55 protein-coding genes, 5 tRNA genes and 2 pseudogenes (2 of these 62 cut by a window edge) are annotated in these 57671 nt (G+C 37.5%); 11 read left to right on the top strand and 51 right to left on the bottom strand.

The features are described from left to right. The 10 genes from rplK to TH67_RS06465 all read right to left on the bottom strand — a co-directional run. Positions 1 to 340, bottom strand: partial view of a 50S ribosomal protein L11 gene (gene rplK / locus TH67_RS06510; RefSeq protein WP_021091067.1) — the 5' portion only. It extends 86 nt beyond the left edge of the window; 340 of the gene's 426 nt are visible here — the first part of the coding sequence; the start codon lies at positions 338 to 340; its stop codon lies off the left edge, out of view. 10 nt (positions 341 to 350) lie between these two features. Beyond that, positions 351 to 881, bottom strand: a complete 531-nt coding sequence (gene nusG / locus TH67_RS06505; protein WP_072594863.1) for a transcription termination/antitermination protein NusG — start codon at positions 879 to 881, stop codon at positions 351 to 353. A 16-nt stretch (positions 882 to 897) separates the two neighbouring features. Continuing rightward, the gene (secE, locus tag TH67_RS06500; protein WP_072594862.1) at positions 898 to 1077 is read right to left on the bottom strand and encodes a preprotein translocase subunit SecE; all 180 of its coding nucleotides are present in this window, start codon (positions 1075 to 1077) and stop codon (positions 898 to 900) included. 17 nt (positions 1078 to 1094) lie between these two features. Next, positions 1095 to 1170, bottom strand: a tRNA-Trp gene (locus tag TH67_RS06495). Between the two features lie 13 nt (positions 1171 to 1183). Next, the gene (gene rpmG / locus TH67_RS06490; protein ID WP_035167196.1) at positions 1184 to 1342 is read right to left on the bottom strand and encodes a 50S ribosomal protein L33; all 159 of its coding nucleotides are present in this window, start codon (positions 1340 to 1342) and stop codon (positions 1184 to 1186) included. A gap of 56 nt (positions 1343 to 1398) precedes the next feature. Further along, positions 1399 to 2598: an elongation factor Tu gene (tuf, locus tag TH67_RS06485; protein ID WP_021090663.1), complete on the bottom strand. Its 1200-nt coding sequence runs from the start codon at positions 2596 to 2598 to the stop codon at positions 1399 to 1401. Positions 2599 to 2672: 74 nt separating this feature from the next. Further along, positions 2673 to 2747, bottom strand: a tRNA-Thr gene (locus TH67_RS06480). A 126-nt stretch (positions 2748 to 2873) separates the two neighbouring features. Further along, a tRNA-Gly gene (locus tag TH67_RS06475) sits at positions 2874 to 2950 on the bottom strand. Positions 2951 to 2957: 7 nt separating this feature from the next. Then, a tRNA-Tyr gene (locus tag TH67_RS06470) sits at positions 2958 to 3042 on the bottom strand. 53 nt (positions 3043 to 3095) lie between these two features. Next, positions 3096 to 3171 (bottom strand) — tRNA-Thr (locus TH67_RS06465). A 237-nt stretch (positions 3172 to 3408) separates the two neighbouring features. Here TH67_RS06465 and TH67_RS06460 point away from each other — a divergent pair. Further along, positions 3409 to 3657: a hypothetical protein gene (locus TH67_RS06460; protein WP_021090800.1), complete on the top strand. Its 249-nt coding sequence runs from the start codon at positions 3409 to 3411 to the stop codon at positions 3655 to 3657. Between the two features lie 207 nt (positions 3658 to 3864). Here TH67_RS06460 and TH67_RS06455 read toward each other — a convergent pair whose 3' ends face one another. The 11 genes from TH67_RS06455 to hemB form a co-directional block, all read right to left on the bottom strand. After that, positions 3865 to 4503, bottom strand: coding sequence for a response regulator transcription factor (locus TH67_RS06455; RefSeq protein WP_072594861.1), 639 nt, complete (start codon positions 4501 to 4503; stop codon positions 3865 to 3867). A gap of 18 nt (positions 4504 to 4521) precedes the next feature. After that, entirely contained in the window at positions 4522 to 5013 is a 492-nt protein-coding gene (locus tag TH67_RS06450; RefSeq protein WP_072594860.1) for a DUF5416 family protein, read from the bottom strand. Next, positions 5013 to 6479, bottom strand: coding sequence for an HlyD family type I secretion periplasmic adaptor subunit (locus TH67_RS06445; RefSeq protein WP_072594859.1), 1467 nt, complete (start codon positions 6477 to 6479; stop codon positions 5013 to 5015). The genes TH67_RS06450 and TH67_RS06445 overlap by 1 nt, the downstream gene beginning before the upstream one ends. Positions 6480 to 6481: 2 nt before the next feature. Beyond that, the gene (locus tag TH67_RS06440; protein WP_072594858.1) at positions 6482 to 8620 is read right to left on the bottom strand and encodes a type I secretion system permease/ATPase; all 2139 of its coding nucleotides are present in this window, start codon (positions 8618 to 8620) and stop codon (positions 6482 to 6484) included. A 3-nt stretch (positions 8621 to 8623) separates the two neighbouring features. Further along, the gene (locus tag TH67_RS06435; RefSeq protein ID WP_072594857.1) at positions 8624 to 10573 is read right to left on the bottom strand and encodes a bifunctional diguanylate cyclase/phosphodiesterase; all 1950 of its coding nucleotides are present in this window, start codon (positions 10571 to 10573) and stop codon (positions 8624 to 8626) included. Continuing rightward, entirely contained in the window at positions 10570 to 11058 is a 489-nt protein-coding gene (locus TH67_RS06430; protein WP_257638056.1) for a transglutaminase-like cysteine peptidase, read from the bottom strand. Before TH67_RS06430 ends, TH67_RS06435 begins: the two co-directional genes overlap by 4 nt. A 186-nt stretch (positions 11059 to 11244) precedes the next feature. Next, positions 11245 to 12915 (bottom strand): TolC family protein, encoded by a 1671-nt coding sequence (locus TH67_RS06425; protein WP_072594856.1) that lies wholly within the window; start codon positions 12913 to 12915, stop codon positions 11245 to 11247. Positions 12916 to 13029: 114 nt separating this feature from the next. Further along, on the bottom strand, positions 13030 to 14391 hold the full coding sequence (gene hemN, locus TH67_RS06420) for an oxygen-independent coproporphyrinogen III oxidase (protein WP_072594855.1): 1362 nt from the start codon (positions 14389 to 14391) through the stop codon (positions 13030 to 13032). Beyond that, positions 14384 to 14869, bottom strand: a complete 486-nt coding sequence (locus tag TH67_RS06415; RefSeq protein WP_072594854.1) for a DUF2603 domain-containing protein — start codon at positions 14867 to 14869, stop codon at positions 14384 to 14386. Before TH67_RS06415 ends, hemN begins: the two co-directional genes overlap by 8 nt. After that, a complete protein-coding gene (gene argF, locus TH67_RS06410) occupies positions 14866 to 15783 on the bottom strand; it encodes an ornithine carbamoyltransferase (protein WP_072594853.1) in 918 nt (305 codons plus the stop codon). Before argF ends, TH67_RS06415 begins: the two co-directional genes overlap by 4 nt. 1 nt (position 15784) lies before the next feature. Further along, positions 15785 to 16756, bottom strand: a complete 972-nt coding sequence (gene hemB / locus TH67_RS06405; RefSeq protein WP_072594852.1) for a porphobilinogen synthase — start codon at positions 16754 to 16756, stop codon at positions 15785 to 15787. A 68-nt stretch (positions 16757 to 16824) separates the two neighbouring features. Between hemB and ribA the strand changes: the two genes are divergently transcribed. Genes ribA through htpX form a run of 5 tightly spaced genes read left to right on the top strand, consistent with a single transcriptional unit; the run spans position 16825 to position 19382 of the window. Further along, complete coding sequence (ribA, locus tag TH67_RS06400; protein ID WP_012001491.1) at positions 16825 to 17388, top strand: GTP cyclohydrolase II; 564 nt, start codon at positions 16825 to 16827, stop codon at positions 17386 to 17388. Then, the gene (gene rsmG / locus TH67_RS06395; RefSeq protein WP_072594851.1) at positions 17388 to 17954 is read left to right on the top strand and encodes a 16S rRNA (guanine(527)-N(7))-methyltransferase RsmG; all 567 of its coding nucleotides are present in this window, start codon (positions 17388 to 17390) and stop codon (positions 17952 to 17954) included. Before ribA ends, rsmG begins: the two co-directional genes overlap by 1 nt. After that, positions 17951 to 18145, top strand: a complete 195-nt coding sequence (locus TH67_RS06390) for a hypothetical protein (protein WP_009294554.1) — start codon at positions 17951 to 17953, stop codon at positions 18143 to 18145. Before rsmG ends, TH67_RS06390 begins: the two co-directional genes overlap by 4 nt. Further along, complete coding sequence (locus TH67_RS06385; RefSeq protein ID WP_072594850.1) at positions 18142 to 18507, top strand: hypothetical protein; 366 nt, start codon at positions 18142 to 18144, stop codon at positions 18505 to 18507. Before TH67_RS06390 ends, TH67_RS06385 begins: the two co-directional genes overlap by 4 nt. An 8-nt stretch (positions 18508 to 18515) precedes the next feature. After that, a complete protein-coding gene (gene htpX / locus TH67_RS06380) occupies positions 18516 to 19382 on the top strand; it encodes a zinc metalloprotease HtpX (protein WP_072594849.1) in 867 nt (288 codons plus the stop codon). Positions 19383 to 19621: 239 nt separating this feature from the next. Here htpX and TH67_RS06375 read toward each other — a convergent pair whose 3' ends face one another. From TH67_RS06375 to TH67_RS06355, 5 genes are read right to left on the bottom strand one after another with little or no spacing between them, the layout of a single operon-like run. Then, positions 19622 to 20023: a flagellar protein FlaH gene (locus TH67_RS06375; protein ID WP_081370923.1), complete on the bottom strand. Its 402-nt coding sequence runs from the start codon at positions 20021 to 20023 to the stop codon at positions 19622 to 19624. Further along, positions 20014 to 20445 (bottom strand): peptide deformylase, encoded by a 432-nt coding sequence (locus tag TH67_RS06370; RefSeq protein ID WP_072594848.1) that lies wholly within the window; start codon positions 20443 to 20445, stop codon positions 20014 to 20016. The genes TH67_RS06375 and TH67_RS06370 overlap by 10 nt, the downstream gene beginning before the upstream one ends. A gap of 9 nt (positions 20446 to 20454) precedes the next feature. Further along, a complete protein-coding gene (locus tag TH67_RS06365; protein ID WP_072594847.1) occupies positions 20455 to 21468 on the bottom strand; it encodes an alanine racemase in 1014 nt (337 codons plus the stop codon). After that, entirely contained in the window at positions 21461 to 21700 is a 240-nt protein-coding gene (gene cmeU, locus TH67_RS06360) for a CmeU family protein (RefSeq protein ID WP_021091016.1), read from the bottom strand. The genes TH67_RS06365 and cmeU overlap by 8 nt, the downstream gene beginning before the upstream one ends. A 2-nt stretch (positions 21701 to 21702) precedes the next feature. Continuing rightward, positions 21703 to 22668: a L,D-transpeptidase family protein gene (locus TH67_RS06355; protein WP_021090919.1), complete on the bottom strand. Its 966-nt coding sequence runs from the start codon at positions 22666 to 22668 to the stop codon at positions 21703 to 21705. 137 nt (positions 22669 to 22805) lie between these two features. Between TH67_RS06355 and TH67_RS06350 the strand changes: the two genes are divergently transcribed. The 3 genes from TH67_RS06350 (at position 22806) to TH67_RS06340 (ending at position 24247) form a co-directional block, all read left to right on the top strand. Next, the gene (locus tag TH67_RS06350; protein WP_072594846.1) at positions 22806 to 23228 is read left to right on the top strand and encodes a copper chaperone PCu(A)C; all 423 of its coding nucleotides are present in this window, start codon (positions 22806 to 22808) and stop codon (positions 23226 to 23228) included. A 71-nt stretch (positions 23229 to 23299) separates the two neighbouring features. Continuing rightward, positions 23300 to 23695: a hypothetical protein gene (locus tag TH67_RS06345; RefSeq protein ID WP_021090968.1), complete on the top strand. Its 396-nt coding sequence runs from the start codon at positions 23300 to 23302 to the stop codon at positions 23693 to 23695. 9 nt (positions 23696 to 23704) lie between these two features. Continuing rightward, positions 23705 to 24247: an SCO family protein gene (locus TH67_RS06340; protein ID WP_072594845.1), complete on the top strand. Its 543-nt coding sequence runs from the start codon at positions 23705 to 23707 to the stop codon at positions 24245 to 24247. Positions 24248 to 24545: 298 nt separating this feature from the next. On the opposite strand, the gene TH67_RS06335 is transcribed toward TH67_RS06340, so the two are convergent. The 17 genes and pseudogenes from TH67_RS06335 to TH67_RS06265 all read right to left on the bottom strand — a co-directional run bounded on the left by TH67_RS06335 (position 24546) and on the right by TH67_RS06265 (position 41805). Beyond that, entirely contained in the window at positions 24546 to 24887 is a 342-nt protein-coding gene (locus TH67_RS06335; RefSeq protein ID WP_072594844.1) for a chaperone NapD, read from the bottom strand. Next, positions 24884 to 25819, bottom strand: a complete 936-nt coding sequence (locus tag TH67_RS06330; protein ID WP_072594843.1) for a WD40 repeat domain-containing protein — start codon at positions 25817 to 25819, stop codon at positions 24884 to 24886. Before TH67_RS06330 ends, TH67_RS06335 begins: the two co-directional genes overlap by 4 nt. Next, complete coding sequence (locus tag TH67_RS06325) at positions 25816 to 26283, bottom strand: 4Fe-4S ferredoxin (RefSeq protein ID WP_072594842.1); 468 nt, start codon at positions 26281 to 26283, stop codon at positions 25816 to 25818. Before TH67_RS06325 ends, TH67_RS06330 begins: the two co-directional genes overlap by 4 nt. Further along, complete coding sequence (locus TH67_RS06320; protein ID WP_072594841.1) at positions 26283 to 26810, bottom strand: nitrate reductase cytochrome c-type subunit; 528 nt, start codon at positions 26808 to 26810, stop codon at positions 26283 to 26285. Before TH67_RS06320 ends, TH67_RS06325 begins: the two co-directional genes overlap by 1 nt. Further along, positions 26807 to 27598: a quinol dehydrogenase ferredoxin subunit NapH gene (napH, locus tag TH67_RS06315; RefSeq protein ID WP_072594840.1), complete on the bottom strand. Its 792-nt coding sequence runs from the start codon at positions 27596 to 27598 to the stop codon at positions 26807 to 26809. Before napH ends, TH67_RS06320 begins: the two co-directional genes overlap by 4 nt. Next, on the bottom strand, positions 27595 to 28353 hold the full coding sequence (gene napG, locus TH67_RS06310) for a ferredoxin-type protein NapG (protein ID WP_374057353.1): 759 nt from the start codon (positions 28351 to 28353) through the stop codon (positions 27595 to 27597). The genes napH and napG overlap by 4 nt, the downstream gene beginning before the upstream one ends. 11 nt (positions 28354 to 28364) lie before the next feature. Next, on the bottom strand, positions 28365 to 31145 hold the full coding sequence (gene napA, locus TH67_RS06305; RefSeq protein ID WP_072594838.1) for a nitrate reductase catalytic subunit NapA: 2781 nt from the start codon (positions 31143 to 31145) through the stop codon (positions 28365 to 28367). Positions 31146 to 31685: 540 nt separating this feature from the next. Further along, positions 31686 to 32210, bottom strand: coding sequence for a methyl-accepting chemotaxis protein (locus TH67_RS10840; protein WP_374057352.1), 525 nt, complete (start codon positions 32208 to 32210; stop codon positions 31686 to 31688). A 657-nt stretch (positions 32211 to 32867) separates the two neighbouring features. Next, positions 32868 to 33608 (bottom strand): annotated as a pseudogene (locus tag TH67_RS10835) (cache domain-containing protein); the annotation flags it as partial. A 228-nt stretch (positions 33609 to 33836) separates the two neighbouring features. Then, positions 33837 to 34277, bottom strand: coding sequence for a methyl-accepting chemotaxis protein (locus tag TH67_RS10830; RefSeq protein WP_374048479.1), 441 nt, complete (start codon positions 34275 to 34277; stop codon positions 33837 to 33839). A gap of 795 nt (positions 34278 to 35072) precedes the next feature. Then, a pseudogene (locus tag TH67_RS10825) lies at positions 35073 to 35777 on the bottom strand (cache domain-containing protein); the annotation flags it as partial. Positions 35778 to 36012: 235 nt separating this feature from the next. Next, positions 36013 to 36204 (bottom strand): EamA family transporter, encoded by a 192-nt coding sequence (locus tag TH67_RS06290; protein WP_234411978.1) that lies wholly within the window; start codon positions 36202 to 36204, stop codon positions 36013 to 36015. 157 nt (positions 36205 to 36361) lie between these two features. Beyond that, positions 36362 to 38929 (bottom strand): molybdopterin-dependent oxidoreductase, encoded by a 2568-nt coding sequence (locus TH67_RS06285; protein ID WP_072594834.1) that lies wholly within the window; start codon positions 38927 to 38929, stop codon positions 36362 to 36364. Between the two features lie 84 nt (positions 38930 to 39013). Further along, positions 39014 to 39589, bottom strand: coding sequence for a cytochrome C (locus TH67_RS06280; protein ID WP_072594833.1), 576 nt, complete (start codon positions 39587 to 39589; stop codon positions 39014 to 39016). Positions 39590 to 39687: 98 nt separating this feature from the next. After that, positions 39688 to 40110, bottom strand: a complete 423-nt coding sequence (locus tag TH67_RS06275) for an EamA family transporter (RefSeq protein ID WP_072594832.1) — start codon at positions 40108 to 40110, stop codon at positions 39688 to 39690. Between the two features lie 51 nt (positions 40111 to 40161). After that, positions 40162 to 41085 (bottom strand): Dyp-type peroxidase, encoded by a 924-nt coding sequence (locus TH67_RS06270; RefSeq protein WP_072594831.1) that lies wholly within the window; start codon positions 41083 to 41085, stop codon positions 40162 to 40164. Between the two features lie 24 nt (positions 41086 to 41109). After that, a complete protein-coding gene (locus TH67_RS06265) occupies positions 41110 to 41805 on the bottom strand; it encodes a DUF4230 domain-containing protein (protein ID WP_072594830.1) in 696 nt (231 codons plus the stop codon). Between the two features lie 280 nt (positions 41806 to 42085). On the opposite strand from TH67_RS06265, the gene TH67_RS06260 reads away from it, so the two are divergent. Further along, on the top strand, positions 42086 to 45274 hold the full coding sequence (locus TH67_RS06260; protein WP_072594829.1) for a S8 family serine peptidase: 3189 nt from the start codon (positions 42086 to 42088) through the stop codon (positions 45272 to 45274). A gap of 45 nt (positions 45275 to 45319) precedes the next feature. On the opposite strand, the gene ilvA is transcribed toward TH67_RS06260, so the two are convergent. Genes ilvA through TH67_RS06230 form a run of 6 tightly spaced genes read right to left on the bottom strand, consistent with a single transcriptional unit; the run spans position 45320 to position 53952 of the window. Further along, positions 45320 to 46531, bottom strand: coding sequence for a threonine ammonia-lyase (ilvA, locus tag TH67_RS06255; RefSeq protein ID WP_021090937.1), 1212 nt, complete (start codon positions 46529 to 46531; stop codon positions 45320 to 45322). A 22-nt stretch (positions 46532 to 46553) separates the two neighbouring features. Next, the gene (trmA, locus tag TH67_RS06250) at positions 46554 to 47657 is read right to left on the bottom strand and encodes a tRNA (uridine(54)-C5)-methyltransferase TrmA (RefSeq protein WP_072594828.1); all 1104 of its coding nucleotides are present in this window, start codon (positions 47655 to 47657) and stop codon (positions 46554 to 46556) included. A gap of 2 nt (positions 47658 to 47659) precedes the next feature. Further along, a complete protein-coding gene (locus TH67_RS06245; RefSeq protein ID WP_072594827.1) occupies positions 47660 to 49354 on the bottom strand; it encodes a Na+/H+ antiporter NhaC family protein in 1695 nt (564 codons plus the stop codon). A gap of 9 nt (positions 49355 to 49363) precedes the next feature. Continuing rightward, positions 49364 to 50110: an SDR family NAD(P)-dependent oxidoreductase gene (locus TH67_RS06240; RefSeq protein ID WP_072594826.1), complete on the bottom strand. Its 747-nt coding sequence runs from the start codon at positions 50108 to 50110 to the stop codon at positions 49364 to 49366. Between the two features lie 8 nt (positions 50111 to 50118). Further along, on the bottom strand, positions 50119 to 51330 hold the full coding sequence (locus TH67_RS06235) for an ankyrin repeat domain-containing protein (RefSeq protein WP_072594825.1): 1212 nt from the start codon (positions 51328 to 51330) through the stop codon (positions 50119 to 50121). A gap of 36 nt (positions 51331 to 51366) precedes the next feature. Beyond that, entirely contained in the window at positions 51367 to 53952 is a 2586-nt protein-coding gene (locus TH67_RS06230; RefSeq protein ID WP_072594824.1) for a bifunctional aconitate hydratase 2/2-methylisocitrate dehydratase, read from the bottom strand. A gap of 127 nt (positions 53953 to 54079) precedes the next feature. On the opposite strand from TH67_RS06230, the gene TH67_RS06225 reads away from it, so the two are divergent. Continuing rightward, positions 54080 to 54538, top strand: a complete 459-nt coding sequence (locus TH67_RS06225) for a methylated-DNA--[protein]-cysteine S-methyltransferase (protein ID WP_072594990.1) — start codon at positions 54080 to 54082, stop codon at positions 54536 to 54538. A gap of 636 nt (positions 54539 to 55174) precedes the next feature. Here the strand turns inward: TH67_RS06225 and lon are convergent. Both lon and TH67_RS06215 read right to left on the bottom strand, forming a co-directional pair. Beyond that, positions 55175 to 57592 (bottom strand): endopeptidase La, encoded by a 2418-nt coding sequence (gene lon, locus TH67_RS06220; RefSeq protein ID WP_072594823.1) that lies wholly within the window; start codon positions 57590 to 57592, stop codon positions 55175 to 55177. An 8-nt stretch (positions 57593 to 57600) separates the two neighbouring features. Then, positions 57601 to 57671: the 3' end of an outer membrane protein assembly factor BamD gene (locus tag TH67_RS06215; protein WP_072594822.1), read on the bottom strand. Its footprint extends 577 nt past the window's final position; 71 of the gene's 648 nt are visible here — the last part of the coding sequence; its start codon lies off the right edge, out of view; its stop codon occupies positions 57601 to 57603.

Raw genomic sequence — 57671 nt, 5'->3', positions numbered from 1 at the left:
CAAGTTTTTTCTCAACTATTTCTAGAACTTGAGCTTTTGTCAATTTGCCTACTTTATTTTTTAAAGGATTATCAGTTCCTTTTGTTATACCTGCAGCCTTTTTAATAAGATCTGTAGCAGGAGGCTGTTTTGTGATAAATGTAAAACTCTTATCAGCATAAACAGTTATAACAACTGGAATATTAAACCCAACCATATCTTTTGTTCTTTCATTAAAGGCTTTACAAAATTCCATAATATTAACACCTTTTTGTCCAAGAGCTGGACCAACTGGTGGACTAGGATTTGCTTTTGTTGCAGCAATTTGTAATTTTATTTCACCTATAACTTTTTTAGCCATTTCTTGCTCCTTAAATTATCTTCTCAACTTGTGAATACAAAATATCAACAGGGGTACTTCTACCAAAAATAGAAACATTAAGTCTAAGTTTGCCATGTATCATGTCATATTCTTCAACAATACCTGTAAAGTTAGCAAAAGGACCTTCTGTTATACGAACACTCTCACCATCCTCAAAGAATATCTTAGGTTTTGGTGCAGCCCTTTTTTGAACTTTTTCCAAAATAGTATTTATATCTTTTTCAGATAATGGCGTAGGTTTTTTGGCCTCACCAATAAAACGTCCAACTTTTGGTAAAGATTGAATCCTGTGCCAAAGAGCCGTATCAAGATCTAAGCACGCAAAAGCATAACCTGGGTAAAGAGTTCTTTCGTTGATTTTTTGCTTACCATTTTTTATTTCTATTACGTCTTCCGTAGGAACTATAATTTCTTTTAGTTGATCTTCTATTCCATGATCTTTTACTAAATTTTCAATTCCTCTTTTTACTGCCATTTCGCTTCCAACGTAAGTCTGTATAGCATACCATTTATGTGACATTACTTCTTTCCTTATATCATATAACTTTAGATAAAACAAAGGACATAATAACATCAACAAGAGCTAAAAAAAGTGATACAACAGCAACTACGATAAAAACTGCAAAAAAAGCATTTCTAATTTGTTCTTTTGTAGGATAAATAACCTTCATTATTTCCAATTTAGAAAGCTTAATATAATTTATAATTTTTTCCATAATCTTAACCTTAGTCGTGGCAGGGCAAGAGGGATTCGAACCCCCAACCATTGGATTTGGAATCCAGCGCTCTACCGTTGGAGCTATTGCCCTAATAGCTTCTTAATTAACTTTTTAATTTAACTTCTTTATGAATAGTATGTTTTTTTAATCTTGGGCAATACTTTTTAAGTTCAACTTTATCCGTAGTAGTTTTACTATTTTTAGTTGTTGTATAATTTATATCACCACTTTCGGAGCATTTTAAACCAATTTTAATTCTCATATAAGTCCTTATTAAGATATCAAAGGGATATCCTCCCTTTGACAAATTTTTATAAATTAACCAAGTATTTTTGAAACAACACCTGAACCAACAGTCCTACCACCTTCACGGATAGCAAAACGAGTACCTTCCTCAAGTGCTACTGGAGCAATCAATTCAACAGAAATTCTTACATTATCACCTGGCATAACCATCTCTGTTCCTTCTGGGAGCGTAATTGAACCAGTAACATCAGTTGTTCTTACGTAGAATTGTGGTCTATAGTTATTAAAGAAAGGAGTATGGCGACCACCTTCTTCTTTTGTCAAGATATAGACTTCACCTTCAAATTTTGTATGAGGGGTAATTGATTTAGGCTTGCAAAGAACCATACCACGCTCAACGTCCTCTTTTTTGGTACCACGGAGAAGAACGCCGACATTATCACCAGCTTCGCCTTGATCCATCTCTTTTCTAAACATTTCAACACCAGTAACTGTTGTTGTTTGAGTTGGCTTAATACCGACAATTTCAATTGTGTCACCAACTTTTATAACACCTTTTTCAATTCTACCAGTTACAACTGTACCACGACCTGAAATCGAAAAAACATCTTCGATTGGCATAAGAAGGTCTTTATCTGTTGCACGAACTGGAGTTGGAATATAGCTATCAACTGCATCCATTAATTCCATAATTTTTGCTGACCATTCGCCATCTTGACCAGCTTTTGCCTCTTCAAGAGCTTTAAGTGCTGAACCAGAAACAATAGGTGTATCATCGCCTGGGAAATTATACTCATTAAGTAATTCACGGATTTCCATTTCAACCAACTCAAGTAGCTCTGCATCATCAACCATATCAGCTTTGTTCATGAAAACAACAATATATGGAACACCAACTTGGCGTGATAACAAAATATGCTCTCTAGTTTGTGGCATTGGACCATCAGCTGCAGAAACAACCAGAATAGCTCCATCCATTTGCGCAGCACCTGTAATCATATTTTTTACATAGTCGGCGTGACCAGGGCAGTCAACGTGAGCATAGTGGCGTTTCTCTGTCTCGTACTCAATATGTGAAGTAGCAATTGTAATACCACGCTCTTTTTCTTCTGGAGCATTATCAATATTATCATAATCTTTTAGCTCAGCAAGTCCTTTGCGTGAAAGAACAGCAGATATTGCAGCTGTTAATGTAGTTTTACCATGATCTACGTGACCAATAGTACCTATGTTTACGTGCGGCTTGTTACGTGAAAATTTTTCTTTAGCCATCTTTTCCTCCGTATGTGATATATGTCTTTTTTCATACCAAATTTGTATAATCATAATAAAATCATATTAACCAGTGGAGCTCATAGCGGGACTTGAACCCGCGACCTCTTCCTTACCAAGGAAGTGCTCTACCTCTGAGCCATATGAGCGAAAAACGCTTGGCAGAGATGATTCCAATTAAATAATACAAACAACTAAAAATTTTGAAAATAAAGTAAGGAATAACTGTGTTTAGTAAAATCTAGATACAGCTCCCAGTTTATTTTCCCAAATTTTGGAGCGGGAAACGGGGCTCGAACCCGCGACCCTCAGCTTGGAAGGCTGATGCTCTAGCCAACTGAGCTACTCCCGCATAACAATGGTGGTGAGACGTGGATTCGAACCACGGAAGACATAGTCAGCAGATTTACAGTCTGCCCTCGTTGGCCGCTTGAGTATCTCACCTTAAACATTAATAAACTATTTTGGTATTTTCTGGTCAAACACTGTTACAAAAATGGAGCTGGTGAACGGACTTGAACCGCCGACCCACTGCTTACAAGGCAGTAGCTCTACCAACTGAGCTACACCAGCACCTGTTTTGTGAAGTGGCAATTATATATCAAAACAAGGTAAAAGTCAAGGGAAGTTTAAAAAAATATTCGTAAAAATTAAAATCATAAAATATAGCCATTTAAGAATACAAATTTTTATTAGATTTAAATCCATAATACATCATTAAGCATTTATGAAAAATGTATAATTTTTATAGTTTTATTTTTTTTAAAAGCTAAAATTTCTATAATTACAAAAAATATATAAGGATTTAATATGCAATTTTTACCTTGGGCGATAATTTTATTACTAATTTACGTAATTTATTTTCTAATGATACGTTATGAGAAAAGAATATCGACTCTTAGCAAATTAATTGAACAAAATAGTGATGGCATTAAAGAAAATAGGGATTTGATTGGACAAAATAGATCACTTATTGAAAAAAACAAACACGATATCGAAAAAAATACAAAAGACATCATAACAAATGTTGAAAAAGTAGATATCGATTTGGAAGACTAAAGTTTCTAATTTCTTATCTCGGCTATTAATAAATTTGCTAGAATTTTTTATTTAAGATTTTAGCAAATCATTTTTTATTTGAAAATTTTATATTTATTGTATTCTTCAGCTAGTAAAAGTTGTGTACGTATTTCTTGTGGGCGTATATATAAAAAATTTATAGTTTTTGAAGAAGAATCTTAATTTTTCAAAAAATAAGTCAAGATTTTATGCGTCAAGCTGCTTCATTAAAAGCACAAGCCCTATTCTATCCTTTACATTTAACTTACTATAAATCGAGCTTGTATGTGCTTTGACTGTTCTTAGTGTAATGCCTGTTTTTTCTGAAATTTCATTATTTGTTAGACCCTGATAGATTAAATCTGCAATTTCTCTTTCCCTTGAACTAAGCTCAGAGAGGTCGGTCTTTTTGTCTACCTTTTCACTTTCGCTATTAATATATGAGCCGGTTAGCTCACTAATCATTGCCTGAACAAATTCTTGGTAAAGCCATATATTTCCATTAAAAATGGTTTCAAAAGCATCTTCAAAGTGTGTCTTTCTCATATGAGAATTTGCATAGCCCTTGATTCCAAGTGTAAGCAGGTGCTTGCCTTCGTTTATCGTTGGCCTATTTGAGAGTATGAGTATTTTTATATTTGGGGAATTTTCAATTATATTTTTTATAACATCATCAATATTATCTTTAAAAACATCAATATCAATGCCTATAATATCAACATCATCATTTATATGAGAAAAAAACTCTTTTCTATTATGTATAAATTTCACATCGCTATTGCCAGTAAAATAGCTTCTCCAAATATTGTTTAATGCACTATTTTGTGTAAATAAAATAACTTGCATTACCTTTCCTTGGATTATTTATATGATTCTTTCATAAATTTTTTTATTATTGATAAAAAATTCTACGTGACGACTTTCGCCGTTTTTGCGTATCTTGTAATCTATTGATGAGAAAAATTTAGTAACCACTGAGGATTTTTCTTCTAAAAGAATGGTCATTTCGAAAAAATCTTGTGATATAGCATATTTATAAGGAGTATTTAAATTTAAAATTCCAGGATCAAAGTCAAATTTATCCAAACTCTGGTCAAAGCCTTTTATTAAAATTTTAATACTTCTTACTATATCATCTTGAATTTTTATATTTTCAAATAGTTTTTTATGCCTACTAGCAACATCTACTAATTGTAAAAAATCTATTTCACAATCACTAAATTTAAATCGTTCAATTTCATCATTAACTATATCGCAGCAATGATCATCTTTTATGAGATAGAAATTTTGTAAATTTTGAAATTTTCCGATCTCATATTCACCAAATTTCTTATCATAAAAAGCGATCTTACCCATTACCTCTCCGTTAAGGCATTTTGTTTTGCCTTTAAAATAGGCTTTAATAAATAATCAAGTATTGTCTTTTTACCGGTAATGATATCAGCTGAGACTATCATACCAACTTTTATTCTAAGCGGTTTTTCTTCGCTACCAAGATAATTTTTCTCAGTTTCTATCCTAACCAAATAATAGCTCTCGCCAGTTTTTTCATTAGTCTCCGTATCGGCACTAATCTGCGTTACTTTGCCTTTTAAACCACCGTAAATACTAAAATCATAGGCCGTAAATTTAACCATCGTATCAAGCCCAGGCCTCAAAAATGCAACATCAGCTGGTTTTACTTTTACTTCAGCAACCAATTTATCCTCAAGAGGAACGATCTCGGCAATATTTTCACCAGGCTTAATAACTCCTGATACTGTATGAACCATCATTTTGCTGACAATACCATTTACTGGAGATCTTACATATGTTCTTTCTACTCTATCGCTTAGACTGATTTGTGATTCATTTATCCTTGCGATCTCTGCTGAAACTTCATTTAGCTCTTTTTTTGCATTGTTTTTAAAAGCAAGTTTTGCTTCTTCGATCTTATTTTTCGCTTCTTTTATAGTTGATTCAACTCTTGGTACGGCAAGAACGGCAGCATCGAGCTCGCCTCTTAGATCATTTACACGTCTTTGAAGTTGGATGTATTCAACCTCACTAACAAGACCTTTTTTAAAGATTGGCTCCATAATGGCCTTTTCTTTTAGAACAAGATTATAGCTATTTTGAGTTTGAGAAATTTTATTTTTTAGTTCGACTAATTCACTCTGGCGTTGATGAATTTGCTCTGTTAAAATTCCTATCTGTTCATTTAAGTGATCAATATTTGAATTATGCAGACTTAGTTCATATCTTATGGCTTTGCTATTGTTCGCATCTCTAGCTTCATCGTAGTCAAAATCCTTATCATTTGCCTCAGCATCAAGCCTCATAAATTTTGCTTGAAGTTCATCAAGTCTTAGTTTTGATTCACCATAACTACTCGTAAAATTTTTATTATCTAGCCTTATTAGAATTTGATCTTTCTTGACTTCGTCACCCTCTTTTACAAAAATTTGATCGACTATACCGCCTTCAAGATTTTGTATCGCTTGGTTTTTTCCAGACGGGATGATCTTACCACTACCTCTTGTGATCTCATCTATTTGTGCCCAAGAAGCCCAAACAAGAAGCCAAAACATAGTTATAGCAACTGTATAGAGTATCTTTTTAGATGTAGATGGGGCTTTAGCCAAAACAGCTTCAGAAAGACTTGACATAAATTTCAAATCATAAGCATCATAATTTTTTGTTTGAAGATTAGACTTTATATCATCTACACTATTTAAAATTTTATTACTAGCTTCCTCTTGTTCTTTTATGTTATTTTCAGAAATTAATCTTTTTTCAGTTTTTGGATTTTCATTTTGCTTATTCTTGATATCTTCTTGCATGATCACTTCCCACTAAGTCTTGCTAAAACTTCATCTCTTGGTCCGTCCAATAAAATTTTGCCATTGTCCATAACTATAAGTCTATCAACAAGATCTAGCATCGACGTCCTATGCGTAACAAGCAGCATCGTTTTATTTGCTGTATTTGTCTTTAAATTTATTTTTAACTTATTTTCAACTGTATTATCAAGAGAATTTGTTGGCTCATCAAGCAAAATAATAGGACTATCCAATAAAAATGCCCTAGCCACAGCTATACTTTGACGCTGTCCGCCACTTATGCCGTCACCTCTTTCAAAGACCGGCATGTCAAATCCAAGTGGATGGGCATTTACATATTCATCAACTCCGCTTACTTTAGCTGCTTTTATAATCTGAATATCATCAACATATGGTGCTTTTTGAACAATATTTTCTCTAACCGTTCCTTTAAAAAGCACAACATCTTGCGGAACGTAGCCGATATTTCGCCTAAGATCGGCTGGGTCGATTTGATTAATATCAATACCATCGATTAGCACTGAGCCTTCAGTTGGTGAGTAAAGTCCCAAAATGAGCTTTTGTAAAGTAGTTTTTCCAGAGCCATTTTTGCCTATAATGCCAACTTTTTCACCTGGCTGAATAACAAAATTTATCCTATCAAGCGAACCTTTTGTGGTATCTGGATATGTAAAGCTTACATTCTTAAACTCAATCTTTCCATCAAAAGAATTTCTTCTAACAAATTTTTTACCTTCTGGCCTTTCAACAGGCATTTGCATAATCTTACTAAGACTTTGATAGGCTGTTTTTGTCTGCTCAAAATTTGCAGCTAGTGAAGCTACCTGTCCCATAGGAGCGATAGCACGAGAGCTAAGCATAACCGCAGCGATAAGACCACCCATTGTAAGATGTGTATCTTGTATCATATAAACACCAAGAACGATGATAGCAATAGTATTTAATTGCACTAAAAAAGATGTAACAGTCGTTATCGAAGTTGTAATAATTTTTGATTTAATGCTTCTATTTGCTATCTCACCAGTTGCCTCTTCCCAGTTCCATTGTATATGGCCACTAGCACCAAGAGTTTTGATAGTCTCAAGACTACTAAGGCTCTCTATTAAAATTCCATTTTTTATAGCCGAAGCCTCAAATGTACTTTTAATGGCATTTTGAAGTGGATCTTTTATAAAAAATGTATAGCATAAAATAGCTATCATGATAACAATTGGCACGAGTACGATATAGCTTCCTATAAAATAAGTAACTATCAAGAAAATGATCGCAAATGGAAGATCGACAATAGCTGCCAATGAGGCTGATGAGAAGAAATTTCTAACCGTATCAAACTCTTTTAGATTACTAGCAAATGAGCCAACAGATTTTGGTTTATTGCTAAACTTCATATCCATAACGCGCTCAAATAAAATAGAGCTCATTATGATATCGCTCTTTTTACCAGCGATCTCAAGAAAATATGATCTTACAAATTTTAAAAAAAGATCTATGCCATAAACTACACTTACACCAAGTGCTAAGACCCAAAGTGTCTCAACCGCATTATTTGGCACAACACGGTCATATACGTTCATCGTAAAAAGCGGACTAGCAAGAACAAATAAATTTATAATAAAACTTGCAAGAACAACATCAAAATAAATCTTTTTTGAACGTTTTAGAGTTCCCCAAAACCAATGATCATTGCCTGCATCAATTAGCTTTGTTGAGCTAGTATCCTCTGGAACAAACTCGCGCTTTAGATAGTATGCATAGCCTAAATATTCTTCTTTTAATTTACTTATTTCTATCGTGCTAGTACCAGTTGAAAGTTCTGGCGTTATGATATTTGCTGTCTTTTTATCTTTACTCAAAGATTGCAAGATGCAAGCTTTTTTGCCTCTAAGCATTAAAATGCAAGGTAAAACTAAAGGAGAGATTTGTTCAAGATCTTTTCTTACAAGGGTAGAAGCAAAGCCAGCACGAGAAGCAGCACGAGAAAATAAAGACCTTGAGCTTTTAAGTGAAAAAAGCTCAATTTCATCGCCATCTTTTACTGGCAAGCCAATAGTTAAAGCATCGGCACTATATGGATTATTATGAAGCTTGGTAAAAATAACCAAACATTGAAGCAGTTCATCTTTTATCTTATCACTATGCATCTATCATCCAATGTTCTTAATTTCATCTATATAAATTCCTTGCATATTTTTAATGCCAAGATCGATTAACTTTTTCTTCTGTTCTTCGCCTTCAACACCGATTGCGATCAAAATAATGTCTTTTGAGCTTAAAACAACATCAAGTGATTGTTTTGTGTTTACTCCTGACTTATCACTTAAGAAGTCAATCAAGACATTTGACTGAATTTTTACATAATCAGGGTTAAATTCTTTTAGTTTTTCGATACCTTTTGCGTTGAGCTCGAAGTGGTCAAAACCAAATCCAAAGCCAAGTTCTTTTAATTTTTTAGTAAGCTTAACTATACTTTCTATGCTAATATCGTCTTTATTTGGAATTTCTATATAGTTTTTATATTTAGAAATTTGGCTTATCTTTTTAAGTGTAGCTTCAAGTTTTGAAAAATTTTCATCTGAGTTTAATATCTCTTTGCCCAAATTTATTGCCAAGTTGCCACTTGGTAAGATATTCTCTGGTAAAATTCTAGCCACCCTATTTAAGATATGAAGATCAAGCATCGCACCTAAATTTAGCTCATTTACCATCGGCATGAAATATGAGGCCATACGCCATACGCCATCTTTATCAACAAGCCTCAAATAAAGCTCATACTGCTCAAAATTTGAATTAAGATCAATCACTTTTTGAGCTGCAAATTTAAATTCATCCTCTTTTATTGAGTCAAAAATAAGCTCTTTATACTTCTCTTTACCAATCACTAAAGTATTTTGATTTTCATTAAATACCTTATATGTAAAGCTTCCAGCAAGTCTTGAGCTAGCCAATGTAACGTCAGCTGAAGTAAGAAGTGTCTTAATATCAGAATTTGGTGAATACTCTACTATCGCAGCATTTACTGGATACTCGCTATCATTTAGTGAAAAATTTGCATAAAGCTTTTTAAATTCGTTCATAATTTCATCACATAGAGCCAAGAAATTTGACGAATTTCTACCATACGAAAGTACAATGAAATCATTATCGTTAAGCCTTGCAACAATCGCATTTTTATCATTATGGATTGATTTTTCTTGTAAAATTTGAGCTATTTTCATTACAACGCTTTGCCATTTTTCAAAGCCAAGCGTGCTTTTTAAATTTATTAGATCTTTAAAACTAACAAGTAAAGCAACACCACTTGAATATTCTTCACTAGCTAGATACTCGCTAAATTTAGTTTGAAAAAATCTTCTGTTATTAGCACCACTCATTGTATCTTTATATAAAAGCTCTTGATACTTACTAAGTGTGGCTGCCTCTCTCTCAAAAATGTCTTTTACTTTACTAACCATAGAGTTCATAGCTAGAACCATTTTTTTAAGATCAGCTGTAAATGGAATTCTTTTCTGAATAATAAATTTATTATCAAGTATGGCCTCAGCCTGATCTTGAACCTTCATAAGCGGTCTAAAAATAGCTTTTAGAGCGAAATATGCTACCACGAGAGTGACAATTATCATTAGAAGAAGAAAATTAAAAATATTTTTTGAGTTAGTATAAAGCTCATTGTAGGCAAGTGCGGTACTACCTTGAACATAAAGCGTGCCAAATTTTGCCCAGCCAGTCATAATCTCGCTATCTGCTATTGGCGCTTCAAACTTGGCTATTTTGTAAAACCACTCAGGAATATCTTTAACAACAGTTTGTTGAGAATTTTCAATAAGAACCTTGCCATCAACATCTTCAAGCTTGATAAGCTTGTATCTACCGCTGTCAAACATAGAATTTATCATTGTTTGAGCCAAGGACATGTCATCTGGATCGATAATAGGCTTTAAAGCAAGTCCAAGCGAATTTGCTGTATGTCTTGCGTTTTCACCAAGCTGGTCATTAATATATCCATTTAGGCTCTTAAAATTTAAGTAGCCAACAGCCATAAAAATCATGATACCAAAAGTTATCACGGCGATCATAATTTGTTTAAATAGCGTCATAAATCCTCTTTTCCTATCCTATCTATTAGTTCCATCCACTTAGGATTTTGTTTTTTATTTCCACCTGGTATTGCTTGACCAAGACCTTCTTGTTTTGCCAAGTATAGCGAATCACCATTAAAACTATAAACTGGAACAAGGTCTGTTCTTTGAGTTGCGATTTTTATTTTACCATTTATGTTATCTAAAATTAATGGAATAGATTTTGGTGTATCGTAGTATGCTAAAACCATATGAGCTTGATTGTATCTTAAGGCTTTAACATATGTGAAGTATAATTTTTGAGTTGGAATTCCTAGCTGCTTTAGTGTAAAATATTTTGCAATAACGTAGTCTTCGCAGTCACCAGCACCTTTTCCTATAAATTCCATTCTAGTAGCCCAATAATCCTTTTTGTGCCAAAGCTGCATATCATCAACCCATCTAAAAGAGTTAAAAAAGTCATTTACTTTTATTAACTTCTCTTGTTCCGTTGCATCTTGCAATGAAGTCATTAAAGAATTTAGAGCAGAAGCCCTTCTTCTTGCATCTTCTCCATAAATTTTAGCTACCTTTGCTATAGTTGTTGATTTTATAAAATCTCCAATAGCACTTACTAATAATAAAAAGGACGCTTACAATAAGCGTCCAAAAATTTGTCTTGACCCTCATGGTCATTACTTTTTACATTTTTATCTTAAATCGTTTTGAATGCTGCAAGCACCTTGAATGTATCTCTTTGCAAAACCTGGTTCAAAGCTATCTGAGATCATTCCCATATTATCTAACAGTCTGTATTTTGCATAAGATAGTGCTGTCTCAGTTGTAGCAATCTCTTTTAACGCAGAGTTATATTCATTTTCAGCATCAAGCAAGTTTATAAGATCACGACGACCGATTCTAAACTCATCCTGATAAGCATCAAGTGTAGCTTTAGCATATTCAACGTGTTGATTTAGATATCCCATTTTTTCTTGGTTAAGAACATAATTTTGCCATGAAAATTCCAAGGATTCTTTAAGCTCTCTTACAAGATTGTCCAAAGTTTGTTGCTCCTGTTGAACGGCAAGTTGGCTTTTTTCTTTATCTAGTTTATCATTACCTTTATTGTAAAGGTTATAGTTTAGTCTTAAAAGTGCGTCAAATGTTTGTTCTTCATAATTGTCATATAAAACATTTGAATGATCATACGCGCCAGATATAACAAGATCTAGTTTTGGCAAGAATGGCGCATTTTTCTCTTTTACAACTGACTCTGCCATAGCAATATTTGATTTTTGAACCAAAAGTGATGGATTACAAAGAATTGCTTTATTATAAACAGCCTCTTTTGTGCTAGGCAAAGGAAGGCTAAACTCAGGCATTACTAAATTTTTAGCTGCAACTTTTTTTCCATATAATTTCTCAAATGTAGAAAGCGCATCTTCATAGTTATTTTTAGCAGCTGTATAGTTTGATTGAGCTAAAGTATAGCGTGATCCAGCTTGTCTCTCTTCAGAAGCTACGCCATAACCTGACCTTGCTCTATCTTTAATTTGGCTATAAATTTCCTCATGACTCTTTACATTTTCTTCTTCAATGTCTAAAATTCTCTTAGTTTGAAGAACTTGTAAGTAAGCATTTGTAGCATTTAATGTAAGTCTATCTGCAGCTTGTGCTACTGAATAAGCAGCTGAATCAAGTCTTGCGCTTTGAGAATTTATTCTATTTTTATCAGCACCACCATTGTATAAATTTTCAACCAAGGTTAGAGATGTGCCAGAAATTCTTCCATCTCCTCTTCTTGTAGAAACTCCATCATCAAGGCGTTTTTTCTCATATCCCACTCTAGCAGCAGCGTCAAGTGTTGGATAATAGGCATTCTTTGCTATTTTTAGATCTTTACCAACTTGTAGATAGTTAAATTCTGTAGCTTTTAAACTTGGATTTTCATTTAAAATAGTCTTTATAACTTGATCTAAAGTCAAAACTCCATCATCAACTTGTGCTACTGGTTTTACTTCAGTTGATATAGCTTGTTCTATATTAGATTTTTTTGTTGTTTGAGTATCAGCTACAGGTGCTTTTGGTCTCATTAAAGCATCCTTATAGCCTGATTCGTTTTGAACTTTAACTAATAGACTATTAGCTTCATCCTCAGAGACTGGGGTTGTGTCAACATATAAAAATTTTCGTCCACCAACCTCATAGATGCCTGTGGTCAGCCTACTGTCAGAAATTTTACTATTAACTTTATTAATAGCACTGTCGATTCTAGCCTGATTATCATCTTGTGCAAATGAAGCTAGAAAAATCCTATAAGGAACATCTTGAGCTGACAGCACAGTTGCTGCCAAAGCACTAATTGCCAATATCTTTTTCATAACTAAGATCCTTTTACCTTTTTTATTATTAAGTCTATACTTAAAATTTAATGCGAATTATACACCAAGAAATATTAAATGCATTTTAAATATCTTATGACAAAAAAATAATTTTTATATAGTTTTAGAAAAACGCCTTAAATTCTCGGGAATTTTCTTTAGATATTCATCAAAACACATTGCAATATTTCGTATTATCAATGTTCCAGTTTCATTTACGCTGATTTTATCTGCTGTAATATTGACAAATTCACTTAAATTTTTAAGCTCCTCAAGCTCTTCCTTAAAGTGTTCAAAGAAATTTATATGAAATTTATTCTCGATAGCTTTGATATCAAGCCCAAAATTACTCATTAAGTTCATAATCACACTCTTTCTAAGCAAATCTTCATCACTTAGATAAATTCCCTTTGCATATGGCAACTTCCCACTATCGATCGCCTTTTCATACTCGTCCATGTCTTTATGATTTTGTGCGTAGTGCCTTTTGCACTCACCGATACTTGTCACGCCTATACCAATAAGATCAGCGCCACCCTTTGTCGTATAACCTTGAAAATTTCTATGCAAAGTACCATTTGCCAGAGCACCAAAAAGCTCATCATTTGGCTTTGCAAAGTGATCCATTCCTATCATTTTATAGCCATTTTTGGTTAAAAACTCAGCCGTAAATTTTAAAATTTCAAGCTTCACTTCTGGATTTGGCAGTGTCGTCTCATCAAATTTACGCATTGACTTTTTTATCCACGGTACGTGAGCGTAGTTAAATACCGCAAGCCTATCAGGATCAAGTGTGAGGGCTAGCTCAAGCGTCTTTTTAAAGCTCTCTAGGCTTTGATACGGCAGGCCATAGATCAGGTCCATATTGATTGATTTTATGCCCTTTTGCCTAGCCATTTTTACGGCATTTTGAGTGATCTCATAGGGCTGAATTCTATGAATTTCTTTTTGCACCTTTTCATCAAAGTCTTGCACGCCGTAGCTTATGCGGTTAAAGCCATGAGATATGAGCACGTCAAGCTGCTCATTTGTCAAAAATCTCGGATCTATCTCACAACTTATCTCAGCCTCTTTTGAGAAATTTTTAAATTTAGCTTTAATAAGTTTGATGATCTCATCAAGCTGAGCGGCATTATAAAATGTTGGTGTACCGCCACCAAAGTGCATCTGTAAGACCTCAGCACTGGTGTCCAGGTGGTGAGCTAAAATTTCAAGCTCTTTTTCTATATATCTTATATATTTCTCCTTGCGATCCTCTTTGCTCGTGTAAATGACATTACAGCCACAAAAATAACAAGCACTTCTGCAAAATGGCAAGTGTAAATAAAGCGAAAGCGGCCTTTTTTTATCTCGATTTTCAAGCTCTTTTATATAAGCTTCATAGCTAAATTTATCACTAAACTCTGGTGCTGTCGGATAGCTAGTATATCTTGGCCCTGGCCTTGAATACTTCACATAAGCACTAAAATCAATCATCTGCCCTACTCCTTGCCATTTGAATCACCTCTTTTATGTCTACAAATAAATTTGGGTGCTCTTTTTTGATATTTTTTACCAGTTTTTCAAGATCAATATTAAATTGTCTACTTTTTTTATCGCTTGCGATCTTTTTTATCTCATCCATAGCAACCACCCAAACATCACTAAAATCAACCGGTATATTTTGCCAGATCGTCTTTTCAAGCCTTAGATCAAAATTTTCTTTTTGCGACTCTTTTAAGGCCTCGATCAAAGCCGAAAGCGATTTTACAGAGATTACTGTGTGTAAATTTTGATTTTCATCAATACCAAACCACGGCTCTTTTGAGTCCCAAGAGCCACTTTTTAAATTTAAAATATGCTCATTTGGATTTTTGGTTGAAACTATCTCAAAGATCGTTTTTTCAGGGCTACTCAGCCCAAGGTTATTGCCAATCTCATCTATCTCATCATATATATTTTTCTCTTTGCTCATCTTCTTCTCTCATCTAGCCAGACCATTACACCTTTTTGGGCATGAAGTCTATTTTCCGCCTCACTAAAAATTTCATCCGCGTGCTTCTCAAAAACTGCCTCGCTCACTTCGTAGCCTCTATAAGCTGGCAAGCAGTGCAAAAATATCGCATCTTTTTTAGCTAAGCTCATCAAATTTTCATCCACACAGTATCCAGCAAAGTCTTTTAGTCTCTTCTCTTTCTCGGCCTCTTGCCCCATCGATACCCAAGTGTCTGTAGTCACTACATCGGCACCATTTACCGCTTCTTTTATATCACTTGTGATAAAAATTTTCGCCCCTGAAATTTTCGCATTCTCATTAGCCATCTTTAAAATTTCAGCGTCCACTTCGTAGCCTTTTGGCGTAGCTACTCTTAGCTCAAGTCCTAGCTTACTTGCTAGCATGAGCCACGAGTGCGTCATATTGTTGCCGTCCCCTACGTATGCGACCTTCTCACCTGCGCTAAATTCAAGCATAGTTAGATAGTCTGCCATGAGCTGCACTGGGTGAAATTTATCACTTAAGCCATTTATCACTGGCACGCTTGAAAATTTAGCAAATTCTTCTAGCGTCTCGTGCCTATCAACCCTTAGCATCGCCATGTCGCACATCCTGCTTATAACTCTAGCGGTGTCACGTATAGGCTCGCCACGGCCTATTTGTATATCATTTTTGCTTAAAAATAGCGCATATCCGCCAAGCTCATGCATGCCTACATCAAAGCTCACTCTAGTTCTGGTTGAGCTTTTTTCAAATATCATCGCAAGCTTTTGATCTTTTAAATATGGCTTAAATTCTCTAGCCTTCGCCTCTTTTTTGATCTTGCGGGATAAATTTATCATCTGCTCGATTTCATCTTTGCTAAAGTCATTTAGCGTCAAAAAGTGCTTCATCTTAGCCCCTTAAAATTTTGGCTGCTTCTTTTGCATGATATGTGATGATCAAATTTGCCCCTGCTCTTTTAAAGCCGATCAAGGTCTCCATCATGACGCGATCATAGTCGATGATGCCAGCTTTTGCACCAGCTTTTAGCAGTGCGTACTCGCCGCTTACGTTATAGACGCAAAGTGGCAAAAGCGTCAAATTTCTAAGCTCTCTAACGATGTCAAGATAGGCAAGCGCTGGCTTTACCATCAAGATATCAGCGCCTTGCGCCTCGTCTTGCAAGCTCTCGTTGATCGCCTCCAAGCGGTTTGCGCTGTCCATTTGATAGCTCTTTCTATCGCCAAAGCTTGGAGCGCTTTGCGCTACGTCACGAAATGGTCCGTAGTAAGCTGAGGCAAATTTAGTCGAGTATGCCATCACTGGTAAATTCTCAAAGCCGTTGCTATCAAGCGTCTCTCTTAGCGTTGCGATGATGCCATCCATCATGCCGCTTGGTGCGATCATGTCAGAGCCATTTTGAGCGTGTATCAGAGCTTGTTTGGCTGAAATTTCAAGCGTTGCGTCGTTGTCGATGGTGTTATGCACGTGATCGATTATACCGCAGTGGCCATGGTCTGTGTATTCGCAAAAGCAAAGATCGGTGACTACTACTAAATTTGGAAATTTATCTTTTATGGCTCTAAGTGCGGTTGCAATGATGCCGTCGTTGCTTAGTGCATCGCTGCCAACGCTATCTTTTAGGCTTGGTATGCCAAATAAAATGATTGATTTTATGCCTAAATTTACTATCTCTTCGCACTCTTTTAAAATCTCATCGATACTCATTTGATAGACGCCTGGCATCGAAGAGATCTCGTTTTTAACGCCCCTGCCCTCGACCACAAAGAGCGGATAGATGAAGTCATTTACGCTAAGGCTCGTCTCTCTTACCATGTCTCTTAGGGCTGGATTTATTCTTAATCTTCTAAAACGTTTAAACATATTTTTGCCTTTTCTTTGTTAAAATGCGTGATTTTTAGCTAGTTTAGCACAGTTGGAGTAAATTTAAAATGAAAATAGAAATTTCAAACGCCGCAAATCTACCCTCAAGATTTGGCACTTATAAGGTTCAAGCCTTCAAAGAAGGGGCAAAAGAGCACCTTGTGATCTACAAAGAGCCTCTAAGCGAAGTAGTAAATCTTAGAATTCACTCCGAATGCCTAACTGGCGATGCGATCGGGAGCCTAAAGTGCGACTGCCGCGACCAGCTTGAAGCGAGCCTAAAATATATCGAAGAAAATGGTGGCATGGTCATCTACCTGCGCCAAGAGGGCAGAAATATCGGGCTTTTAAACAAGATAAATGCTTATAGCCTCCAAGACAAGGGCTTTGACACCATTGAGGCCAATCACCAGCTAGGTTTTAAGGCCGATGAGAGGACGTATGAAGTGGTTGATTTTATCCTAAATCACTACGGCATAAAAGAGGTAAATTTACTCACAAACAACCCTTTAAAACTTCATGGACTAAGCTCAGTAAAGATCGTAAAACGCGTGCCTATCGTCATCAAACCAAATAAATTTAACGAAGGCTACTTAAAGGTCAAAAAAGAGCAAATGGGGCACATCTTGTGATGAAAAATGAGCTTTGCTTGCCAGCAGAATTTGACGAAAAAGTAAAGGCTTACGCTCAAATTTTTGCTAAATTTAACAAGGTTCATAGCTTAAGCAACTATAAAGATATAAGCGAACAGGTGCTTGATAGCATAAAGCCGCTTGAGATTTTTGACCTAAGCGCCAAAACTGCGATCGATGTTGGTAGTGGGGCTGGCTTTCCAGCGATATTTTTAGCCCTTGCGATGCCGCGCACTAAGTGGCACCTTTTTGAGCCGATAGCCAAAAAGTCGTCATTTCTAAGCTACGCTAAGATCGAGCTTGACTTACAAAATTTAGAAGTTCATAGCCAAAAGATCGAGCTTTCAGATAAATTTACGGCTGATCTCATCACCTCAAGAGCACTTAGCAAGACAAAAGAGCTTATAAAAATTTGTGAGGGATTTTATGATGAAAACACCAAATTTCTCATCTACAAGGGCTCAAGCGTCATGGATGAAATTTCAGGCATCGACGCACAAATTTATAATGATAAAAACAGAAACTACATATATTTTAATCTCAAAAACCAAGGGGAGATACGTTGAAATACTTGCTTTTTGTAGCGATTTTGGTTGCGATTTACATCATATTTTTTAAAAATAGAAAAAAAAGCGACAAGATAAGCACCAGCAACTTCGAGGAGTGCAGCAAATGCGGTGTCTTTAGCGACATCGACCAAATGGTGCTAAGGGACGGAAAATACATCTGTAAAGAGTGCATAAAGGGTGAGAGATGAAAATTTTGGGTGATGAGCTGATCAAATTTGAACCGCTATTTCTTTGCAAAAGCGAAGATGAAATTTCAAGCGATAGGCAAAATCTCTTTAAATTTGATAGAAATTTGATAAAAAGAGCGCTAGAAGCTGGAGCAAGCTTTAGCATCATCGCAAATAACATCAACGAAGCTATCATCGCAAATGCCGCTGGAGCAAAATTTATTATTGCCGATATTACGCTAGCAAAAGATCTGGCAAAAGTTGCGCAAAACTACCTATTTGACGCGCTTATCGCCGTTTTGATCCAGAGTGAAACAAGCCTTTGCGAGCTTGCGAAATTTGAGATCGACGCAGCGATCCTGCCAAATGCTATAAAAGAATAAGGACAAAAATGGAAATTTTCAAAACCGCTTTTTTAATGGTTGCTTTAATGCTAGTTTTTATCGCTGTTGGCGGCTACGTGGGCGGCGAGCAAGGCATGATGATCGCCTTTTTGATGGCAGCTGGCATGAACCTATTTTCTTACTTTTTCAGCGACAAGCTCGTGCTAAAAAGATATAACGCCATCCCAGTCGATGAGAGCAACGCTCACGGCCTTTACGAGATCGTCTCTCGCCTCACACAAAAGGCGAATTTGCCGATGCCAAAAATTTACATCATCCCTGAAGAGGTGCCAAATGCCTTTGCCACAGGCCGCAATCCAAGCCATGCAGCCGTCGCAGTAACCGAGGGGCTTTTAAAAATTTTAAATGAAAACGAGATCGAGGGCGTATTAGCTCACGAGCTAAGCCATGTAAGACACTACGACATCCTAACTGGCTCAGTCGCAGCCATACTAGCTGGGGCTATCGCAATGGTCGCAAATTTCGCCAAGATAGGCACCGTGGCAGGGCAAAATCAAAACTCACAAAGAAACGCCAACCCAGTAATTATGCTAATCATCGCCGTTGTGATGCCTCTAGCTGCTACGATCATCCAAATGGCGATCTCAAGGGAGCGCGAGTATAAGGCCGACAAAGGCGCAGCCTATCTAACAGGGCACCCAGAGTGGCTAGCTAGCGCGCTAAGAAAGCTTGAAAACTACTCAAATTCTTATGTTATGCAAAACGCAAGCGAGCAAAGCGCTCATATGTTTATCGTAAATCCATTTGGTTCGCTAACTAGCAAGCTTGGCGTGCTTTTTAGAACGCATCCTAGCACTAGCGATAGGATCGCTGAGCTTGAAAGACTTGAACAAGAGATAAAAAGAGGCATGTAAAAATTTAGTCCTTAAGTAAAATTTGGGCTAAATTTCTTCTTTCTGCTATCTTTTTTGGCTTTAAATATAGACATTTACAAGAAATTTTAAATTTTATGAGCGAGCAATTTCGACTCTGATTTTAGTGACAAGCTTTGCGAGGCTTAAAATCAGTAGTAGATTCTTGTGAGTAAATGAAATTTTAAATTTTACAAAAAGATCAAATTTACAACCAAAAAAACGAAATTTAGCCCCAAATTTCACTGCAATTTTTTGCAGTCACGATCTTCTATAGTGTACTCAAAAATAAGCTCACCATTTTCTGAATAGAAAAGCTCGTCCAAGGTAACACCTATACTCAGCATATTTAAGATTTCTTTATCTTTGCAAGCAGTTCGCAAATTCTCTTTTTTGATAGCTTCGATAAATTCCAAAAGCTCTTTCTCCTCAAGCCTTTTAATCTCTTGCTTTCTTGCGTGTTTGATGGCATATCTATAAATGAGCGTATCGCCGACATTTAGGATGTCGTTAAGCGTAAGTGTTGGCGTACAGATAAATGGGAGCTCTTTTTTGTAGTAAGTTGCGTGATTTTTCGCTGCCATATCTGGCGTAAGAGCCAGGGCAAGCGAGTAAAAAAACAGTAAAAAAATGACTACTCGCAACTACTTTTATCCAAATTTATATCAAAAAAATGCCTACCCTCAAAGCCGTAACTACCACTTAGTGTGATGCCACGATTTAGCACAGCTCTAGCCATACCTGAGTTACAAAGCGCATCTTTTCCATTTTGGTAAAATTCATCTTTTAAAGCCAAAATTTGAGCCTTGTTGTAGCCTTTTATCCTCTTTGTCTTGGTCTCGTTTAAAACAAACTCACCATGTATGTTTAGCCCACTGCTACTTACATCTTTTAGCGTGATCATCTCATCGACTCTGCTTGGTAAATTTGGCTTTGCAGTTTGGACGACAAAAGCTGGGATCTGCTTAGTGTCAAGCTGATTTAGTATTTGCTCATAAATTTTAAACTCACTCTCTTGTACGCCAAAAGCAAGGCTAGCAAGAGCTAATAAAACGATCTTTTTCACATATTGCCTTTATATAAATTTTCTAGTGATGTTTGGAGAGAGTTTTACTAAGATGTCATAACTTATCGTATCAAAAAATTTCGCCCAAACATTTGCATCCTCAAAGACACAGACCCACTCGCCACTATCATTACAGCTAAAACTATCCATAGAAATTTTGCCCAGTATTGGCTCGTTATTAGCAAGCCTTAGCTCACCACAGCCGTTGTATCTTAGTAACCCATCGCCATATCCAAGATCATAGGTGGCTACATTTATATCTTCTTTTGCACTAAATTTAGCACCATATCCAACACCTTGACCACTTTTTAAAATACGCCTGCTAACTCTTCTTGCCCATAGTGAAAGCACCGGCTTTAATCCCAAACTATCACCAAACTGAGCGTATCCATACTGAGCGATACCAACACGCACCATATCATCATCAATTTCACTTGCTCTTTCAAGAGCAGCTGAGTTGTGAGAGTGAAAGATTGGTTTTTTTATACCAAACTCATCACAAAGAGCTAAAATTTTCTTTTTTGCAGCCCTAAAATTTTCCCTTTGCACGAAATAATCAGCATTTAGCTCATCGCTTGCACGAAAATGTGTATAAGCTCCAAGAAGCTCTAAATTCCTTCTTGTTAAAATTTCAAAGGCGTAATCAAGCTCACTAATATCAAGCCCATTTCTATGCATGCCAGTATCGATTGCAAGGTTGATTTTTGAGCCATCTTTTATCTTTAAAAGTGCCTCTATATCGTTTATCGCGTAGACAAATTTACTACTTTCATTTCCAGTCGGGATATGTGAGAGAATGAGAATATTTTCAAATATATCAGAAATTTCTTCTGCCTCAAACTCACTTTTTACAGCACAAATTTCTATGCCAAATTTTTTAGCTTCATTTGCGATAAGCCTTGCGCCATGGCCATAAGCATTGTCTTTTAATACAACTATTACTTTCTCTTTGCCACCAGATTTAGCACAAATTTGAGTGAGGTTATGAATATATGAAGCTTTATTTAGGCGTATTTCAGACATTAAAATTCACATTAAAAGCAGTATAAACATCCGGTAAAAGTTTTCTTACATTGTAATCAAATGCATAAAATTTAGCGTAAATTTCTTTCAGGTCAGCCTCTTTTACTTTGCTAAAATCAAAAACATCAGTACCATCTTTCTTTGGAACTTGGCGGTCAAGCTCAGCAAAAAAAGCAGCTCTTGCCTCTAAAATTTTTTCGATTTTTTCTTTTACTTCTTGAGATTTTTCCACTTTTACTCCTCTATAAAAATTTTCATATCATCGTTGTAAAGCTTCACATAAAGCGTCTTTTGCCCAGCAAATTTATGTGTATCTGAGACATAATCCTCATAAAAACTCACACGAAAAAGCCTATCGTTTTTAAGGTTTGGATAAGGCGTGATGAGAAAATTTGAAAAACTAATGCGTTTTTTCTCTTTTTTAGAAAAAATAGCCCGCTTCATACTTTTAAATTTTTCCAAGCTCATACCATCGTATCGCTCAAAGTTTTTATCGTAAAATTTAAGATAGTTTTCAATGTCGCTCTCGCTCCATGTCTTTTTCCAGCCCAAAAGCCCAGAAATGATCACTGCAATATCTTTTGCACTAGCTTCTGGACGCTTATCTTCATAAATAAACGCAAGTGTTTTTTTATGATCCACCACATCATCAAATTTCATCAAAGTATCATTTTGCATAGCCACGCAGCCTTTTGTTTTTAGCTCATCTGTCCTTTGACCATCAAGTGGATAGCCATGTATCCAAATACCACCACCATTTCGCTTTGCAAGTTTATCAAGCAAATTTGGGTATGAAAGCGAAAATGCAAGTGGGCCAAGATATCTATCATTTGGCGTAAATCTACGTGTAAGCTGATACACTCCAACCGGTGTTTTTAGATCGCCTTCAAGAAGCTTATCGCCATTTTTGCCAACTATAACGCTTGAGCTAAAAAGCTTTTTTGTAATGCCGCCATTATAAGAGATCACTTCAAGCTTCTTTTTAGTTTTATCAACTACACTTAGAAGTATCTCGTTGTCATAATATCCATATCTTACATCCTTGCCCTCAAGCTTTTTTAGCCAGTAATCCTTACTTAAAATATTTTTTTCGATGGCATCAATAACAGCAGCTGAGCCATTTTTTAAGTAAATTTCTTCGTAATTTTGGGCAAAAAGACAAGGCGATAACGCGATGAAGAAAAATATAATTTTTTTCAAGTGAAATATCCCAAACAGTAAAATTTAGTCCGTAATTATATCCTAAAAAATTTATATTTTTAGATTTTAAAGGTAAATTAAGTAGTTCTAAATGTATAATGTGAAAACCATTATTAATTTTATCACAAAGGAAAAATATGAAAAAAATCGTTTTTGGTGCGATGCTTGCAGCTTCTGCTCTTATGGCGGCTGATATCAGCCTAGAAAATGTTAGAGCTAGAGATACAAAACCTGGCACAAACAATAGTGCAATTTTTATGGATATAAAAAATGCTTCAAATTCTGATGTAAAGCTTATTGGCGCTCACTCAAGCGTTTGCAAAAGTACAGAAATTCATACACACAAAATGAATGATGGCATGATGGCTATGGTTCAAATCGAAGATGCAGTGATCCCAAAAAATGGCGAAACAAAACTAGCTCCTGGCGGTTTACACATTATGCTTATGGATCTAAACAAACCATTAAAAGATGGTGATAAAGTTGATTTAGAGCTAAAATTTAGCAATGGCGAGAGCATAAAGCTTGATAATATCGGAGTAACTAAAAACTTTAAATAATGAAAAAAATCATAATTATTTTTTCATTTATCTTTATTGTTTTAGGTGCTTTTTCGATAGGCTATAAGCTTATGACGACAAGCAAGGAAGATCCACCTGAATTTGCCGATGTAAACACATCGCTAGATCCTTTAAAATGTGATCTAAACAATAAATCTTGTGAGATGGAATTTAAAGGCGTAAAGCTAAAAATAGACATCTCACCAAGACCTATTTATGCTATGAGACCTTTTAGCTTTAAAATCATTAATGGTAAAAATTTAGGGCTAAAAAATCCGAGTCTTGAGATAGACGGCATAAATATGAATATGGGATCAATCAAAGCAAGACTTGAGCCAAGAGGCGATAACTTAACTGCTCAAGTAGTGCTAAGTGCTTGTGTTGTCGAGCTTATGAGATATCGATTTAAAGTGCTTGATGACGAAAAAGAAACTGGTTTTTTTGTAGATCTTGATCTAAAATTATAGAGGGTAACAATGAAAAAGGCATTTTGGGGCTTAATAATAATCTTAATTTGTATAGGTGTTGCACTTTTGCTAATAAAGCCAAACAAGTATGATTTTAAGGCACTTTCACAAAACGGTGAAGTAAGTCTTAAAAATTATGACGGAAAGTACAAAGTTATATATTTTGGTTATCTTTTTTGCCCCGATGTCTGCCCTACTGCGCTCTCTTTGATTGGCGATGAACTAAACAAACTAAAAAGAGATGACTTTGAGCTGCTTTTTATTACACTTGATCCTGAACGCGACACTCCTGAAAATTTAACTCTAATGGCAAAAAATTTCTACAAAGATGCCGATGGATTAAAACTAAATTCCTTAAAAGAAGTGGCAAAAACCTATGGTGTAAAATTTCAAAAAGTCCGTCTTGAAAACTCAGCCATGGGCTACTCTGTTGCTCACAGCTCTTCAATATATTTAATAGACAAAAAAGGAAATTTTTATAAAGAAATTTCAAATCTAACAAATGAAAACATTGGAGAAAATTTATTAAATTTGATCAAAGATAGACCTTAAGGCTATAAATTTAGTAAGCCAAAACTGGCCTGCTAAAATTCTTTATGCAAGCATCATCTCAAGATATTCTAAGCTAAAATTTAATTCACTTGCTATACTTTTGATTTTAATGCTCGCTGGGTAATTTTTTAACCCAAAATCTATTAACTCTTGAATATAAATTTAATCTACAAGCCAAACAAAATTAATTAAATATAAGCAGTACTAGCAATGAATTTATTAAGAAGATCTGTACGAAAAGTAGGCTTTTGCACTATAAATTTTAATGATAATGCAAAAGCTAAAAATTTAAGTTTTACTATTTCACTCTATGATGCACGCTGCCGCCATAAGTAATATCCTCTGCCTTTACCTCATCACTTGTTAAAATTTCACTTATCTTGCCATTTTCTTCTAGTTTTTTCCTATTTTCTTCGGCATCTTCTTGATAGCTATAAACCATCGCAACGCTCACCACTCCACTGATAGCTTCTATCTTTTTAAAATTTTTTATCTCATCTTCAATACTATCTGAGCTAACTACCACTACGATTCTATCGTCTGCATCGGTTATTATTTCACACTCTTTTAGCTTTTTTATCTCATTTTTTACACTTTCATTTTTATTGTCCGTATAAACTATCAAACTTGAAATATTCATTTAATTCTCCAAAACAAAATTTTATTCTCATAAGCTGAAGTTACGACTTCGTTATCGCTTATAAAAACTATGCTATTTATCGTACTTTGTCCAGTTTTTAGCATTGCAATATTTTCTAAGCTTTTGCTATCAACTAAATTTACATCGCTCATCTCATCACTCATATAGGCCGCTACTCTACCATCATCGCTAAGGCCGACACCATAGACCAAAAATCCGGTATTTATCTTTTTTAGGCTTCCAGCTGAGAATATACCCACGATCCTATCGGTACCTCCGCTGATCATAACGCCATTTTTATAGGAGATGTCGTAGATATTGTCTGTATGAATATCTAAAATTTGATCCATTTTTTTAGCTTTTATGTTATAAAAGTAGACCTTCCCACTCTCGCAAGCGATAGCTAGCGTGCTTCTATCTTCATTTATCTCCATATCTGAAAGCATTGCAATTGAAATTTTAAAGCTATCATAAATTTCGCCACTTTTTAAGTTTAAAAAGTAAATTTCATTGCTAATTGAAGCAAGCGCAACATGCTCATTATCTAAAAATAATGCCTTTTTTATTGCTTGATTATCCACTTTTATGCTTCTCATCTGCCCATTTTCTCTTAGATGAAGCACCTTTGTAGCATAGTCACCTTCGCTAAGTATAAGAGTTTTGCCATCAAATTCATCAATACTTAAAATTTTTGGTCTTTCATGATCACTAACATAAGTTTTTATATCATCCATCTTGATAATCTCTTCAAATTTAGACTCTTTAGGATCATAAATTTCAACCGTCCCTCCATCAGTCGCGATAAAGAGTTTGCCATTTATTAGCGTTGTGCTTAGCACATTTGCACTAGCCTCTATTTGCTTGTATGGCGTAGTGATCTCGCTTGCAAAGATAAAATTTAATAGACAAAAAATAAAAAACAAAGCTCTCATAAGGCCTCCATTTGAAGTGAATTTTTAAAGCAAACATCAAAGCACTCGCCGCAACTTACGCAGTTTTGATTAACAATAGGTCTAAAAACACCAAGAAATTCGACTGCTTTAAATTTGCAAGCATCAAGGCAGTTGTAGCAGATTGTATCGTTCCATGCTAGACAGCTAGAAACATCGATACCAACTTTTGCATTTATACTCTTTGGCGAGTTTAAGCTTAATGTCTTCTTACCAAGACTCTCGCAAGCCTTTGCGCACTCTTCGCAAAAGTCACAGCCCAGCTTTTTAACTTTAAAAACTACCCTTTCATTTTCAAAGCTAAGAAGCTCTTTTTCACAAGCATTTACGCAGCTAGCATCGCATCTATCGCAGTCAAACTCTCCGCTAAAAAAAGGCGGAGTTATAGATTTGGGAGCAGATTTTGCCCCCAAAATTTTACTAAAAAGCTCTCGCCTGCTTTGCATTATTTAACACCATCGTTTAAAACATCTAGCAAGTTTGACTTATGAGTGCCGTTTTTATCTCTAAAATCAGGCTTAAATTTATTGCCAACAAGCTGCGTTACGCCATTTTGTTGCTCAACGTGGCATGTTGTGCAGTTATATCTTTCATCATCAAGCTTGCCTGCAAGATCTTTTTTATTTCTGATGTCATAAAGGTGAGATGATGGTATCGGTGTTGCTCCACTATCTTTTGCAAACTCAGGCATATGGCAGGTTACGCACATATTCATATCTTTTGTGATAGGCACTAAACCCTCAGTATCGTGTGGGATAAATGGTGGTGCATTTTCAAAAGACCTATCAAATTTCTTTGACATACCAGCTGGCTCTTTTGTGTAGTTCACATCTTTTAATACAACGTCTTTATCGTCTAGCAAATCGATATTTCTAAAGCCGATTTGCGAATCACTAATACTTGGATTATTAAAAGTACATGCCGCAAAAAACGCAGCACACAATCCTCCAAGCATCATTATTTTTATTTTCATTTTTCTCTCCTTAAATTTCTAATACTAAATTTCAAAGCCCCATCTCCACAAACATCAATGCACCTGCCACAGCTTATGCACTCGCTTGAGCTTACCGAGCGGCTCTCTTTACCGATCATGTCAAGCACTTGCATCTCTGGGCAAATAAGCTTGCATTTCATACATTTTGTACAAGCCTGGGCATCATGTTTTACTCTAATTAGGGCAAATTTTGAGATGATGGCATAAAAGGCACCAAGCGGACAAACGTGCGAGCAAATACCACGCTTTAACACAAACATATCAAAAGCAATGATCGCAACCGCTATGCCTAAAGCACTAGCTGAGCCGTAAATAATGCCACGCTGAATAATGCCAATATAGCTAACGCTCTCAAATACTGGATAAGATAAAGCAAGGCTTAATATAAGAGCAAGAGCCAGCAAGTAATAACGTAAATTTTTACTCACATTTAAGACTTTTTCGCCCTTAAAGCCAAATTTCTCTCTTAGTTTAAAAGCGATATCGGTTAGTAAATTTATTGGGCATATCCACGAACAAAACGCTCTTGGAGCAACTAGCGCGTAAAATGCAAAGATAATGCCAGCTCCAATAATTGCATTTATGCCGGCACTAAAGCTTGCAAGTAAAATTTGAACCAAAGCAAATGGATCGCTTAGTGGAATTTTTCCAAAAAGCAAAGATGAGCTTAAATTTCCGCTAAGTATCTTAACTCCATAAAAATTTCCTAGGATAAATAGTACTAGGATAGAAATTTGAGTTATTCGTCTTAAGATTAAAAATTTCATAGCTCACCACCATTTAGATAATCAGTCGCTTTTTTAATGTCAAGCTTTATTTTGCTGTCTGCATCATCTATGCGTCTTTCATCTTCTTTGACCCAGCCTTTGACGTAGTTATCACCTACTTTGCCAAGCACCGCGTCACGATTTAGCACGGTAATGGCTGCTTTTTTGGTGATACAGGCTCGCTCACATAGGCCACATCCGGTGCAGATGTCGCTATTGACCACTGGAAGCAAAAAGGCATGCTTTTGCGTCCTTTCGTTACGGCGATATTCAAGATATAAGGCTTTATCTAAAAGAGGACAAGCCCTATAACAAGCATCGCACTGTATGCCCCAGTAGGCCACGCAGTTTTTCATATCGACCACTGCAACGCCCATTTTGGCTTTGTTGATATCGAGTTTGCCAGCTGTGCTAACTAAATTTGCGTCCAGTGCCCCAGTCGGACAGGCTGGCACGCAAGGGATATGCTCGCACATATAGCAAGGAATTTTTCTAGGCTCAAAATAAGGCGTTCCAATGCTTATGCCATCTTCTAGCGAGGCAAGTTTTAGCGTGTCAAATGGACAGGCCTCTACGCAAAGTCCGCACTTGATACAGCTTTTCAAAAACTGCTCCTCTGCTTTCGCACCAGGCGGTCTAAGAAGTATAAGCGGTGAGGCTTTGGCGCTAAGTGACCATACAAAGCCTCCGCCAAGAGCTAAGATCGCTACCTTAGCTCCAAATTTCAAAGCTTCTCGCCTACTTGAAAATTCCATATCAGCCACTTTTACGCCTTGTAAATTTTAACCGCGCATTTTTTATAGTCAGTCTCTTTTGAGATCGGACAAGTAGCGTCAAGGCAGACTTTGTTTATAAATACGTTTTCATCAAAGAAAGGCACATAGACAAGTCCTACTGGCGGCTTATTTCTACCTTTTAGATCTACTCTTGCTTTTACTTTGCCACGGCGTGACTCGACCCAGACGATCTCGTTTTGCATTACGCCAAGTTTTTTAGCGTCGTCTTCGTGCATGTAGCAAAGTGCCTCTGGAACGGCTCTATAAAGCTCAGGAACACGCATAGTCATCGTGCCTGTATGCCAGTGCTCTAGAACACGACCAGTACATAGCCAGAATGGATAATCTTTGCTTGGCATCTCGCATGGATCCATGTAAGGGCGGAAGAAAATTTTTGCTTTGTTTGCAAGAGGTGTTTTCTCTTGGTTTTTCACGCCTTTTAGATCGCCTGTTGGAAGGGCTGCGTTTTTGTTGCCGTAGAATGCAAATTTATCATTTGGAGCAGCTTTTTTAGCGTATGGGTCAAATTTAGTGTTAAATCTCCACTGAGTCTCTTTACCATCAACTACCGGCCATCTTAGACCTCTTACTTTGTGGTAAGTGTCAAAGTCAGCTAGGTCGTGGCCGTGGCCAACACCAAATTTTCTATACTCTTCCCAAAGATATTTGTGGATGAAAAATCCATATCCTTTAAATTCTTTACCATCTGAGCCGATCACTTTTCTGCTATCGCCAAATACTTCTGTATTGTCGTAGTTTTCCATGATCGGATCGTTTGCGCTAAATTTCTTAGCCTCCTCGTTTGCAAAAAGCACGTCAAATAGCGTATCTTCTTCGCTGTATCCCATAGCTTTTGCAGCATCGAGCACATTTGGAAGTGTAACTTTGTCATTTACTTTTTTCTCACCCCAAACATCTTTTAGCTTAAAGCGCTTGCTAAATTCCATCATTTGCCAAATATCAGGCATCGCTTCACCAACAGGAAGTACTTGCTGTCTCCAGTGTTGTGTTCTTCTCTCAGCGTTACCGTAAGCACCCCATTTTTCATAGATCATTGCAGTTGGAAGAATAAGGTCGGCTACTTTTGCAGAAATTCCTGGATAAGGATCACTGACAACGATGAAGTTATCCATCTCACGAGCCGCTTTTATCCAGTGGTTTGCGTTTGCAGTATTTTGCCATGGGTTGTTTACTTGAACCCAGATAAATTTAACCTTACCATCTTCAAGATCACGCATCATTTTTACGTAGTGGGAAGCTAGTACACCGCTTAGTGTTCCGGCAGGAAGTTTCCAAATTTTTTCAGTTATCTCTCTATGTTTTGGATTCTCAATAACCATGTCAGCTGGCAAGCGGTGAACAAATGTTCCAACCTCTCTTGCTGTACCACACGCACTTGGTTGACCAGTTAGAGAAAACGCTCCTGAACCTGGAAGTGCTTGTTTGCCGAGCAAGAAGTGAACCATATAAGCTTGCTCATTTACCCATGTACCACGTTGGTGTTGGTTAAAGCCCATAGTCCAAAAACTTACGACTTTGCGGTTTTTCTCTATATAAAGATCAGCAAGTGCTTTTAGTTTTGCTTTAAACTCATTAATGTCTTCGTTAGGATCGCCTTTTGCCACCTTTGCTGTAAAGTCAAGTGTGTAAGGCGCAAGAGCTTTTTTAAACTCTTCAAATGTTATTTGCCAGTGCGCACCAGCTTTTGCAGCATTTTTATTTTCTAGTGTATCACCAGCTTTTAGTCCAAGATAAGAAAGCGTAACGCCCTCAGCCTCGCTTAGTACCTTTGACTTCTCAGTAGCAGCAGTGTCTAGCTCGCTTGGAGCATATTTTTTGTGATGAATGTCTGGGCGCAGACCATATCCGATGTCGGCTGGACCGGTTGTAAATACACAGTGCTTTTTAACAAATTCTTCATCGATCATCTCTGGGTGGTTATAAACTATCTCGCGAGCGATGTAGTTCCAGATAGCAAGGTCAGATGACGGAGCAAAGATGATCTCGATGTCAGCTAAATTTGATGTTCTAGTTGAGTAGGTGCTTAAATTTACAACCTTTACTCTATCAGGATCGCTAAGCTTTCTATCGCTTACGCGCGCCCAAAGGATCGGGTGCATCTCAGCCATATTTGCGCCCCAAGCCACAATAGTATCTGTAAGCTCAATGTCATCAAAACAGCCTGATGGCTCGTCTATACCAAATGTTTGCATGAAACCAACAACTGCACTTGCCATACAGTGTCTTGCGTTTGGATCGATGCTATTGCTTCTAAAGCCGCCTTTTATAAGCTTAACAGCAGCGTAACCTTCTGGAATAGTATATTGACCAGAACCTAAAACTCCGATACCGTGAGGTCCTAGTTCATCATATGCTTTTCTAAACTGAGTCTCCATGACATCAAATGCTTGTTTCCAGCTTACTTGCTTAAATTTGCCTTTTTTGTCAAATTCTCCTTTTTCGTTTACACGTAAAAGCGGATGAGTGATCCTGTCTTCGCCGTACATGATCTTAGCATTAAAATAGCCTTTGATACAGTTTAGACCGCGGTTTACCGGTGCTTCTGGGTCACCTTTTACAGCTACTATCTTGCCCTCTTTGGTTGCAACCATGATGCCACATCCAGTTCCGCAAAATCTACAGGCAGCTTTGTCCCAACGCCAGCCTTTTTCTGCTTCGCTTGCTGCACTTAGCGAGCTTGGCACAGCTATACCAGCACTTGCGCAAGCAGCACTAGCTGCGGCACTCTTTATGAATTCTCGTCGATTCATTCTTTCTCCTTTAAAGATTTAAAACAAATTTAATTGATATTAACCTTGCAAAACTTATTTACAACTGATTGACATTTACAAAAATTTCAAAAAACTTAAGCCAAAAATATAAATATTTTTCTACATAAAAATATTAATTTTCTCACAAAGTACGATTTTAAAAGAAAATACTATTTAATAAAATTTAAAAATTTTAGAGTGGTTATCAAAAAAGCTAAAGAAAACAAAGTAAAATTGTTTTTAAACACTTGAGTAAAAAAGTAACATAAAGTATTATTAAAAAATTTTATTTCCTTACTTAAATAGCAATAATTGCAAGGATAAATTCTAATAATTTTCATTACATTACAGCAAACATAATCTATAAAAATTTAACTAGTAATATCACTATAAAGCTATAAATATTAGATTATTTTTAAAAATTTTATTATATTTATAAAACAAAAAATAATTTTAAGATTAGAGATAAAAGGGGGTTATTTTCATCCTCAGATTTTGAGGATGAAATATTAATGAAATTTTAAATATCAAGCCGCAAGGTTAAAATTTATTCTTTTTAACATCAGCTACTATTGTCTTAGCCATTTCATCGATTTGGGCGGTGATTTCATTTGTTGAACTCACGATATCAACATTTTGCTTTGTAATGCTATCAATCTGACTTACGCTTTGATTTATCATATTTATGCCTTCGCTTTGCTCTCTGATGCTTTCACTCATCTCATTGATACTTTGAGTAAGTATATTTGCGTTAGTTTCGATCTCGCCAAGTGATTTTTGAGTTCGCTCTGCTAGTTTTCTAACTTCATCCGCAACTACAGCAAAACCTCGTCCATGCTCACCAGCACGTGCTGCCTCGATAGCAGCGTTTAGGGCAAGTAAGTTAGTTTGATCTGCAATATCTCTAATAATAACGATGATATTTTTAATCTCTTCAGATTGTTTTATAACATCTACAGTCTTTTGACTAATTGCGCCCATTGAGCTACTCATTTGTTCGATCGCAGCAGCACTTTCTTGGAGAGAATTTGCCTGTGTGCTAGCACCTTGAGTTACTTGCTTCATTGATGCATCTAAATTTTTGGCTTTTTCTTCTAAGAATTGTGCTTGTTTTAAGTTAAACGCAAGCATATTAGCTATCTCTTCGCCAAGCTCATTTGTTACTAGTTCGACATTGCCTTTGGCATCCAAAATTCTTGAAGTAAAATCAGAATTTCTAAAATCATTAAAAGTTTTTTGGATCATATTTAAATCGCTACCTACTCTTTTCTCCAAAACATCTAGCATTTTATTTAAGACATCTTTTAATTCAATTAGTTTTGGATTAGCTGGAACATCTACTATTCTTGCTTTTAGATTTCCATTTTCTATCGCCTTTGCAGTCTCAACAGATTGAGATACCACTCTAGAGTCTTGATCGGCATTGTCAAAAATTTTAGCAATATTATCATTTATTAGTTTACTCATTACGCCAAATTCATCTTTTGTTGCTACCTTTGAAACAACTGGCTCTTTTATCTCAAAATTTAAAAATCTAAAGAAACTAACCAAAGCATCTGTAATAGTTTTAATCGGATTAAGCGATCTTTTTAGCAAGAAATATACAAACGTAGACAAGACAACTATAAATATAAAGGCTAAAATAATTTGAACTTTTAAAATAGGCAAAGTATGCGAGCTAAAGATATTTTGATCCATTGCTGTTATTGCCAACCAACCTTTGTCATTTATCTCTAACATATAAGCATAGACATCTTCGCCTTTTGTATTTTTATATGCTATTAATCCATTTTCATCAAATTTCTTTTCATTATATTGTTTTATTAGACTCTTTGCGATCTCATGAGGTTTGCCGACTAATTCTTTATTTGGGTGCATTATAACGTTGCCATTTTGATCTGTAACAAAAGCATAGCTGTATTCAGTCTTACTGATTTGCGATATATTATTGCTCAACTCCTCAATAGATGCATCTATGCCCGTAACTCCAATATTTTTAATAGGTGCAGCAAAAGTTATAACCATCGCATTTAATGAAGCTGCCATGTATGGATCAGTATATATTGGTTTATTCTCGGCTTTAGCTTGTTTATACCATCCTCTAACTCTTGGATCATATCCAGCTTTATTTTGCCCATTTGATCTAAACATAGCCCCATCCTCATATCCAGCGTAAACAAGAGTGATCTCTTTTCCAGATATAGCTTTTGCTTGAGATAAAGCTAAATTTATACCATCAGCATTCATCGAGCCATCACTTTTCTCGCTTATCTTACTAAGAGTCTCAGCCATTTTTTCTATAGCATACTGATTATTGGCAAAAAAGCTATTTAGTGTGATTTTCACATCTTTTAAGATTTGCTTTTGAGTTTGTATTACTAACTCAATGGCTTTATCATGAGCTGTGTTATAGCTAGCTAGAGATATTAGCGAGAATGATATAAATAATGCCAGTATTAGCATTAAAGATATTTTGTTTGCAATTGATCGCATTTACTTTCCTTTTACAAAAATTTTTAAGGTGCGATTGTATATTTTTTTATATTAAATAGTATTAAATAATATTAATTACAAAATAGTGATGTATACATTAAATAATAATTTTGAATTATTATTTCATTTTAGATAGTTAAAATCAGCGAAATAAAATTAGAATTTAGGGGAAGCAAACCCCTAAATTCGGCTCTAAGATTAAAATTTATTCTTTCTAACGTCAGCTACTATCGTCTTAGCCATGTCGTCTATTTGGTCAGTAATCTCGTTTGTTGTACCAACAATATTTATATTTTGTTTTGTAATACTGTCGATCTGACTTACACTTTGATTTATCATATTTATACCTTCGCTTTGCTCTCTGATGCTCTCACTCATCTCATTGATACTTTGAGCTAGAACATTTGCATTAGCTTCGATCTCACCAAGAGATTTTTGAGTTCGCTCTGCTAGTTTTCTAACCTCATCTGCCACCACCGCAAATCCTCTGCCGTGTTCACCCGCTCTAGCTGCCTCGATAGCCGCATTTAGAGCAAGTAGATTGGTTTGATCGGCTATATCTCTAATAATAACGATGATGTTTTTAATCTCTTCGCTTTGTCTTGTTACGTCGCTAGCTTTTTGGCTAATGGCGTTCATAGAACTGCTCATCTCTTCTATAGCAGCCGCGCTTTCTTGGATGGAGTCGGCTTGCTTATGGGCTCCGTCGGTTAGGGTTCTCATAGATTCTGCTAGGATTTTAGCTTTTTCTTCTAGAACCTGAGCTTCTTTTAAATTTTCCCTTAGCATATTGCTTACTGCGTCGCCCGCGCTTTGAAGGCCTACTATCATATCTTTTAGGTCGCTTTCAAGCTCCGGTTTTAGCTCTAATCTAGGAGTATAGTCGTTTTTGTTATAAGAAGCTAAAACTACGGCTATGCCTTTTAAATTTTCGGAAATAGAAGTAAAGAATTTATTTAGCAGATCTTTTAACTGAACCAAAGCCGGGTTATTAGGAACGGAATTGATCTTAGCTCCCATGTGTCCTTTTATCATGAGATTTGCTATACCGTTCATCTCGTCTATTAAGGCGCTATCTTTTTTAACGCCATTAAGGACTTTTTCTATATTTTCGTTAATAGATTCGCTCATTCTGCCGAATTCGTCTTGCGTAGTTACTACTAGCTTTTCCGGAGCGTTAGGGGTTTCGTAGGTGATGAATTTAAACGCGTCTTCAAGCTTAGTTTGAATAGTTCTAATAGGGCTAAGCGATTTTTTAAGAAGAACAAATACGATAGCCGAAAGTATGACTATAAAAGCTACGGCTAGGATTATTTGAGCTTTTAATAAAGGCAAGGTATTAGACGAAAAAGTGTCTGCTCCGATAGCGGCTACGGCTAGCCAGCCTTGGTCGTTTATAGGAAGGACTTTGGCGGTTACGTTTTCGCCTTTAGAGTTTGTATAAGGAATAAGTCCATTTTCATCAAATTTTTTAGCCGCAAAAACCTCAGCAATATATTTGCTAGAAGGAACAGTTTTACCAACATTGTTTGGGTCATTGTGCATTAGCATTACGCCTTCTTTATTTATTAAATAGACGTAACCGTATTTTGTTTTACCCATTTCGAGGATTTTTTTACTTAAAGCATCTATGTTTAAATCAAGTCCCAAAACACCATCAAAATTTCCATTTTTATTTACTGGAGCGGCAAAGCTAATTACTAAAGCATTAGACAAGGCAGCTTTGTAAGGTTCGGTATAGATAGCACCATTTGCACTCTTTGCCGCTTTATACCAGCCTCTAGTTCTAGGATCGTAGTTATCGGCTGGAGTTGTTCTAGTGCCGTCAGACTGGAAAAAATGTCCATCACTCTCGCGACCATAAAAAATATCAGTAACTAGATGACTAACGCTTTCTTTTTGCATTTTTGTTTTTTCCATGTACGAGTCATCATTATTTGGTATTTGTGCTATATCTGAAGCAGACTTTTTGGCAACTTCTAAATAATCTTCAAAAAAAGAATCCGTGGTTGCTTTGATATCACTTAGAATCTGATCCTGGGTCTGGCTGACCAACTCTACTACCTTACTTTCCGCTGTATAGTAGCTGACTGCTGAAATAGCAGCAAACGAAATAACTAGCAATGAGATGATAATCATCGCTATCTTTGAAGTTATGGACTTCATCTTTCCTCCTTTAAAAAGTTAAAATCACTTTAATTTATCGAAAAAGAATTAAAATTAGTATTAAATTTACCCTCTATTTAATGCTTTTTAAAAATTAATAAAGACATCTTGACAATTAAAAATTTTTGAATAAATTTTAGATCACAAAACGCCATCGAATAATCTAGTTTTGCTTTTTATTCTCTAGCTAGATTTAAAGTATAAATTTTTACTTGAAAATCAATAAAACAACACCTGAAATAATAAGACAAATGGCTAAAATTTCTTTTAAATTTAACCTCTCGCCAAGAAAGATGACAGCCAAAATAATAGCAAGCACAACACTAAATTTATCAACCAGCGCCACTTGATAGGCATTACTTGTTTGTATTTCTTTAAAACACACAGGACAAAATAACACAGTGGTGATATCCTTTACGTCAAATTTTACAAATATAATTGCAAAATAAAAAATTTATAAAGCTATAGACTTTAATATAAATTTAAGCTTTCGTGAGTAGTAGATTTATTTTAAATTTTAAGTTCAAAAGCAGGAGAAGACTCCCCTGCTTTTAATATTATTTAGAAATTTTTGGCTCAGCAAAAGCTGTAAGCTTTAATGCCTCGTCGCCTTTATATTTCTCGATATTTACAAGAGCTGTGTGGCTGATATTGCCATTTGCTAGCTTGCTTGTTGGGATATCTATGGTTAGCACGTTTGCAGAGCCGTTTTTGCAAATTCCACTATCAAAGCCGTCATACCAAGCGCCCTCAGCTAGTTTTACAACGCCATCTTTGATATTTTTAGTCACGTGAGCACCTGCTAGCACCTCTCCACGTGCGTTAAACACACGCACCAAATCACCACTTTGTACACCAAGCTCTTTTGCGTCTTTTTCGTTGATCCAGATAGGCTCGCGGTTTGCGATCGCATAGTTGTCACGAAGTGAAGTTTGGCTTAGCTGTGAATGCAAGCGGTCAGTTGGGTGAGCGCTTATCATGTGGAATTTAGCTGGCTTATCTTTCATGCCTAGCCACTCGATTGGCTCAAACCACATTGGGTGTGCCTTGCAGTCGTCATAGCCCATTTTCTCGATAGTCTCTGAGTAAATTTCTATAAGACCACTTGGAGTTCCAAGAGCATTTAGCACAGGATCTTCTCTAAATTCGCCAAACCTCACCCAGCTATCGCTATCTTGAGATGAGGCAAATGTAACTGGCTTGTTCTCGTTCCAAAACTCTTCAAATGGCTTCATATCAGTTGTGAGCTCTGGTATAGCTTTGACCTGAGCATAGGCTGCGTCATAGTACTCTTTGATCCAGTCAAACTCATCCTTGCCGTTATCTGTGTAGGCAATGACTAAATTTTTAGCATAAGCCTTGCAAAGATCGATGAAAATTTGGTAGTCGTCTCTTGCTTCGTGGTATTTTTCAACGACTTGCTTCATTGGCACGATGTTCATATTTGAGTAGTCGCCAGTCATGGTGATATCGTTTCTCTCGTACTCTGTAGTGACAGGAAATACTATATCAGCCATTTTTGCTGTCGGTGTCCAATATGATTCATGTACGACAACCGTTCTTGGCTTTCTCCACGCTTTTAAATTTGTATTTGTATCTTGGTGGTGTACAAGTGGGTTGCCGCCGACCCAGTAGATAAAGTCGATATCTGGATAGGTGATCCTTTTGCCGTCGTGATCGATCACTTTACCAGGATGTAGCAACGCATCAGCGATACGAGCTACCGGGAAGGCATAATTGGTTGCTTTTTGTAGCCAACTTTGGCCTGTGCCTGCTGCTGCAGCTGCCTTTGCGACGAAGCGACCTCGTTTGTCAAACTCGCCTGTATCTGTGCCAATAAACTCGCCTTTATTGTTGAATTTACCAACACTTGCACTATTTATGCCGCCGATGACTGCACCCTTGCAAGTCGGAGCGCCGCCGTTTGAGTAGTGATAGCTAAGCCCGAATCCACCGCCAGGAAGTCCTATCTGACCGATCATAGCTGCTAGTGTCACCATCGCCCAGTGTGGTTGCTCGCCGTGGTGAGCGCGCTGCATACCCCAACCACTCATTATCATAGTGCGGTTTGCGATAAATGTATCAGCTAGCTCTTTTAAAGTATCTTTATCGATGCCACAAATTTTGCTCGCCCACTCTAAATTTTTAGGAGTATTGTCTGTCTTACCAAGTAGATATGGGAGAAATTTATCAAAGCCAGTTGTGTAGGTTTCAATGAAATTTTTATCATACTTGCCGCTCTCATATAGGTAGTGCATCATACCAAGCATCATAGCTGTGTCGGTGTTTGGCACCGGAGCGATCCACTGAGCATTATCAAAGTATTGCGCTGTGTCACTCTTGATAGGATCGATGATGATCACTTTGATATCTTTTTTATTTTTGAGCTCTTCAAAGTATTTAAAGCCCTGCTCGTCGGTGCTAGTCCAAGCTATGCGAAGTGTCGCAAGTGGGTTTGCACCCCAGATGACTACGACTTTTGAGTTCTCAAGTACGACTGGCCAGCTAGTTTGCTGCTCATAGACCTCGATACTACCAACAACGTGAGGCATGATGATCTGGCTAGCACCTGTTGAGTAGTCCCCTAGAGAGCCAACGAAGCCACCGCTTAAATTCATAAATCTATGAAGCAAAATTCTTGAGTTATGCACGTTGCCGCTTGATTTCCAGCCATAGCTACCCGCAAATACGCTTTGCAAGCCTTTTTGTGCTCTTGTTTTTTTCAGCTCTCTTGCAACTAGTTTGATCGCCTCTTCGTAAGGCACCTCAACCCACTCATCCTTGCCGCGAAGCTCTGGCTTTGGATTATCTGGATTTTCAAGGTAGCTCTTTCTAACTGCTGGGCGTTTGATACGACTTTTGTAGATCATATCTGGTGTGTAGTACTGAAGTGGGTTGTAAATTTCACTTGTTTTTTGGATAGGCTCTGACTTTACTGCAACGCCGTTTTTGGTTGTCACTTTTAACATCCCCCAGTGAGCGGCTGTGATGACCTCGCCATCTCTTAAAACACTCTTTTTTACGCCATCAGCAAATAAATTTGATGCTGTTACGCTTGAAAGCAAAGGTGTCGCTGCAATTGCTGTAGCACCTTTTTTTAGAAATTCTCGTCTGTTCTCGTTCATCTTATCTCCCTTTCATTTTTAAGTTTTCTTTTGAATAAGCTAAACTTTAATATTTGTTTTTACTCGCCGCTACAAAAGTTTTGCTTATTTACCTAGGTTTACGTCAGATGAGTGTTTTTGAAGGTATTCAACAACCAACCACTCGTCTTTTTTATCTATCGCTGTTCTGCCGATCATTGATTTTAGCAGTGATGGCCACTGGTTTGCGTTAAAGTGCGTAGTTTGAGGCAACGCATGGCAAACGCCGCAACTCTCTTTATACATCTTATCAGCTTTTGCAAACATCGCATTTACATCAGTGCTAAAGCCATCTTTTTGAACAAAAACTGTTGTCTCTACCTCGTTCCATTTACCATTTTTGCCCTCTTTAACTACTTTTATGTCAAAAGGTGCAGTTTTTGCAAATGCTACCGAGATGATCCTAGCACCATCAGCAAAATAAACTACGTTGCTAACGGCTGGGTTTTGATAGCCTTTTACTTTGATCTGCGCTCTGTCACCGCTTGTTTGTAAAATTTCAACTGCGTTGGTTGGTAGCAGTCTGCCTATGCTCTTAGCTGAGTTTGCATCAGCATATACGTCCTTTACGACATCTGTGTAGTTCATACCCGCACCAAATGCAGCACAAGCCACGATGGCTGAAAAAATGATTTTTTTCATATTTCTCCCTTCAAAATGAAATCGTTTAAATTTTAGGAGCTTTTTGATTAATTACAAATTATAATTAAAAATATACTTTAAGAATAATGCAGAAAATTTTATTTAAAAATGAGTAAAAATACGCCGGACACGATAAGACAGATGGCTAAAATTTCTTTTAAATTTAGCCTCTCACCAAGAAAGATGACAGCCAAAATAATAGCCAGCACAACGCTAAATTTATCAACTAGCGCTACTTGATAGACCTTGCCTGCTTGCATAGCTTTAAAATACATAAGCCAAGATAGCCCAGTAGCTATGCCACTTAGTATGAGAAAGAGCCAGTTTTTAGGGCTTAGAGAGCTTAGTGGCTGCCATTTTTTAGCAACACTTAGAAGTAAAATAAGCATAAAAACGACAACGATTGTTCTTATAAATGTAGCAAAATCGCTGTCAATGTCCTTTACGCCAAGCTTTGCAAAGATTGCCGTAAGTGCGGCAAATATAGCTGAAAGAGCTGCGTAGATAAACCACTCTGGCATCTTTTTCCTTATAAATTTAAAGGAGCAAATTTGCTTCGCCCCAAGCTAAATTTATCCCTCGTAGTCACCAAGCATATCAAGTGTAGGGGCAAAATACAAAGCCCCAGTTACTGGCGTGCTAAAGTCAAGCAGCCTATCTGAGTTGCCTTTTGGCTCGCCGATAAACATCTTTTTAAGCATAAGTTCAACCGTTGAAAATGTGCTCGCATAAGCGATAAAGTAAGTGCCTGTTTTGCTACCTTCAGTAAATGGCATATTGCCGCGCACAACCTTTTTATCATCGCCGACATTTGCAGCAGCTGAGTGTGAGTTACTAGGCTTTTCATCCTCGCTCATCTCGATGTCATACTCTTTTGAGCGGCCTATCACCTTTTCTTGCTCGCTTATGCTTGTGGCGTTCCACTCTTTCATCTTATGGAAGTATTTTTGCACGAAAACGTAGCTTCCGCCCTTAAATTTAGCATCCTCTTTGCCAACTTTTGCAAAAAGGTCCCTATCTTCGCCGTCAGGATTTTCAGTGCCATCGACAAAGCCGATGATCGCCCTTCCGTCGTGGTATTTAAAGCCTTGAGTCTCGTCTGTAAGCTCTGCAAATTTAAACAAAACTTCTTTGATATTTTGCGCCATGTCAAAGCAGTCAGCTGCGTTTAGCGCACGGATGTGGATGTGGATATCGCCCTTTGTGCTAACGGCTTCATGTTTATCGCCTTTGATCGCTTTAAAATTTACAAGCTCTTTTGGCAATTCTTTTGAAATTTCAAGCTTCTTCCAAGCATCATAACCCACGCCAAGGACACAATTTACATTTTCATTTGCACCAAATCTAACTTTGGCAGTTTTGTTTAAATTTACAACCAAAGCACAAAGTCTAGCAAAGCCCTCTTTACATGCCTTCTTGTCGCCTTTTAAAACCCATGTTTGAAAGACTGTGTTGTTACCAGGTGCTTGTGTGACCTCTTGTGAATTTACACTCATTTTTTCTCCTTTAAATTTTTGTTTTTATGCAATGTTTTCTAAATTTAGTTGCTCGTTTATCTGCTCATCGCTATCATCAAAGACAAACTCAACCTTGTTTGCGCCAAAGCTCTTAGCTATCGCCTCAAGCGTATCGCGAGCTGATTTATGAATTTTACTTTGAAGCTGCGAGACAAGGCGAACACTCATCTTTTTCACTTCGTTTCTAGCCTCTTCTATGAGCCTGTTTTTGTCCTCTTCTGTAAATGTGCTTCCAAAAAAGCCATTTAGTGAGTCAGGCAGCAAAAATGGTATAAATTTGCCGTTTTTCTCATCGTAAAATTTCATATCGGCGATTGAGAATTTATACTTACATGGGGGCATTTTTATCTTGTAGCTAGAGTTTGCGATCTGCATGATTTCAAGCTTTGGACTAGTTAGATCGTAGATGAAATTTATCTCAAACTCAAATATCATCGAAAGCTTCTTCTCACTTACCAGCCACCTTAGATACTCTTTGCCAAAATTTCCAAACGCATGGTCGGTTTTTGTGACGATCTCTTTGCTATATACCTGAAAAACAGATAGCTCGCCTATGCTTTTTAGCTGCGAAATTTCAGTGCTGACTGAGATATTTTCGCTGTCATCTTTTGCTTTTTTTAGCGCCCTACTCGCCCTATAAAAAGCAAATGCCAAAACAGCTAGCAAGATAGCTAATATCAAATTTGCATATTCGCTCATTTTTTCTCCTTTAAAGCTTGCTATTTTAGCTTAAATTTGTAAAGCAGAGATGAAATTCTACTTTTATTAAAAATTATATTTAAATAATTGTTTTAAAATAAAATCGTAATTAATAATATTTGTGTGATACTATTTTAATCATTTTTTCATATCTTATAGTAAAAATAGCGTAAAAATTGGATTATTAAAGTAAAATTTTATCATAAATTTTAATATTTTAATTAATAATTTATTTTAAGGATATTACAATCCATTTAAATTTTATGCAAAAGGATGAGATGTGAAAAGATCCATTTTAAATAAAAAATGTATTTTGATAAGCGCGGCTTGTTGTACTCTTTTGTTTGCAAATTCAATAAATGCTAACGAGCAAAACAGAGGCAAATTTGGCGATATAAAAAGCTGGGAAAGCGATGAGTACAAGGCTGACTGGGGCTTAGTTCGTATGAATACAGCTATTGCTTATGCTCTTGAAGTAACAGGCAAAGGCGTGACTCTTGGCGTGATGGACTCTGGCGTGCTGCTTAGTCACAAAGAATTTAGCGACGGTAGGGTAAGCGCACTAAAAATTTCTGGCAGCTACTACAAAGACGGACAAAGATACCCAGATACTGAGTACGGCAACTCACCACTTCTCAAAAAAGGGAGCGACGAGAAAAATAGAAAAGACTTTGGCGACTTCAAAAAAGGTGAAAAATTTGAAACTGATGGCAACTGGATCGCTGGTGTAAATGACTCACACGGCACGCACGTAGCTGGCACGATTGCTGGCTCAAGAGATGGCGTAGGCATGCACGGCGTAGCATTTGACGCAAAACTTATAATGGGAAATACTGGCGGAACCGATGGTATGACATATGGACCAAACCAAGACTACAACTTCTTTTTAGCATCTTATGAGGGATTAGCCAAAGGTGGCGCAAGAGCTATAAATAATAGTTGGGGTTCAAACCGCAAATTTTATAAAGCTTATGAGGGAGCAACTGGATTTGATGGTGGCAATAGCTTAGATATAAAAGATCTTGACGCAGCCTATAAAAGCTACTATCCATTTGTCACAAATGGTAAAAATTTTATAGATGCCGCTTATGAAGTCGCCAAAAAATACGGCATCATTCAAGTCTTCACTGCCGGAAATAGAAATGGCATGAAAGAGTCATATACAAGAGCGATGCTTCCATATTTTCGCCCAGACGCTGAAAAATACTGGATAAATGTCACAGGCCAGCTAGAAGGCGATACGCAGCGCTACAACACAGCAGGTCACTCAAAATGGTGGAGCATAGCAGCACCTGCAAAACCTATATACTCAACTATCGTTGATTTAAAAACTGACGAAGCTGGCTATGGCAAAAAGGGCGGCACATCTATGGCAGCTCCACACGTCACTGGTGCACTTGGACTTGTTATGCAAAGATATCCATATATGAGTAACTCTCAAGCAAGAGAAGTGCTACTAACTACAGCTAGACAAGTACATGATGAGTTTAAGAAAAATGACACGAGAAAAATTTCTGGCTTTACTGCGCCACTTGGCGTACCTGATGAGCGCTGGGGCTGGGGAGCACTTGATATGTCAAAGGCTATGTTTGGACCAGGACAGCTACTAGGCGTATTTGATGTAAGTCTAGACACAGACGATCTTTACTCAAATAATATCAGTGATGTAGCTATAAAATACAGGAAGACCGAAGATGAAGCAGAAGCACAAATTTGGGCTAATCGCAAGGCTAAGCTTGAACAAATGTCAAATTTAACAGCCGAGCAAAGAGCTGAACTTGATATAGGCAACGCTAGAGAAAAAGCAAGAGAACAAAGAGCTAGAGAAGGCTATGAAGGAACTCTTATTAAGAGAGGCCTAGGCACCCTAAAACTAGCAGGTGACAACTCATACACTGGCAAAACCATAATAAAAAGTGGCAAGATCACAGCACTAAATCAATCACTAAAATCAAGCGAAGTAGTAGTTGAAAATGGTGGTGCACTTGAGATTGTTAAAGAGATGAGTGTTAGAGAGATTGATAGAAGTAGATTTTCTCAAAAGCTATCTTTTAAAGATGTAACTAGGAAAAGTACAAATGACGCGGTAAAAGCTACTATAAAAACAGGTGGTAGTTATATCATCTCAAATAATGCAGCAAATTTAAATCTAAATTTTGAGAAGAACTCTATTATAGATATAAGTGAGCCAGATGTAGATGTCATGAAAAGACTATATGATGATAGCTCAAAGGCAAAAACTTACGCCGTAACTGGAAATTTTAGTGGCTACAACGACACTATCTCAAAAAAATACGCATTTTTTGACCTTACTAGAAATTATAGTGACAACAAGCTAGAGCTAACACTCAAAAAATCAAAAAATACAATAACAAGTATAGCAGCTAGCGACGGCCAAAAGAGAGTAGCACAGCTCATAGAGAGCACTGCTAGCAGGCCAGCACTCCTTGCTTCGCCGTTTAGAAGTAGACCAGCAGTTATTACGAGTGATCTATATAGACACTTCATCTACGCTACACCAAAAGAAGCAAGTGATACGCTAAAAACATTTGCAAATAATGCAAATTTAGCTCAACATAATGCATTTTTACTAGAAAATATCTTGCTCAAAAATGCAATCAATAACCATGAATTTGATCCATTCAGCGCAAAAGCAATCGATGCGAGTGGCATGAAGTTTTGGTCAAATACCATGGCTAATGCTATGAAATTTGATGATGTAAAAGCAAACTCATTCACTCAGCTTTTTGGATTTGACGGCAATGTAAATGATGCTTTCACACTTGGTGGCGTGCTTGGTGCTAGCAGTGAAAAAGTAAAAGAAGATGGCGATGATGCTTATAAAACAAAAGGTACAAGCATCGGTATCTACGGAAAAAGCCTGATCGCTAGCACAAAACTAGACCTCGGTCTCATATACACAAATGCAAAACGAAAAACACAAAATGGTGCCACAATCGTTAGCTTTTACTCAGATGAGCATGTAAAAAGCAAAGAAAAAGCACTTACTGCTTACGCAAATTTGGCATTAACAGCATTTAATAGTGCGAATTTCTCACTAAATCCTTATGTGGGTGCAAGCTATCTACGTATGAAAACTGATAGCACTAGCCAAAATGTAGGAATTTTCAGAATGGACGTTGATGAAAAAACTAGAAATTTAGGTGTATTTAGCATAGGTCTAAACCCTAGTGTGCCATTTAGTCTTGGTAGCACAAAGATGAAATTTGAAGCTGATCTAGCCTATAATAGACTAGTTGGCGATACGAGACCAAATATCGGCGTAAATATCGCAAATGCTGGATACTTGGAACTTGAAGGAAAAGAGGTACGCGATCTTGGCACAGCTAGCCTTGGTGTAAAAGCTAATGTTTATAAAAATATAAATTTAGGCCTATCTTACACAGGTGCTTTTGCTAAAGACGTGAAGTCAAACAGCGTAAATGCGAAATTTGAAATTTTGTTTTAATAGGTAAATCATGCTCGCTACTTTAAATAGTAGCGAGCCATTAAATTAAAATAGTTGAGTGAAAGAAAAACCGTTTTTAGTAAGTACTTCTTTGATCTTTTCTTGATGCTCAAGACCCTTTGTCTCAAGTGTGATAGTAATACTTGCATCACCATAATCAAGCCTTGTTGAGAAGCGGTCGTAGTCGATCTTGACGATGTTTGCATTTGCTGATTTGAGGCTATCTGTTAGGCTCATAAGCGCTCCTGGCTTATCCACAAGCGTTATTTGCAAGGTCATCTTGCGATGAGACTTGATAAGACCCTTTTCGATGATAATAGAAAGCACCTGTACGTCGATATTTCCGCCACTTAGTACCACGCCTATCTTCGCACCTTTTTTAAATTTGATCTTATCATGCATAAGTGCTGCCACGCCAGCTGCGCCAGCTCCTTCTACAACGATCTTTTGAGTCTCTAGCAAAAACAAAATCGCAGTTGCGATCTCCTCATCATCAACTTGCACAAACTCATCAACGCACTCAATAATATTTGCTAATGTGATCTCGCTCGCATCACGCACAGCGATGCCATCAGCTATGGTGCGGACTGATTTTGAGTTTATGCTCTTTTTAGCACCGTAGCTATTAAACATCGCTGGAGCGCCTTTTGCACCGACACAGATTACTTTTGTCTTTGGATTGACCTGCTTTATACAACTAGCCACACCACTAGCTAATCCGCCTCCACCAACTGGGACGATGACTATATCAAGGTCGCTTATCTCATCAAGCATCTCAAGCCCCACAGTGCCTTGTCCTGCCATGACATACTCGTCGTTAAATGGGTGAACAAAGGTCATACCCTTATCTTTAGCGTAATTAACCGCAAAAGCGTACGCCTCATCGAAATTATCACCTTTTAAAATAACCTCTGCGCCAAGGTCTTTCGTACCAGCAACCTTTAGAAGCGGGGTTGATTCTGGCATGATGATACAAGCGTGTACGCCAAATTCTTTCGCGCTTATCGCTACGCCTTGAGCGTGGTTGCCAGCACTTGCAGCCACGACACCACGCTTTCTCTCCTCATCACTTAGGCTAGCTATTTTATTGTAAGCGCCTCTTATTTTATAAGCTCCGGTTCGTTGTAAATTTTCCTCTTTTAGATAGATGCTTGCACCCAAATTTTTACTAAGTTTCGCACTCAGAGCAAATGGAGTTTTATTTACAAAATGACCGATCGTGATCTTTGCTTGGATGATTTTATTTAGTGAAACCATTTTTTATTTTTCCTTTTTTAAATTATTCTTTTGCCCTTAGTAGCACGCCACACTCGATGTGATGAGTGTTTGCAAACTGATCAAAAATGGCAAATTTTATCACTTTATGGCTTTTACAAAGCTCTTTTAAATTTTCTTTTAGAGTCTCTGGATTGCACGATATATAGATGATATTTTTAAAATTTTTGATGAAATTTATGACACTTTCGCTTAGTCCTGCACGGGGCGGATCAACAAGGACGTGAGAGAAGTTAAAATCGCTTAAATTTATATCCTTTAGTCTATTAAATTCCCTAACGCCAGCAAATGCGCTCATAAGCTCATCAGCATCCATTCGTAAAAATTTGATGTTTTTAGCCTTATTTAGCTCGCAGTTTTTAAGGGCATTTGCGATCGAGCTCTTTGAAATTTCAGTGGCAAGTACATTATTAAATTTAAACGAAAGCGGAATAGTAAAATTTCCATGTCCGCAGTAAAGCTCCAGTAGGTCAGCGCCACCTTGCACGCACTCTTTTGCCCAAGCTATCATCTTTTCATTTACGGCTCTATTTGGCTGGATAAAGGCATTCTCAGATAGGCTAAATTTATAAATTTGCTCTCCAATATTTAGCTCATCGATCAAATTTAGCTCACCACTTAGTAGCTTTTGCCCACGCGATCTAGCAAGTATGGTGACGTCAAGCTTACTAGCTAGAATTTTCATAGCCGCCTCAAACTCGCCATCAAGCCTTTTATGGTAAAGAAGTGTGACCAAAATACCGCTTTTACAAGAGATAAATTCCACTCCAAAAAGCTTTGCGCGTAGTATTTCGCTCTCTTGTAAGTTATAAAGCAAGCTTGGCATAAGCTCTGAAATTTGCTCGCAGACCTTTGGGCAATCATCTATAAAGACCTTTTTGCCCTTTTCGCTTGCATACATCGTATAGCAAAGCTTGCTGCCTTCATGCCAGATGCCAAACTCAGCTCTTGTGCGGTAATGTTTTGGTGTTGAGCTAAAAACATCAAACTCACCATCATAAAACTCTGAAAAATTTTGTTTTACAAGGTCAGTTTTAAATAAAATTTGCTCATCATAAGGGGCAAAAAGAGTGCAAGAGCCGCACTCTTTTAAATAATTGCAATCCAAATTTATGCTTCTACTTTCTTTCCAACAAATCTAACTAGTGCCCAAATCGCTAAAAATCCGCAAGGAAGTGCGATCCAAACGCTAAGACCAAGTGCAACTGGCAAGTAGCCAACTAGCACACAAACCGCACAAACACTAAGTGCATATACCATTTGAGTTGAGACGTGATCGATATGGTTACATCCTGCGCCCATTGATGAAAGGATCGTAGTATCCGAGATCGGTGAGCAGTGATCACCAAAGATCGCACCTGTAAGTACGCCTGAGATATTTACGATCATATAAGCGTGCATCGCATCGCCCTCTAGGCCGTAGTTTTTGCCGACAGCATAAGCTAGTGGGATAGCTAGAGGCATTAAAATCCCCATTGTGCCATAGCTTGTTCCAGTCGAGAAGCTAATAAACGAACCAAGGATAAAAACAGCAACTGGCAGGATAAATTTAGGCGTTGAAGAGCTTAATAGATCAACCAAATATCTTGATGTGCCAAGCTCTTTGATAACAGCACTAAGGCTCCACGCAAGAAGCAAAATGACAACCGTAATTATCATAGTCTTCCAGCCTTTTACCCATGTGCTGATAGCCTCTTTTACGTCAAAAATTTTACGCCAAACACCCATTGTGATAGCTACGATACTAGCAAGTAGTGCTGCTTGAAATAGCGATGTAGCCGAGTCAGCTGCGCCAAAGGTATCTTTAAATGTAGAAAATGAAAGCGGATTAGCAAGTGCATTTTTAAGAGCATCACCCTCAAGTGCAGCAAGACCACTAAAGTAAAAACTAGTAAATGCGCCAATGACCAGCACAAGAAGTGGCACAACAGCATTTGCAGCGCTTAGTTTTACACCCTCTTTTGGCTCAAGTGTTTTATCTTCAAGATCTTGGATTTGAGTTTTACCTGAGTGAAGCTCGCCCTTTCTGGCACGTCTTTCAGCTAATAGCATTGGTCCGTATTCACGTTGCATCAAGGCTGTACAGACTATAAAAAATAAGATGAAGAGGTTGTAAAATCTATATGGAATTGTCTCGATAAATATAGAATAAGCGTTAATGCCAGTCTCTCCAACTAACTCATAGCCCTTTTCGATGAGTGAAACCTCAAGGCCAACCCATGTCGAGATGATAGCTATGCCAGCGATCGGTGCTGCGGTAGCATCTATGATAAAAGCTAGTTTTTCGCGGCTTATTTTAAATTTATCGCTTATTGGTCTCATAATTGGACCTACTATTAGAGCATTTGCATAGTCATCAAAAAATACAAAAATTCCCATCAGCCACGTTGAAATTTGAGCTGAAATGCCGCTTTTTGCCTTTTTGCTAAGCCAAAGAGCAACCGCCTTTGTACCACCCATTTTTGTGATAAGTGCGACCACACCACCGATACAAAGCACTTGAAGTAAAATTCCTGAGTCAGTCTTATCAGCCATTGATTCAACGACCCTTGAAACGATACCTGTAAAGCCTTTTACGATACCCATAAAGATGTTTTCATTGATGATATTTATGAGAAATGTTCCGCTAAAAACACCTATAAATAGCGACAAGATGACGTCTTTTGTGATAAAAGCAAGTGCTATTGCCACAACAGGCGGTATAAGCGTAAATACGCCATAAATTTCAGCGTTTCTCTTTGCCGCTTCTGGATCGACACCAAAAAGCGCAACGCTAAAAAAAAGTAATAATAAAATTTGTCTCACAAGAACTCCTTAAAATTTTTCTATCGCAAGCCCAGCCCAAGTCTGCGTATTTGCCATGACTTCGACCCTGTTTATGTTGACACTTCCAGGCATATTTAGACAATTTACCAAAATCGTCGCGATATCCTCAGACGTGATGAAATTTGTATTTTCATAAAGACTATCCGCCTTTGCCTTATCTCCCCTAAATCTAACCTCACTAAATTCAGTCTTACAAAGCCCCGGCTCGATGTTTGTCACCCTGATATTTGTACCAACTAGATCGTTTCTTAAATTTAGGCTAAACTGCTTCACAAAGGCCTTTGTGGCACCATAAACATTGCTTCCAGGATATGGCCATGAGCCAGCTGTCGAGCCAATATTAAAGATATAGCCCTTTTCTTGCTTATAAAGTAGTGGCAAAACCGCCTTTGTCGAGTAGATAAGACCCTTGACGTTGGTGTCTATCATCGCCTCAAAATCCTCCACCTTCGCATCTATCGTCTTTTCAAGTCCAAGCGCCATACCAGCGTTATTCACAAGTACTTCGATGTCTTTAAAATTTTCAGGCAAGCTATCAACTGCGTCAAAAACAGCTTCTTTATCGCGTATGTCAGCTACAATGATATGCGTATCGCCAAGCTCGCTTGCAAGCTTCTTTAGCCTATCTTCGCGCCTTGCAAGAGCGACTATCTTGTAGCCCTCTTTTGAGAGTCTTCTAGCGATCGCCTCGCCAAATCCAGATGTTGCACCAGTTACAAAAGCTGTCTTTTTCATGATTTTTCCTAATTGAAATTTGGCTTTAAACCCAAATTTTCTAAAAATTTGATCGTCTTTTCGTTTTGTTCTTTCATGGCATAGTCAAGCGCGTTAAATCCAGCATCATCAGTGGCATTAATATCAGCACCATTATCCATCAAAAGCTTTAAAATTTCTGGTGTTGCATGAGCTGCTGCATGCATAAAAACGCTTCTATTTGTATGCTCTAGACCACATGTATCTTCAACTTGCGTCATACCCAAATTTATCATATTCATCTTGGTATTTTCATCTATGTAGCTCTCGTTGGCATTGGCACCATTTTTTAGCAAAAGCTCACAAAGTGGCTTATCGCTAAACTGCACAGCATAAAAAAGTACACTTTTTCCAAAGAAATTTTTGTGATTTACATCGGCTTTATTTGCAAGTAAAATTTTTACATTTTCTATATTTTTTAAAGCAAAAAATAGCGGCGTCTCATCGCCCAAATTCACATCGGCCCCACACCTTATGATCTCTTTTATCATATCACTACTTTTTTCGTTTAAAAGCGCGATATTAAGTAAATTTGTAAGCTCAGCGGTACTGAAATTTTTTGAGTAAAGTAAATTTGCCAGCTCATCGGAATTTATCCTTTGAGCCATTATATTTTGCTCAGGTGTTAAAATTTTAGCTTTATTTACATTTTTACCAACGCCAAAAGTCAAAAACTCATTTACCACGCTAGTTGCGTAGTAAGCGGCACTTGCCGTATCAAGTCCAAGACTTTCATAAAATTTTACAAGCGGAGTTTGAGCGTTTTTGTAAGCTTCTAAAAATTTTTTATATTTTAAAAAATTAAATAAGCTTTCATTTGCCCAGTACCTAAAATACCCCATTCTGGCGTCTTTTTCTCCCTCAGCAACCTTTGGCTCTGCAAGCTCTTTTTGATAAAGCTCAGGCGCAAATGATGCTTTTAGCAAAAGCCATCTAAGCTTGTTTAAATTTTCTTTATAAACTCTATCACCAACGCAACTTTGAGACTCGCTTCTAATAGCCACACTCGCATCAAAAAGCTCTTTCACCTCTTCTAAATTTAAAAGCGAACCATTACAGTAAAATAGCCCCTCATTCGTGTAAGCAAGATCGTTTGGAGTAGTTTTAAAGCTCTCTTTTTTAGCAAGATCACTGCACTCTAAAGCGTGTAAATTTATAAAAAAACAAACGCTAAAAAAGAGAAAAAAAACTACTTTTTTCATCAAAGCTCCTTAAAATTTCGCGATATTGTAACAAATTTATATGCTAAACTCGCTTATTTCATTAAAATTTAGATATTTATAAATTTCATCTTTATTTAAGCTAAGACTATCTTTTACTATCTTTTTATATTCATCTACACTTGGTAAACGTCCAAGTAGTGCACAAACAGCGGCTAGCTCGGCACTTCCTAGATAGACCTTCGCGCCCATGCCCATTCTGTTATCAAAATTTCTGGTCGAGGTAGAAAAGACAACGGCATTGTCATTAACTCTTGCTTGATTGCCCATACAAAGCGAACAGCCTGGTACCTCTGTCCTTGCATTTAATCTTTTAAAAATTTCATAAATGCCCTCATCTTCAAGCGTGCTTTTATCCATCTTTGTCGGCGGTGCTATCCAAAGCCTAGTTGTAAGCTTGCTCTCATGCTCCAAAATTCTAGCAAGTGCCCTGTAATGGCCGATATTTGTCATACAGCTTCCCACAAAAACTTCATCGATATTATGCACTCTTTTGTTATCAGCTAAAATTTCACTTAGTGTTGCCACATCGTCTGGGTCATTTGGGCACGCCAAAATCGGCTCATCTATCTGCGACAAATCGATCTCCAAAATTTCAGCGTATTTTGCATCTTTATCGGCTCTTAAAAGTGTTGGATCTTCTAGCCATTTTTGCATTTTTTCTTTTCGTCTAGCAAGCGTTTCACGGCTCTCGTAACCAGCTTTTATCATCGCATCAATTAGCGCAACATTTGAGCGAACATACTCCACGACACTATCAACGCTTAAATTTACCACGCAGGCCGCAGCCGAGCGTTCAGCCGAAGCGTCACTTAGCTCAAATGCCTGCTCTACTTTTAAGCTCTCAAGCCCTTCTATCTCTAAAATTTTACCCGCAAAAACATTCTTTTTATCTTTCTTTTCAACACTTAAAAGCTCTTTTTTGATCGCAAAATACGGTATCGCATTTACAAGATCCCTAAGCGTCACGCCCTCTTTTAGCTCGCCTTTAAATTTAATCAAAACCGACTCTGGCATATTTAGTGGCATCATTCCAAGTACCGCTGCAAAAGCCACTAGACCACTGCCCGCTGGAAAGCTAATACCAATAGGAAATCTCGTGTGACTATCGCCTCCAGTGCCCACCGTATCAGGTAATACCATGCGATTTAGCCACGAGTGGATGACACCATCGCCTGGCTTTAGACTCACACCACCACGTAAATTTATAAATTTTGGCAAGCTCTCATGCATCACAAGATCACTTGGCTTTGGGTAAGCAGCCGTATGGCAAAAGCTTTGCAAAACAAAATCCGCGCCAAAACTAAGGCTAGCAAGCTCTTTAACCTCATCTCTAGTCATCGGCCCAGTCGTATCTTGCGAGCCAACAGTTAAAATTTCTGGCTCCACATAAGCCCCAGCTCTCACGCCAGCCTTACCACAAGCCTTGCCAACCATCTTTTGAGCCAGCGTATAGCCGCCGCTCTGCTCTTTTGGCTGATCTGGCTTTATAAAAATTTGCTCCTCACCAAGCCCTAGAGCCTCTCTGGCCTTCTTGGTCACTTGGCGTCCTATCATAAGCGGTATCCTGCCACCCGCTCTTATCTCATCGCTTAGAGTATTTGGGTTTAGTTTGAAATTTGCCACGAGTTTTTTCTCAGTGCCAATAAGCTTATAAATTTCGCCTTTAAATGGATAAATTTCTATCTCATCGCCCATCTCAAGCTCGTTTACGTTTGCAACTATCGGCAGTGCGCCGCTGTCTTCCGCGGTGTTAAAAAATATTGGAGCTATGGTCGTGCCTATCACGATGCCACCCGTTTTTTTGTTTGGCACACCCTCGATCTCATCGCCCAAATGCCACTGGATCGAGTTTATACCGCTCTTTCTGCTGCTGCCAGTGCCAACCACATCGCCAACATAAGCCACTTTTTTACCACGAGTTTTAAGTTCTTTTAAAATTTCTAGACCCCCAGGCATCTTTTTAACAAGCATCGCTTTTGCGTGAAGTGGTATGTCGGCCCTTGTATAGGCCTCACTCGCTGGACTTAGGTCGTCAGTATTTGTCTCACCAGATACTTTAAAAACGACTGCGTTTATACAGGTTTCGATTGGCTTTTTATGCGTAAACCACTCTGCGTTCACCCAAGAAACAAGCACCTCTTTTGCAAATTTATTGCTACTTGCTAGCTTTGCGATCTCGTCAAAATATTCATGCACTAGGATAATATTTTTTAGCTCATTTGCCGCAGCTTGTGCAATATTTTCATTGCTATTTTTTAGAGCTCGCACCAAAATTTCAACGTTATATCCGCCAAGCATCTTGCCTAAAATTTTAATAGCACGTATCGCGTCAAGGCCGTTAACAGCAAGCCCATCAATCACTTCACCAAGAAATTCTGCCTTTATCTTCGCTGCGTCATCAACTCCAGGATTGATACGAGTTTCAAGCAATTTTATAAGAAATTTTAGCTCGCTTTGTGCCTTTTCGTCGCCACTAGACTTGCTGGCAAGCTTTATTAGCTCGCAAACTTCATTTGTTTGCTTGGCATTTAATGCAAGCGGTGGCACGCCCTCTTTTTCTCGCTCGCTCACGTGTTTTTCGTAGTCGGTAAAAAAGCTCATAAAATTCCTTTGTGGTTTTTTGCTCGTTATTTTTAGCCTAAAAATCGCTAGTTTGCTTGCATTTTATCAAAAAGCAAAACAAACTAAAGTAAAATTTGTCCAAATTTTCAAATTTCAAGGAGCAAATGTGTCAAAAGCTTACCTAAAATCTCCCATTGGAATTTTAGAGATCGTTGCCAGTAAAAATGGAATTTGTGAGATAAATTTTGTAGATAAATTTGAAAAAGTAGCAGTAAATGATGAAAATTTAAGGCTTTGCCTTGATGAGCTAAAAGCATATTTTGAAGGCAGGCTTAAAATTTTTAGCATAAAGCTTGATATAAAAACAACTAATTTTAGAGCAAAAATTTACGAGGCCTTACAAAAAGTACCATACGGAGAAACGACCACATACGCAGCTCTAGCACTTGCCGTAGGTCATAAAAATGCCTACCGAGCAGCAGGAACAGCCAATGCTAAAAATCCAGTGCCTATCATCGTCCCTTGTCACAGAGTGCTAGCTAGCAGTGGGCTTGGCGGCTACTCAGGTGGAGATGGCTTGCCAACTAAAATCTGGCTTTTAGAGCATGAAGCAAAGCATAAATAGCTAAAAATTTACAGCAAAATAAAAGTCCGGCGAATTTTAAAATTTACAAGCGAACATTTTTAAAATTTATCAGAGTATTTAAAACGCATGCAGTGCTTTAGCGCCATTGAATGCACCTTGAACGTGAGTGATTTAGCAGATTTAAAAAGGAAGATAAGAGGACGGCCTCGTAATTCAAGCCCCATTGTCTCTCTTTTGAGTAAAAAGGAATTTATAAATTTAATAAAGCGTTTTCAAATTTTAAAACTTCATTCGCTCGCAAGAACTAAAATCTAAATTTGCTTACCGCTTAGCTCAAATTTTAGAGCCAAAATTACTCGTTTATGAAATTTTAAAATTTACTTGACACTCACTTGATTTAACAAAGCAAATTTACAAATTTTAAAACTTTACTCACTTGTCTTAGTAACTTACTAAATTCAGGTTTCATTATTTACTTGTTGCTGAAATCGAAGCGTGATATACTCGCTCATAAATTTTAAAATTTATTTTTCTCTAGTGTGCTGCATGTGCTTATAATGTTTAAATTATTAATTGCTTTTATAAGTTATATGGCTTTTTGCTTGGATTTTAGGATCGTCAAAATTTATAAATTTCTCTTGCCCCAAGTGAGAGAAAATGGGGCTAGAATAAGGATTATTTTTTAGCTACAAGAGCATTTTTTAGCACATCATCGATCGTATCTACGGCGATGATCTTCATATCAGCCTTTACTTCAGCTGGGATGTCGACAAGGTCACGGTCGTAGTTTTTACGAGGTATCAGAGCTGTTTTGATGCCAGCTTTGTGCGCGGCGATTAGCTTCTCTTTTAGACCACCGATCGGTAGCACTCTACCAGTTAGCGTAATCTCGCCAGTCATTGCTATGTCGTGTCTTACCTTTGTATCGGTTAGTATCGATGCGATCGCAGTTGCCATCGTGATGCCAGCACTTGGTCCATCTTTTGGTACAGCACCCTCTGGTACGTGCAAGTGAAGATCATAGCGTCTATAAACGTCGCTGGCTTCGAGCTTGTGCTTGTCATCGTCAAATTTTGGCACGATAGTCATCGGTACTTTTATTTTTTTGTTGTCTATTAGCACTTTAATAACGCTAAACGCGATCTGAGCGCTCTCTTTCATCACGTCGCCTAGCTGACCGGTGATCTGCATATTGCCTTTGCCCTGGATCCTGATAGCCTCGATCCTTAGCACATCGCCACCGACACTCGTCCATGCAAGGCCATTTACTAGACCTATCTGATCTTTTTTATCCGCTGGCTCGATCTCATAGACCTTTTTCTCCAAAAATTCTTTCAAATTTTTAGCCGTGACACTGATCTTGCCCTCATTTTTTTTAGTGAGGATATTTTTGGCGACCTTTCTTAATATATCAGCGATCCTACGGCGTAAATTTCGCACGCCACTCTCTCTTGTATAGTCGCTGATGATTAGCTCAAGTGCCTCTTTGCTGATACTCACATCGCTTGGTTTTAGGCCATGTTTTTTAAGCTCCTGAGGCAATAGATATTTTTTAGCGATCTCAAATTTCTCTTGTGGAGTGTATGAGCTAAGCTCGATAAACTCCATCCTATCTCGAAGTGCGGCTGGTATCATACTCACGTCATTTGCTGTGGCGATGAAGATGATCTTGCTAAGATCGATGTTAAAATTTAGGTAATAATCTCTAAATTTATTATTTTGCTCTGGGTCCAAAATTTCAAGTAAAACTGCGGTCGGGTCGCCTCTGTAGCTTCTGCCAACCTTATCGATCTCATCTAAGACAACCACTGGGTTCATCTGTTTGGCTTCTATTAGCCCTTGAACGATACGCCCTGGCATAGCGCCTATGTAGGTGCGGCGGTGACCTCTTAGCTCATTTACGTCCTCAAGTCCGCCAAGTGCGATCCTGACTAGCTCACGCTTTAGCGCTTTTGCGATCGAGTTTGCGAGACTTGTTTTACCCACGCCTGGAGGGCCTGCAAAGCATAAAATAGCGCCATTATTTACCTTTTCACCGACACCTCTAAGCTCCAAAAGCTCACGCAAAGCAAAATACTCCTCGATGCGCTCTTTTGGCTTCTCCAAGCTGTAGTGATCGGCATTTAGATGCTTGCTCACTTCGCTGATGGATGACTTTTTCTTAGCTACATTTTCAAATGGAATTTCTAAAACCCAGTCAAGATAGCTTTGCAAGGTATTTGCGTCTGCTGAGTCTGGGTGCATGCGAGAAAGCTTATCTATTTGTTTTTTGATCTCTTTATAGGCGTCCTCAGCCATAAATTTCTTCTTCGCATCAAGCTTTTTGCGGTACTCTTCAAGCTCCTCTTCACGGCTCGTATCCGCTCCAAGCTCAGCTTGGATTTGCTTTAACTGCTCCTTTAAAAAGTACTCTTTGTTTGTCTTATCGATCTTTGAATGGACTTTATTTTTTATCTCTTTTTGAAGCTTATTTGCCTCGATCTCTTCGATAACATAGTCGATGAGCTTTAGTAGGCGTTGCTCTAAATTTTCCTCGACAAAAAAGCTATATGCGATCTGTTTTTTTAAGCGAAGTGCACTTGAGACGAGATCGCAAACCCTGATCGCCTCAGCGCTCTCTTCTATCGTTTTTAAAAGATCAGGCGGGAAAAAATGGCTAAACTGCGAAAGCTCTCTTACTTTTTCTCTTAAAACTACGATTAGTGCATCAGTTTTAACCTGTGATGGACGTTTGACATGAAGCATATCGACGATGCCACGGAGTGGGTTTATGCCTGATTGTTTTAAAATTTTGCCTTTGTCGATGCCCTGAAATAGCACCTTCACGCGTCCGTCAGGTAATGGCACACGGCGCATTATCGTGCCGATTACGCCTGCGTCATATATGCCGTCAAAGTCTCTAGCGCCGTCTTGCTGAGGCTTTGTAGGCACCACAAGGATCGGAGTCTCTTCTTGTATGGCAAGTTCAAGTGCTTTTAAATTTTCATCATCGCTTAAAAAAAGCGGAGTTATCATAAATGGATATAAAAATAGCTCATCCTCAACGATAATAGGAATTTCAGTTGGGAAGCCTTTATTTTCGTTTATTTGCAAAATTTCTCCTATTCAAACAGTTTTCTATACCATGCTACGTCAGGTTTTATAAGGTCAGAATTTCTAAACGGCGACTCTT

Source organism: Campylobacter concisus (genome assembly GCF_001891085.1).
In the GTDB taxonomy this organism is placed as follows: domain Bacteria; phylum Campylobacterota; class Campylobacteria; order Campylobacterales; family Campylobacteraceae; genus Campylobacter_A; species Campylobacter_A concisus_O.
Note: the sequence above shows the minus strand (reverse complement) of the source record. Positions and strands in the feature narration are given on the sequence as shown.

Excerpts from the sequence above, each read along its gene's own strand:
- TH67_RS06440 (WP_072594858.1), bottom strand. The coding sequence starts at position 8,620 with ATGCATAGTGATAAGATAAAAGATGAACTGCTTCAATGTTTGGTTATT.
- TH67_RS06235 (WP_072594825.1), bottom strand. The coding sequence starts at position 51,330 with ATGAAAAAAGTAGTTTTTTTTCTCTTTTTTAGCGTTTGTTTTTTTATA.
- TH67_RS10830 (WP_374048479.1), bottom strand. The coding sequence starts at position 34,277 with ATGAACGCCATTAGCCAAAAAGCTAGCGACGTAACAAGACAAAGCGAA.
- nusG (WP_072594863.1), bottom strand. The coding sequence starts at position 881 with ATGTCACATAAATGGTATGCTATACAGACTTACGTTGGAAGCGAAATG.
- secE (WP_072594862.1), bottom strand. The coding sequence starts at position 1,077 with ATGGAAAAAATTATAAATTATATTAAGCTTTCTAAATTGGAAATAATG.
- ilvA (WP_021090937.1), bottom strand. The coding sequence starts at position 46,531 with ATGGTTTCACTAAATAAAATCATCCAAGCAAAGATCACGATCGGTCAT.
- TH67_RS06365 (WP_072594847.1), bottom strand. The coding sequence starts at position 21,468 with ATGTCTGAAATACGCCTAAATAAAGCTTCATATATTCATAACCTCACT.
- TH67_RS06320 (WP_072594841.1), bottom strand. The coding sequence starts at position 26,810 with ATGAAAATAAAAATAATGATGCTTGGAGGATTGTGTGCTGCGTTTTTT.
- TH67_RS06270 (WP_072594831.1), bottom strand. The coding sequence starts at position 41,085 with ATGAGTGTAAATTCACAAGAGGTCACACAAGCACCTGGTAACAACACA.
- TH67_RS06280 (WP_072594833.1), bottom strand. The coding sequence starts at position 39,589 with ATGAAAAAAATCATTTTTTCAGCCATCGTGGCTTGTGCTGCATTTGGT.
- TH67_RS06455 (WP_072594861.1), bottom strand. The coding sequence starts at position 4,503 with ATGCAAGTTATTTTATTTACACAAAATAGTGCATTAAACAATATTTGG.
- TH67_RS06350 (WP_072594846.1), top strand. The coding sequence starts at position 22,806 with ATGAAAAAAATCGTTTTTGGTGCGATGCTTGCAGCTTCTGCTCTTATG.
- TH67_RS10840 (WP_374057352.1), bottom strand. The coding sequence starts at position 32,210 with ATGAAGCAAGTAACTCAAGGTGCTAGCACACAGGCAAATTCTCTCCAA.
- TH67_RS06340 (WP_072594845.1), top strand. The coding sequence starts at position 23,705 with ATGAAAAAGGCATTTTGGGGCTTAATAATAATCTTAATTTGTATAGGT.
- hemB (WP_072594852.1), bottom strand. The coding sequence starts at position 16,756 with ATGTTTAAACGTTTTAGAAGATTAAGAATAAATCCAGCCCTAAGAGAC.
- tuf (WP_021090663.1), bottom strand. The coding sequence starts at position 2,598 with ATGGCTAAAGAAAAATTTTCACGTAACAAGCCGCACGTAAACATAGGT.
- TH67_RS06330 (WP_072594843.1), bottom strand. The coding sequence starts at position 25,819 with ATGAGAGCTTTGTTTTTTATTTTTTGTCTATTAAATTTTATCTTTGCA.
- TH67_RS06275 (WP_072594832.1), bottom strand. The coding sequence starts at position 40,110 with ATGCCAGAGTGGTTTATCTACGCAGCTCTTTCAGCTATATTTGCCGCA.
- ribA (WP_012001491.1), top strand. The coding sequence starts at position 16,825 with ATGAAAATAGAAATTTCAAACGCCGCAAATCTACCCTCAAGATTTGGC.
- TH67_RS06345 (WP_021090968.1), top strand. The coding sequence starts at position 23,300 with ATGACGACAAGCAAGGAAGATCCACCTGAATTTGCCGATGTAAACACA.
- TH67_RS06415 (WP_072594854.1), bottom strand. The coding sequence starts at position 14,869 with ATGAGCAAAGAGAAAAATATATATGATGAGATAGATGAGATTGGCAAT.
- TH67_RS06450 (WP_072594860.1), bottom strand. The coding sequence starts at position 5,013 with ATGGGTAAGATCGCTTTTTATGATAAGAAATTTGGTGAATATGAGATC.
- napG (WP_374057353.1), bottom strand. The coding sequence starts at position 28,353 with ATGGAATTTTCAAGTAGGCGAGAAGCTTTGAAATTTGGAGCTAAGGTA.
- TH67_RS06445 (WP_072594859.1), bottom strand. The coding sequence starts at position 6,479 with ATGCAAGAAGATATCAAGAATAAGCAAAATGAAAATCCAAAAACTGAA.
- napA (WP_072594838.1), bottom strand. The coding sequence starts at position 31,145 with ATGAATCGACGAGAATTCATAAAGAGTGCCGCAGCTAGTGCTGCTTGC.
- htpX (WP_072594849.1), top strand. The coding sequence starts at position 18,516 with ATGGAAATTTTCAAAACCGCTTTTTTAATGGTTGCTTTAATGCTAGTT.
- rpmG (WP_035167196.1), bottom strand. The coding sequence starts at position 1,342 with ATGAGAATTAAAATTGGTTTAAAATGCTCCGAAAGTGGTGATATAAAT.
- argF (WP_072594853.1), bottom strand. The coding sequence starts at position 15,783 with ATGAAGCACTTTTTGACGCTAAATGACTTTAGCAAAGATGAAATCGAG.
- TH67_RS06385 (WP_072594850.1), top strand. The coding sequence starts at position 18,142 with ATGAAAATTTTGGGTGATGAGCTGATCAAATTTGAACCGCTATTTCTT.
- TH67_RS06435 (WP_072594857.1), bottom strand. The coding sequence starts at position 10,573 with ATGACGCTATTTAAACAAATTATGATCGCCGTGATAACTTTTGGTATC.
- rsmG (WP_072594851.1), top strand. The coding sequence starts at position 17,388 with ATGAAAAATGAGCTTTGCTTGCCAGCAGAATTTGACGAAAAAGTAAAG.
- TH67_RS06240 (WP_072594826.1), bottom strand. The coding sequence starts at position 50,110 with ATGAAAAAGACAGCTTTTGTAACTGGTGCAACATCTGGATTTGGCGAG.
- napH (WP_072594840.1), bottom strand. The coding sequence starts at position 27,598 with ATGAAATTTTTAATCTTAAGACGAATAACTCAAATTTCTATCCTAGTA.
- TH67_RS06265 (WP_072594830.1), bottom strand. The coding sequence starts at position 41,805 with ATGAGCGAATATGCAAATTTGATATTAGCTATCTTGCTAGCTGTTTTG.
- TH67_RS06335 (WP_072594844.1), bottom strand. The coding sequence starts at position 24,887 with ATGAATATTTCAAGTTTGATAGTTTATACGGACAATAAAAATGAAAGT.
- TH67_RS06460 (WP_021090800.1), top strand. The coding sequence starts at position 3,409 with ATGCAATTTTTACCTTGGGCGATAATTTTATTACTAATTTACGTAATT.
- hemN (WP_072594855.1), bottom strand. The coding sequence starts at position 14,391 with ATGATTGATTTTAGTGCTTATGTGAAGTATTCAAGGCCAGGGCCAAGA.
- TH67_RS06230 (WP_072594824.1), bottom strand. The coding sequence starts at position 53,952 with ATGAGCTTTTTTACCGACTACGAAAAACACGTGAGCGAGCGAGAAAAA.
- TH67_RS06285 (WP_072594834.1), bottom strand. The coding sequence starts at position 38,929 with ATGAACGAGAACAGACGAGAATTTCTAAAAAAAGGTGCTACAGCAATT.
- TH67_RS06325 (WP_072594842.1), bottom strand. The coding sequence starts at position 26,283 with ATGCAAAGCAGGCGAGAGCTTTTTAGTAAAATTTTGGGGGCAAAATCT.
- TH67_RS06425 (WP_072594856.1), bottom strand. The coding sequence starts at position 12,915 with ATGAAAAAGATATTGGCAATTAGTGCTTTGGCAGCAACTGTGCTGTCA.